Genomic DNA, 57671 nt, shown 5'->3' with positions numbered 1-57671 from the left:
GGCCATGGATCTGATCGCCTCCCGTCAGAACCTGAAAATGCCGTAACCCGGATCGCCGAGCGGCGCGTTCAGCGAACTGGTGATCGCCATGCCGAGCGCGTTGCGCGTGTCGACCGGATCGAGAATTCCGTCGTCCCAGATTTGCGATGTGGAGTAATAGGCCGAGAGCTGCTCGAGATACGCCGCCTGCGTCGTCTCGCGCAACTCCTCGATCACTGCCGGATCGATCGCCTCGCCGTTGCGCTGCATCTGGGCGATCTTGACGTCTGCAAGCGTATTGGTCGCCTGCTCGCCGCCCATCACGCCGATCTGGTGGCCGGGCCAGCCGAACAGGAACCGCCCGTCGAAGGCCCGGCCGCACATGCCGTAATTGCCGGCGCCGAACGAGCCGTGGCACATGACCGTGAATTTCGGAACCCGCGAACAGGTCTGCGCCATGATCATCTTGGCGCCGTCCTTGGTGATGCCACGCCGCTCATAGGCCTGGCCGATCATGTAACCGGTAATGTTCTGAAGGAAGACGAGCGGCGTGTTGTTCTGGTTGCACAATTCCATGAAATGGGCGCCCTTCAGCGAGGAATCGTTGAAGAGAACGCCGTTGTTGCCGAGTATGCCGACCTTCCAGCCCCAGATATTGGCAAAGCCGCAGACCAGCGTCGTGCCGTAATTCGGCTGGTATTCGTGGAACCGACTGCCGTCGACGATGCGGGCGATCACCTCGCGGATGTCGAAGCCCTTCTTGATGTCGTCCGGCAATATTCCGTAGAGCTCTTCCGGGTCGTAATAGGGATCGGCCGGCTCCTCTCGCTGGCAGGGCCATTTCTGCGGCCGGTCCCATTGCGCGACGATTTCCCGTCCGATGGCGATCGCCTCCTCCTCCGACGCTGCCGGATAATCGCAGGTGCCGCTGACGCTGGTGTGCATGTCCGCACCGCCGAGTTCCTCGACGCCGACTTCCTCGCCGGTCGCCGCCTTGACGAGCGGCGGCCCACCGAGAAAGACGGCCCCGGTACCGCGCACGATGACATTGTAGTCCGACAGGCCCGGAATATAGGCGCCGCCCGCCGTGCACTGGCCGAAAACCAGCGAAAGCTGCTTGATACCGGCTTTCGACAAAAGGCACTGGTTGCGGAATATCCGCCCGGCCATGTGGCGGTCTGGAAACACCTCGGACTGAAGCGGCAGGAACCCGCCGGCGGAATCGCAAAGATGGATGACCGGGAGGTGGTTTTCGAGCGCGATGTCCAGGCACCGAATGATCTTCTTCACCGACAGCGGATACCAGGCACCGCCCTTGACCGACGAATCATCGGCATGGATCATCACCTCTCGGCCTGAGACGATGCCGATGCCGGTGATGATGCTGGCGCCGGGCGATTCACCGTCATAATCCATATTGGCGGCAAGCGTCGAAAGCTCCAGGAACGGCGTTCCTGGGTCGAGCAGTTTTTCCACCCGGTCACGCGGCAGCATCTTTCCCTGCCGCTCAAGCCGCGCAACATCGCGCTCCGGACGCGACCGACGGGCCTTTTCCTGCTTTTCCTGCAATTCGGCGACCAGGCGCCTGTAATGATCCTGATTGCGGCGGAAATCGGGGCCTGCGGTGTTGATTGCCGACTGGATCCTACGCATCCGATGCCTCCGTTTCCAGGGTGGCTATCACCTCGTCCTTTTCGAACGTCTCATCCACGGATTTCAGCAGCGATGCGATGATGCCGTCCCGCGGCGAGACCAGGTTCGTCTGCAGCTTCATGCTCTCGATCGTCAGGACTGTTTCGCCGTGTTTGACGGTGGCACCAACCTCCTTGTGCAAGCTGATAATGGCGCCCGGCATCGGTGCGCGGATTTCGTCGGCGGCGCTGCCGCCTTCCAGCGCGGCGTCGCGCGGATCGACGAGGTCGATCACCCAGTTGCGCCCGCCAAGACGCAGGAAGACGCGGTTGCCATCGCGTGCCTGCCTGAATTCGAATTGCCGGCCGTCGATGACGACGGTCCGCACGCCGTCCCGCGTTCCATGGTCAATAACGACACTTTCCTGGCCGTCGATTTCAACGCCCAATTCGGGGCGCAGATTGACGATATCCAGGTCAAACGCTGCCCCGTCCATGGTCAGTTTCAAGGACATCCTCAGTTTCTCCAGCCGTTCATTGCGGCATAAGGATCGGGCGCGTCGAATGCGAGGGTGCGGAACTCGCGGAAGGCCAGGGCCGCTGCAAGCAACGCTGCATTGCGGTCCGTAGCATCCGGCTCGGGGGCAGCAAGGTCATCCGCGTGTTCGACGACAAAGCCGGTGTGGAGCGCGCCCTCACGGAACGCCGGGTGATCCGCGACACGCGCCAGATAATCGAGATTGGTTTCGACACCGAGTAGGACCGTGTCGCGCAGAGCCCTGACCGTATTGTCAATCGCATTGGAACGGTCACCGCCATGCACGACGAGTTTCGCCAGCATGGAATCGAAGCTGAGCGTGACGTTATGTCCTTCGACGAGCCCGTTCTCGAAGCGGATATCCGGCGCCTCCGGCGGGTCCAGCACCAGCACCTTGCCGGTGGCCGGTATGAAATCGCGCTCGGGGATCTCGGCACAGACACGGCACTCGATCGCGTGGCCGTCAACCTGGATGTCCGCCTGGCTGACGGAAAGCGGCTTGCCGCTCGCGATCTCGACCTGCATGCGGACCAGGTCAATGCCGGTGATCATCTCCGATACCGGATGCTCGACCTGAAGGCGGGTGTTCATTTCGAGAAAATAGAATTCGCCATCGGGAGCAAGGATAAATTCCACGGTTCCGGCGTTGCGGTAATTCGCCGCCGAGGCCAGGCGCACGGCCGCCGCGCATATGCGTTCGCGCAGTTCTTCCGGCAGGCCTGCGGAAGGCGCCTCCTCGATGATCTTCTGGAAGCGCCGCTGGACCGAGCACTCCCGCTCGAAGAGGTGCACGACATTGCCGGCGCCATCGCCAACCACCTGAACCTCGATATGGCGGGGCCGCTCGACATAGCGTTCGGCATAGATCGTTGCATCGCCGAAATAGCGCTCGGCCTCGCTGGCTGCGACACGGGCGTTTTCCTCAAGCTCCTCGGCGCTGTTCACGATACTCATGCCCTTGCCGCCGCCGCCGGCGGAGGCTTTGATAAGAAGCGGAAATCCGATTGCCGAGGCACGCTCGATAAAGGTGCCGAGATCGCCGTCCGTCAGCACGGACGGCGCCACCGGAACTCCGTGTTCCTCCGCAAATTCACGTGAGGTGATCTTGTCGCCCATCAGTTCGATCGAACCGGGTTCGGGTCCGATAAACACGAGTCCGGCCTCGCTCACGGCCCTGGCAAAATCCGCGTTTTCAGAAAGGAAGCCGTAGCCCGGGTGGATTGCCTGCGCTCCCGTGGCGCGTGCGATTTCGATAATCTGATTGCCGTCGAGATAGGCAGCGACAGGCGTTTCTCCGGTTATCTCATGGGATTCGTCGGCCATCAGGACAAACCGCGCGCGGTGTTCGCTGTGATGGAAGACAGCAACGGACGCAATGCCCATTTCGCCGAGCGTATCCATGACGCGGCAGGCGATTTCACCGCGATTGGCGATCAGGACCTTGAAAAATGGCGCGTGTGTCGATTGCATGGAAATACCATCGGGTTACAGGAGACAGGCGGGCCGGCACCCCGGCCCGCCGCGATTTGTCAGTACTGGGCGAAATCGGTGACCGGGGTGACCGAGCCGGCAACCGGGTCGACCTCGAGAACGCGCACGGCCGTCGCCGAAATATGCCGGTCCTTGGCAAAGGTCAGCGGCAGGGTGACGCCGGCGGTATCGAATTCCTCACCGGATTCCAGCTTCTCGACGGCACAGGCCCGGGTCGGATTGTCGCCACAGCGGCGGATTGCCTCGATCATCATCCGGGTTGCGACGTAGCCGGTCACCGCGTAGCGGTTCAGCGCCTTGAGCTCATCTTCGCTCAGGCTAGCTTTGGCCACCTCCATGAAATGGGCCGTGCCTTCCGAACCCATCGGCGAGATGTAGTCGCCGCTGTAATAGGAGTAACCGTATGGCGCCGACAGTTTCATGATCGGCGGCAGGGTCGAGGTCGGAACGGTCGCGACCTGGAGCGGCAGCTTGAACTTGCTCGACTCCTTCAACATGGTCGGAATTTCCGTGGTCACGCCGCCGGCTATCAGCACATTCACGCCGTTGGACCGGACCTTCAGGATTTCCGCGCCGAAGTCCTTCTGCCCGCGCTTGTAGCGGATCGGGTCGGCCGCATCGACCTCGAAGGCATCGACGGCCCTGGTGAAGGCCTCCTCGACCTGTTTGCCGAAATCGTCGTCCTGGCGGATGACGCCGTACTTTGCGTTGTCCGGATTGTGGTTTTCATGGATGTATTTGAGCTGCGCGAACAGCAGGTCCTGATAGGACGCGCCGATCATGAACACCGTCGGCTTGATCGGATCGACCGCCGCCTGCAGCGGCGAGAATGACACGATGGCCGGAATGCCTTCTTCCTCAAGGATCGGCAAAATGGCTGCCGTACCGGCGCCCGCCCCGGTTCCGATGAGGCCGAAAACGCCTTCATCGATGTGCTTGCGCAATCCCTGGACCGTGCGGGCCGGCACATAGCCGTCATCCTCGGTGCGGATCACGACCTGGCGCCCGTTGACGCCGCCATCCGCATTGGCCTCGGCAGCGGCGACGACCGAGCCGAAATGCGCGGCCCGCCCGACCAGCGCGGCCGAACTGGTCATCGGCAGGATATTGCCGATCACAATCTCCGTATCGGTGATGCCCTCCTCCGCCATCGCAGGCGAGAGCGCCGTCGAGATCGCCAGGGCGCATAATGCGCCGAGTTTCGAGATTTTCATTGTGCTTCCTCCTTCATTTACCCGTTTGTTCTTGCCCCGGTGTCAGACCGACAGGGGCCAGTGGGTCCAGTAGCGCTTGATGTCGCGCCACAGGCCGATCAGGCCATGCGGCTCGATGCGCAGCATGATGATGATGGTAAGGCCGGTGAGCAGGCCGCGGATTTCGTAGATATAGGTCGACAGCATCGAGGTTATGCCGGTCGGCAGCAGGTCGATGACCTCGCGCGTTGCTTCCGGCAAAAGCACGATGAAGACGGCCCCGAGGATCGCTCCGGCAACGGAGCCAAGCCCGCCGACGATGATCATCGCCAGCGCCTCGACCGACAGCAGAAGATTGAAGATGTCGACATTGATGAAGCGGAACTGGAAAGCCATCAGCCCGCCGGCGATGCCGACGAAAAAAGACGAGATCACGAAGGCCGAGAGCTTGTACTGGGTAAGGCTGATGCCCATGACGCGCGCCGCGATGTCGTGATCGCGGATGGCGGTGAAGGCGCGGCCGACCCGCGTGCGCAGGATATTGAGCGCGGCGATGGCGGCAATGACTGCGACGGCAAGGACCAGGAAATAGAGCTGGATGGGCGAAGCGAGATCGAGACCGAGGAATCCCAGATCCTCGATGCGCACGCCGTAGGGCCCGTGCGTCACGCTTTCCGCATAAAGCAGGAAATGCGTGATGATGAAGGAAAAGGCCATGGTCGTTATGGCGAGATAAAGGCCCTTGAGCCGCAGCGACGGCACGCCGACGACAAGGCTGAGCAGCGCTGAAACGACGCCCGCGGCAATGAGCGCGAGCTCCGGCGGCCAATTATAGTCGGCGATCAGCAGCGCGGTGGTGTAGCAACCGGCGGCAAGGAAACCCGCCTGCCCCAGCGAGATCAGTCCGGTGACGCCGGTCAGAATGTTGAGCCCGATGGCGCCGATTGCGGCAATGCCGACCGTGGTGGCAAGCGCGATCAGGTAATTGCTCGTCGCGAAAGGAAACACCACCAGCGCGACAAGCAGCAGGCCTGTCCATGACCACGTGACGGGATTGTCCGACAGGGCGATGTGTTTCTCGTAGGTTTCCACGAAATGGTGGGTCCGCATCACACGCGCTCCAGCTCTTTTTCACCGAACAGGCCGTAGGGCCTGACCATGAGGACAATGATGATGACGATGAAGCCGGAGATCTCTTTCAGGCCCTGGCCGATATAGCCTTCCGAAAGGTCTCCGATGACACCGATGATAAGGCCGCCGAATCCGGAGCCCAGCGGCGAGTCGAGTCCGCCCAGGATGGTCGCCGGGAAGGCGCGCAGGCCCTGGAACCACAGATCGGGCGCGCGTGAGAACATGATCGCGAAGGTGATGCCGGCGAGGCCCGAAACGACCGCCGCGATTGCCCAGGCGAGCGCAGAGATGCGCCGCACATCGACACCCATCAGCAGCGCGGCTGTCTCGTCCATGGCCGTGGCGCGCATGGCAATGCCGATGCGTGTAAAGCGGAAGAACAGGAACACCGCCGTCATGATCGCGAAGAAGAGGATGATGGCGAAGAGCTGCTCTGTGAACAGCACGACCGGCCCGATCTCGACCAGCCCGCCCTCGATCGCCGCATTGAACGGTTCGGCATCCGCACCCCAGAAGATAACGATCAGGCTGCGCAACATGACGGCAAGCCCGATGGTCACCATGACAATGGCGAAGATCGGCTGCCCGATCATCGGCCTTATGAACAACCGCTCGACGATGATGCCGATCAGGGCGGCAACGCCGATGGAGACAATCACGAGGACTGGGAAGGACAGGCTGAGTTCGGTGCCGAGGCTCCAGCTGACATAGGCGACGAGCATCATCACCTCGCCCTGCGCGAAATTCAGGACGCCGGTGGTCTTGAAGATGACGGCAAAGGCTATGGCTATAATGCCGTAGATCGATCCGATCACCAGCCCGGAGGCGACAAGGTTCAGGAAGAGATCCATGGGTCAGGCTCCGTACATCGCTTCGATCAGCGGTTTGAATTTTTCCTCGATGACCGAGCGGCGCACCTTCATCGTGGCGGTCACTTCGCCGTCGTCGTGGTCGAGCTCCTTGTCGAGGAGAGAGAATTTGCGGACATTTTCGACACGCGAGAACTCGTTATTGACCGAATTGACCTCGCCGGAGATGAGATCACGGACTTCCTGCAGACCCGCGAGGCTCTTGAAGGTCGTGTAGGGAAGTCCGCGTTCCTGCGCCCATTTGCCGACCGTCTCGTAGTCGATCTGGATGAGCGAAGTCAGGAAGTTGCGGCGCTCGCCGATCAGCACCGCCTCGCGGATGAATATCGAGTCCTTGAGACGGTTTTCGATCAGCGACGGTGTGATGTTCTTGCCGCCGGACGTGATGATGATGTCCTTCTTGCGGTCGGTGATCATGATGGAGCCGTCTTCGGCGATCTCACCGACGTCTCCGGTGCGCATCCAACCGTCCCGGACAGCCTGCGCGGTGGCTTCCTCATTGCGCAGATAGCCCGGAAACACCGCCTGTGAACGTACCAGGATCTCGCCGTCCTTCGCGATCTTCTGCTCATACGTATCGAGCGGCGGCCCCGCCTGGCCGAGCGCCGTGTGGCCCGGATACTGGCTGTGCGATATGCCCGAAAGTTCGGTCATCCCGTAGACCTGGTAGACCCTGAGGCCGAGTGCCCAGAAGAACTCGAGCACCTCCGGCGAAATCGATGCGCCTCCACACAGCATGGTGCGCGCCCTATCGAGGCCCATCGATTTCTGCAGGGAACGGAAGCACAGCACCCACAGGGCTGCGAATGCCAGCCTGTCGCTGAGCGACTTTCGCTCCCCGCCATTCGCCAGTTGGCGCCGGGCGATCGCCCGCCCGATTTCGAGGCTTTTCCTGACGATACGCTGCTGCAGGGGCGTTGCGTCCTTGAGCTGGATCATCACCCCGTATTGCAGCTTCTCCCAGATGCGCGGCACGCCGAGAAAACCGGTCGGCGCAATCTCGCGCAGGTTCTGGTTCACCGCATCGATCGATTCGGCGAAATTGACCGGCGTTCCGTTGACGAGCTGCATGACGGTCGAACACAGCCGCTCGGCCACATGGCAAAGCGGCAGGTAGCACAGCACCTCCCAGTTCGTCTCGTCGATGCCGTGGCGCTCCGACAGCCGCAGGGCGCCCCAGATCAGGCCGTGATGGGAAAGCATCGCGCCCTTGGGCATGCCCGTGGTTCCGGATGTGTAGACCACAACGGCGGTCCCGCCGGGATCGAGCGCATCGATGGATTCCTCGAAAAGCGATCCGTATTCCTCGCGCCTGGAGCGGCCGAGCGCGGCCACCTCCTCGAAGCTCATCAGCATGTCGCGCGGATAGTGCTTGAGGCCCTTCATGTCGACGCAGATGATCTTTTCCAGATGCGGAAGCTCGCCGCCATGCTTGAGCGCATCGAAGACCTTGTCTGTCTGCTCCTGGTCGCCGCAGACGACGAAACGGGCTTGCGAATGTTCGAGAATGTAGCGCAGCTCCGGCCACGGATTCGTCGGATAGATCCCGATGCAGGCGCCGCCGAGGGCCTGGACGGCGAGATCCGCGAACATCCATTCGGGCGTGTCCTCGCTGGCAACGGCCAGGAAATCGCCCTTCTTCGCACCCAGCGCCACGAGGCCGTAGGCGAAGTCCTTCGTGTTCTCGTAATAGTCGCGGAAGGTGAAGCGGTTCCAGATGCCGAGGTCCTTTTCGCGGAAGGCAAGCCTTTCCGGGTGCCGGTCCGCCCAGAACCGCAGCAGGCCCGGAAGCGTCGATTTCTCCATGAAGGACACGTCACGCAACATGGTCAGTTCTTCCCCAGATAGGCCTGCACGACAGCGTCGTCGGACGAGATTTCGGCGGGGGTTCCCTCGGCGATCAGCGCCCCGTGATTGAGCACCGCGATGCGGTCGGAAATATCCATGACGATGCCCATATCGTGCTCGACCATGACGACGGTGACGCCGAGTTCTTCGCGAATGTCGAGGATGAAACGGGCGATGTCCTCCGTCTCCTCGCTGTTCATGCCGGACACCATTTCGTCGAGCAGAAGCATCTTCGGGCCGGTCGCCAGCGCCCGGCCGAGCTCGACCCGTTTTTGAAGGCCGTAGGACAAGAGGCCGACGGGCATGTCGCGCAAATGCTCGATCTCCAGGAAGTCGATGATCTCCTCGACCCGCTTCCTTGCAGCGATCTCTTCGCGCTGCGCCGGGCCCCAGAACAGCGCTGCCGTCAGCGGATTGGCTTTCAGTGTGTGGTGCAGGCCGACAAGCAGGTTCTGAACGACTGTCGCATGCGAGAAGATCGCAAGGTTCTGGAACGTGCGCCCGATGCCGAAATCGACAAGCTGGTGGGTCTTTGCCCGGTGAATCTGATGGCCGTCGAATTCGATCGTACCTTCGTTGGGCTGGAACAGCGCGCTGATCAGGTTGAACAGGGTCGTCTTTCCGGCGCCGTTCGGCCCGATGACGCTGTAAATGGCACCCTCGGGCACGTCGAACGCCACGTTGTCGACGGCTGTCAGTCCACCGAAGCGCCGGGTGACATTGCGGAGTTCTAAAAGCGCACTCACGACAGCCACCTCTTGCGCCGTTTGTAATGTTTGACTTCGCGGTAGTTCTTGCGCGCACCTGCCTCGGAAAAGCCGAGATAGAACTCCTTGACGTCCTCGTTGCCGGCAATGCGCTCGGCCGGACCGTCCAGGACAACGCGGCCGTTTTCGACGATGTAACCGTAGTGGGCGATCTGCAGCGCCAGCGAGGCATTCTGTTCGACGAGCAGAATGGACATTTCCTCGTCACGGTTCAGCGCGACGATGGTCTCGAAAATCTGGTCGATGATCTGCGGCGCCAGGCCAAGCGACGGCTCGTCGAGCATCAGCAGCTTCGGCCTGGCAAGCAGGGCCCGGCCGATGGCGGCCATCTGCTGCTCGCCGCCGGAAAGATAGCCGGCCGTCGAATTGCGCCGCTCCTTGAGGCGCGGGAACATCGCGTAGACACGATCGAGGTCGGCGGAGACATCGCCGCGCGATTTCAGGAAGCCGCCCATCGTCAGGTTTTCCTCAACCGTCATCAGCGGAAACAGCCGGCGGCCCTCCGGAACCTGAACGATGCCGCTTGCAACGATGGCATCGGCGGACATGGTCAAAAGATTCCTGCCATCCAGCGCGATCTCACCGTGCAGAACTTCGCCCTCTTCCGGGTAGAGGACGTTGGAAATCGCCTTCAAAAGCGTCGACTTGCCGGCGCCGTTCGACCCGAGCAGGGCAACGATCCGCCCGCCATCAACGGTCAGCGACACATCGCGGACGGCTTCGATCGCCCGGTCGTACATGATCTGCACATTGGTGAGCGTCAGCATGGTCAGCCTTCTCCGCCCCCCGGCCCGTCGAAACGGTCGGCGACCCGTTCCAGCCGCTCGACCAATGCTTCGAGGCCGTTCGGCGTCTTCGCGGGCGCCGCCATGCCGGCCATCACCATATCGGTGAGCTGGTTGGCGGTTTCGTCGTGGTCGAAATCACCGCGGTTGACGAGAAAGCCCGAAACGCGGTGCTCGATGCCGCCGAACACCATGTCGCGCACGAGCGGGATTGAAATGTCCGGGCGGATTTCGCCGCGGTCGATGCCACCCTGGATGATATCCATCAGGACATGCGTGTAGTCGCGGTTGAGGTGAAAGAGATCGCTGTCGAAATAATCGTCAGCACTCCTGACTTCCAAGAAGAACAGGCGGCACAAATCGGGATTGGCCTTGATCGATTTAAGGTGCTGCCAGATAACGGTCTGAAGCTGTGCCCGGGTTCCCTCGACGCCCGACAGCTTTTCCATGAACTCGTCGATCATGCTTTGATACCAGGTGCGGATCACCGTCAGCAGCAGATCGCGCTTGTTGGTGTAGAACTTGTAGATCGAGCCCTCGGAAACACCGGCCCGTTTTGCGATGTCGGTCATGGACGCAGCGTCATAGCCGCGCTGCGAAAAGACCTCGCGGGCTGCCGCCTCGATCTCGCGCATGCGCTGCTCGCGCGGCAGGCGAACGAAGCTGCGTTTGGCTGTGGCTGTTGTCATGCGTATTCCTCCTGGCGGTTTTGGCTTTTCGACCATTTGGCCAGGGAAGCGTCCGAGTCCAGCCAGGCGACGGGGATATCAACGGTCATGTCGAGCAGCATCTGCGCATAGGTCTTGCCCTGCGGGTCGTGGCGCAACGATGCGATTCCGCCGCCGCCAAGGCCGCCGTGCAGCATGAAATTGAAGCCATGAAGGCCCGGCCATTCGAAGCGTTCGACCCGGCCGGTGACGATATGCGCAAAATAATCACGCACCGCTTCGGCGGTCAGCGCGCCGCGAATGGCAGGCAGGTATTCCGGTCGCCGCGCGAGGATGCCGATATTGGCGATGTCGCCCTTGTCGCCGCTGCGCCCGTGCGCAATCGCCAGAAGCGGCACCGTGACGGTTTCACCCTTCGGCAGCGGATCGCTCGGGGAAGCGGTATTGGAGACCGCCTCTTCCCGGTCGGGCGTGCCGGCCGGCACCGGAACGGAGACGCGTCTGCCGCCGATTTCGACTTCGACCGGAACATTGGCTTTATCAACGAGGAACGAGAACAGGCGTATCACCGGCTGCGGATCGGGCCTGCCGCCGGCAAACCCGGTCAGGCCCTGCGCCATGGCAGTCGCGGCCGGATAGATCTCCCGCGCGAAGACCTTGAGCGCGTCCTTGTCATTGTGCCGCACAGCGATTTTGAGGATCACCTCGCGCGCATCCGATGCGCGGCCGGCAGCGCCGTAGGTCGATTCCGCGCCGAGCACTTCGACCGAGGTTTCGGTAAAGTCGGCAAATCCCGCCTCGGCCATAAGCCTGCGGGCGCGCGACAGGATCGCCGATCCGACCGCTTTCGCCTTGGCAACGGCTTCATGGCCGGCGATCATCATCGTCACGGAGGCGCGGTAGCCGTCCGCGAAGGTGGCGCTGACCTTGTAGGTTGAAGTGGGTGCGCGCCCTCGGACTCCTTGGACGCGCACCCTATTCCGACCCGCTTGGGAGAGCCGGACATCTGAAAAATCGCATACGACGTCGGGAAGCACATAGGCGGCCGGATCGCCGATCTCGTAGACGATCTGCTCCGCAACCGTCATCGGGCTGACGAGACCGCCCGTTCCGTCCGGCTTGGTGAGAACAAAGCTCCCGTCTTCGTGGCACTCGGCAACCGGGAAGCCCATCCGGTCCCAGCCCTCGACTTCGCGCCAATCGGTGAAGATACCGCCGGTTGCCTGCGTGCCGCATTCGAGAACGTGGCCTGCGAGGCTGCCGGCGGCGAGGCGGTCGTAGTCTGTCGCGCCCCAGCCGAATTCATGGATCAGCGGTCCGAGCGCCAGCGCCGAATCCGTGACCCTGCCGGTCAGGACGATATCCGCTCCCTCGTCAAGCGCCCGGGCAATCGGGAACGCCCCGAGATAGGCGCTGACGCTGGCGAGCTTTTCGGGAAGCGGCCTGCCGTTGAACATTTCCCGCACGTCCCGCGCCCGCAACCGATCGATGCTTTCGCTCAGATCGTCGCCCCGCACAACCGCGACCTTCAACGCGACGCCGGCATCGTCGAAGGCCTTTTGCAGCGCGTCGCGGCAGGCCTCGGGATTGATCCCTCCGGCATTGGTGACAACGCGGACACCTCTTTCGGCTATTTCCTTCGCCAGGGGTGCGGCCACCATGCCCACGAAATCCGTCGCGTAGCCGAGATCGGACCTTTTGGCCTTCATCCGGGCAAGGATCGACATGGTGATTTCGGCAAGATAGTCGAGCACGAGATAGTCGATCCCGCCGGACCTGACGAGCTGGGCGGGACCTTCCGGCGTGTCGCCCCAGAAGCCGGCACCGCAACCGATGCGGACGGTCTTCGCCATGGCGCTCACTCCCCCGTCCATTCGGGCGCGCGCTTCTCGGCAAAAGCCGCGAAGCCTTCGCGCGCATCGGATGTGCGGCTCATATTGGCCAGCATGAACTGCGCATATTCGAGTGCGCCGTCGAAACTCATCTCGCGGATCTTGGCCAGCGACTGTTTGCCGAGCCGGATGCCGGTCGGCGACTTGGACGTCACACGCCCGACCAGCCAGTCCAGCTTCGCATCGAGTTCGGCGGCCGGCACCGCGTAGTTGACCAGTCTTTGCTGAGCCGCCTCGCCAGCGTTCATCGTCTCGCCGGTCAGGCACATCTCCATCAGCGTGCGCTCGGGCACGACGCGCAGCAGCAATGGCAGGATCATCATCGGGAACAGGCCGACCTTGACTTCCGTCACACCGATCAGGGCGTCCTCGCGCGCAACCGCCAGATCGCATGCGCAGACAAGACCGAAGCCGCCGGCAAGGGCATGCCCGTTGACCCGGGCGATGATCGGCAGCCGGCAGGCCTGCATGCGTCGAAACAGCCGGGCGACATAGTGGCGCGGATCGTCAGCTGAGATGGTGAACGGCGTGCCGTCGGCATTAAGCTGCAGGTCGCCGCCGGCGCAAAACGCCTTGTCGCCCTCACCCGTCAGCACCACCGCGCGCACCTGCCGATCAGCTTCCGCGGCATCCAGGGCCGCGGCTATGCCCGACGCAACCGCCTCGTTGAGCGCATTGCGACGCTCCGGCCGGTTGATGGTGATGGTCAGCACGCCGCCTTGCCGGGCGGTCCGAACGACATTCTGCAAATGATCCTCCCTGCGCGCTTTCAGCCGTGGGGCCGTCAATCACGCTTTCGCCTAAAATGAATTAGACTCACTTATTTTGTCAACTTCGAATTTGCAGAATCTGTGAAAATTTTGAGGCGGATTCAATTTTTTCTACTAAACATCTGTTTTTATGTTATTTTAATTACCAAATTTTCCGAAAAAATATCTTCTAGACTAGGTAAATTAAATTCACTAATATCCAGTCACGTTCATTAAGCCCGGTTGCGACGCGGACAGTTGCGGCGGTAAAATATGGGCTTCAAAGGGAGGAACAAGCCAATGACCAGCGCCGCGGCGACCGACTATCTCGCCAACTTCGACGACGGAGGAACTTTTGATCTGAATGCCGAGCAGCGCGAGATCCTCGACCAGGCCGACCGCTATGCGCGCAACGAGCTCTATCCCCTCTCGGAGAAGATGGATGCGGAGGAATGGTGGCCGGACGATATTTTCCCGAAGATGGGGGACGCGGGCTTTTTCGGAATCACCGTGCCGGAGGAATACGGCGGGGTCGGCATGGACCTCGTCACGTCCGGCCTGCTGGTCCAGGCCTTCGGGCGGTGGAACCATGCACTGGCGCTCAGTTGGGTGGCACATGAGAACCTGTGCCTCAACAACATCTATCGAAATGCCAATGAGGAACAGCGCCGCAAATACCTCCCTGACCTGTGCTCGGGTCGCAAGATCGGCGCGCTTGGCCTGACGGAACCGGGTGCCGGCTCCGATGCGCTGGGATCCATGCGCACCACCGCGCGCCGCGATGGCGATCATTATGTGCTCAACGGCACGAAGATCTACATCACGAACGGTCCGGTCGCCGATGTCGTGCTTGTCTATGCCAAGACCGACAAGGAGCGCGGCGCGCACGGCATTTCCGCCTTCATCGTTGAAAAGGATTTTCCCGGCTTCGAGGTCGCCCAGAAACTCGAAAAAATGGGGTACCGCGGCAGCCAGACGGCGGAGCTGGTCTTCAACGATTGCCGTGTTCCGGCGGAAAACCGCCTCGGCGAGGAAAACAGGGGCGTTTCCATCGTCATGAGCGGCCTCGATCTCGAACGCTCCATGATCGCGCCGATTTGCCTCGGCGTTGCCGAGCGCGCGCTGGAACTGTCGATCGAATACGCCCAGACCCGCAAACAGTTCGGCAAACCGATCGGAAGCTTCCAGATGGTGCAGTCGATGATCGCCGAAATGTATGTGGCGGTTGAGACGATGCGCACCTTCACCTACCGCACGCTCGCCGCCGCCGCGCCGCTGGAAGTCGGCGGAGGCGGCCGCGGCGACATTCACATGCTTACGGCCGCATCGGTCATGTACGCGGCTGAGGCCTGTCACCAGGTTCTCGACAAGGCGGTGCAGGTCCATGGCGGAGCGGGTTACATCTGGGAATCCGAGATCAACCGGCTCTACCGCTCCAACAAGCTGCTGGAAATCGGCGCGGGAACGACGGAAGTCCGGAAAATGATCATTGCCGGCGAACTGCTGAAGGATGTCCTTTGACATGGCGAACGACAGCAAAACCGGAGCGCCCGGTTCGTCGGAACAAATCGGCCTCGACGACGATGCGCTGGCGACCAGTCCGACGATCTATGCGCCCGATGCCTTTGCCGGTCACGTCGTCCTTGTCTCCGGCGGCGCCGGCGGGATTGGCCGCGCAACGGCCTGGTTGCTTGGACGCCTGGGCGCACGGGTTGTCATTGCCGGCCGCAAACGGGACCGCATCGACGCATTGGTATCGGCGCTTGCGGAACGCGAGATCGCCGCAAGCGGCATTGTCGTAGATATCCGCCGCCCCGAATCGGTCGATGCCCTGTTCGACAAGGTCTGGGAGACGCAGGGGCGCCTCGACCTGCTGGTCAACAGTGCCGGCGGGCAGTTCCCGCAAGCGGCCATCGACTTTTCGGAGAAAGGCTGGAACGCAGTCATCGACACCAATCTGAACGGCACCTGGTTCATGATGCAGGCGGCCGCACGCCGCTGGCGCGACAGCAAGCAGCCGGGCTCAATCGTCAATATTGTCGTCGTGACACGCCACGGCCTCTACGGCGTCGCCCACACAGTTGCCGCGCGCGCCGGTGTCATCGGTCTGAGCCAGAATCTCGCCGTCGAGTGGGCACCGCTCGATATCCGCGTCAACTGTATTGCGCCCGGCGCCATCGAGACCGAAGGCTGGAAGGTCTATACGCCGGAAGCGCGGGCACAATATTACCGGTCCAATCCGATGATGCGCACCGGCAGCCCCTGGGAGGTCGCCGAAGCCTGCGCCTATCTCGGCGGTCCAGCCGCCGGATATGTCACCGGTGAAGTGTTCCATGTCGCCGGCGGAAGCCAGCATTGGGGCGAGACCTGGACAACGGGCAAACCCGACTATTTCCAGGAATAGCCGCTGCACGGCTGAGGGTATTTCTTGTTACATGAGCAACACCGGACCTTCTGGCCGGCTCAGTGGTTACCTTCGAGCACCCGGGCCAAGTTCAACGCGCTGGCCGCGCGCATCGAAGAAATGAAGAGCTTCGGTCGGAAATCCAAGGCCGATCCGCTTTCCCTCAGCCAAACCGGACACACTGGGCGCCAAGACCGAGAGGTCCCCGATCGGTCCCGCGTCGACGACAAGGTTCAGCACGGATCCATGGTATTCCCGCAGTTTGACCGTCCCCGTGATCGTCGCATCGGCCTCGTCGGTTACTGCGATCTGTTCGGGCCGAATTCCAACCTGCCTGATGGTTTCGGAGTTGCCCTCAGAAAGCGCGAGGCATCTATTGCCGGGCAGCTTGATGTCACCTCTTCCGGTGCCGGATGCTTCAATCACATTCATTTTTGGGCTTCCGAGAAATTGTGCGACGAACGTGTTGCCGGGACGCTCGTATAATTCCTGCGGACTGCCGACCTGCATGATCTGCCCCTTGTTCAACACGACAATGCGATCGGCAAGCGTCATTGCCTCCACTTGGTCATGCGTCACATAAATCATGGTGGCGCCCAACGATTTGTGAAGAGACGCTATCTCAATTCTTGTCTCGCCGCGCAGCGCGGCATCCAGATTGGACAGGGGTTCATCAAACAGGAAGGCTTTGGGCTCTCGTACAATCGCCCGTCCGATCGCAACACGTTGGCGTTGGCCACCCGACAATGCGGATGGTCTGCGATCCAGGTATTCTTCGAGTTTCAGCATTCGCGCCGCCTCGGCGACTTTCTGTTCAATCAGATTCTTGGGTTGTTTTGCGGTCTCCAGGGCAAAGGCGATGTTTTGCCGGACGGAAAGATGCGGATAGAGCGCATAGCTTTGAAAAACCATGGACAGATGACGATCGTAGGGCTCAAGCCCGGTGACATCTTCGTCGTCGATCAGTATCCGGCCTGAAGTCACACCTTCGAGCCCTGCTATCATGCGCAGCAAGGTGGATTTCCCGCAGCCCGACGGTCCGACGAAAACGCAAAATTCGCCGTCCTCCACCGTAAGCGAAACTGATTTGATCACCTCCAGTGCAGTGAAGGACTTGCAGACATTTTCCAGCGATACTCTCGACATCCCTTATCCCTTCACTGCTCCGGAAACCATGGATCCGGAGATCCTGCGGTACATGACCAGACCCAGAATCAGCGGTGGCAGAGCCGCCACAACCATCACGGCGGCGGCAACGCCCCACTGAACGCCACCTCCAGAGGTCGCGAAGAAGAACGACGCACCGACCGTCATCGGCACCGCTCGCTGAGTGGTCAGGATCAGACCAAAGAGGAATTCGTTCCACGCGGTGATAAAGCCGAAAACGAACGTGGTTATGAAAGCGGGACGGCACAGAGGCAGCACAACCCGCCCGATGAGGCGTGGCAACCTGGCTCCGTCCATATGCGCGGCCTCCTCGAGTTCAATTGGAATTTCCGCGACCGCGTTGACCAGCAGCATGAGTGTCAGTGGCAGGTTGACGATGGCAAGGACCAGCCCGAGACCGATCCGCGTATCGAGCAGATACGCAACGGAGAACATCAAATAGAGCGGCACCGCGAAAATTATGAGCGGCAAGGCACGCAGGTTGACGATAAGAGGGAACAGGAGCGCACGCCCATAGCCTCGCCGTACCATTACCCAAGCCATCGGAAAAGCGACAAGCATTGGCAATATCGCACCGATCGTTGCCGCCGAAAACGAATTCCACAAATAGTGATAGACATTCAGACGATCACTTACGGTGAGAACGGTCACAAAGTTCTCAAGCGTCGGGCTGTCAACCACAAGAGACGGATTTCTCGAGATCTCGGAGGGAGATTTCAGTGCTGTTATGAACGTTGCGATCACCGGAAAATTCATAATCAGCGCAACAAAGGCGAAGACGATCCATCTGAGGGCCAAGTGTAATTTCATTGGCTCCGCCTCATCAGATACTGCCCGAGGGCGAGAACAAGAAATGCCACCAGAAACAAGAGGATGGCGGCCGCCATTGCCTTCCCTATTTCGCCTCGCCGAAGGAACGTCTCGTAAATGTAGATGGACATTGATGTCGTGGACCCACCCGGTCCTGCTCCAACCAGGGTGTAGATGTTGTCGAACACGCGAAAACCATCGATGAATCTTATGAAACCGGCAACGAAGAGCGTTGGCAGCATTTGCGGTAATTCGATCTTCCAGAACATGCGCCACGGGCGCGTTCCGTCGACGGACGCTGCTTCACGAATTTCCTGCGGGATTGCCTGGTACGCCGCCATGAAAAGCAGAAAAGCGAAAGGTGTCCACTGCAGGGTCTCGACAACAATGATGGTCTGGAAAACCGTCTTCGCGCTCAAAAAAGACGGGGACCAACCGAACCATTGATAGAAATAGAACGGTATCGGTCCCGCAAATTCGTGAAGCACCAGCCGGTACATCAATCCCATCATTGCCGGCGCCACAATCATTGGAATGATGAGCACCGCGACCATCCACCCGTGGTTTCTGATCAGAGGCGCCAGATAGACGGCCAGAAACAGACCAAGTGCACATTCGAGAAAAGCCGTGATGACCGCGAAGCGCAGCGAGAACCAGGCCGCATTCCAGAAACCGATGTCATTGAGAACGAGGTGAAAGTTCTCCAAGCCAACGAATGTTGGTGACATCAGGGCCTGAAAGTTCGCCTCGGAAAATCCGTAAACGACGCTCAGGACAACGGGGAAACCCAAAAGCGCCAGCAGAAAAAGAACGACTGGGCTGGCAAGAACCGCATTTTCCTGGCTTGAAGAAAGGCGCATCGAGGAATCCCGGGAGTGGGGCCGGCCGGGAGGATGAGCCGGCCCCGAGGCAGTCTACTTCAAAAGCTCGTTCATGGTTGCCGAGATATTGCTCATCGCATCATCAAGGCTCTGGGTGCCTGCCCAATAGCCGGTGAACTCCTTGGCCTGCGCTTCGTAGACCGAAAGCGCATTCTCGGACGTTCCACCGTTCATGACGAAACCGTAGTTGGAGGCATAATCGCCAACCTGAACCAGGTCCGGGCGTTCTTCCGCCAATTTTACCACGGTTTCGCCTGCCAATCCGGGTGCACCACCGGAACGCGCATAAGCCAGGGCAGCCTCTTCGGTGGAAAGCCAGTCGAGAAATGCCCTGGCACCATCCTTGTTTTCGGCCGCCGCATTTAGCCCGAGCCCGAGCCCGTGGATATGGGTGAACCGTGCTTCGGGACCGGTCGGTGGCGCAACTGTTTTGGTTTCAGCCTGCGCGCCCTTCAGTTCGCCTGCGGCTGCATTCCACTGCACCATTGCGGCAACCTGCCCGGCGGAATAAGCCGCATTCGCCTCGGCGTATTCGTAAGACGTGGAATCTGCAGGGGTAGCGCCGGCATCGTACAGCATCTTCACTGTTTCAAGCGCGTTCCGGTAGGCTTCGGAATCCACCGTGATGTTTCCGGCATCATCCATCCAGTTTGCGCCAAAACTGCGCGGCCAGGAGTGGAAGACCATCATGTTGAACAGCAGGTTCTTCATCTGGATCACCGTGCCGTAACGCGTGGGGCTGTCCGGGTTCACGGACTGGCTGAAATAGAGAGCGTTCGCCACAAAATCCTGCCAAGTCCATTCGTCGGGGTTCTTGGGTTCCAGGCGCACACCCAGATATTCTTCAGAAATGTCACCGTAACGAGCCTTGGCGGCATCGTCTGCCATGAGCGCGTCGATCAGGTCGCTTCGATAATAGAGAAAATGCAGCGAGAGATCGGTCGGGACGCCGTACTGCGCACCATCAAACTGCATGGTCGACAGAACGGTGTCGCCAAACACCGCGCTGGCTTCGCCCGACAGCGTGATCGGCTCCATATACGGCGCATAGCGACCAATCGAATAGGTTGCGATCAGGTTGGCGTCAAAGGCATTGCTACCGGCCGCCAAATCGACCTGGAGCTTGTCGAAGAAACCGTCACGCGAGGTGAACAGAAGTTCTACCTTGTCTTCTTCGGCAACATCGGACTTGGCGTTGTAGATTTCTGCAACAGCGCGAAGAGCTTCTTCTTCAGGACCACCCGGCCAACCGAGAACAGTTACTTCCGCTTGCGCGGCGCCTGCGGAAAGCACCGATAGCGCGGCAGAGCATATGAGCATACGCGATATCGTCATTTTCTAATCTCCCTGGTGTTTTTCAAGTTTGCGAGTGCGGCGATTCCCAATACACCTGCATTCGCCCCCAGCGCCGCACGGGCCAGGGTCGATGAAACACCAGCAGGCAGAATTTCAAGTTTGGCTTTCACCCGCGGCAGATATCCGGGTGCCAGACCCACGCCGCCGCCGATGACAATGACGGCTGGATCGAAAATGAGCTGCAGATTGCGGCAAAGCCCAGCAATATGGGCCGCGGACTCATCAATGATATTTTTCGCCCAGGCTTCACCATTTGCCGCTGCCGCAAAAACTTCCGGCCCCCCTGCGGAGTGACCGCGCAGGGCTGCCTCGTCGGCAATCCAGCTTCCTGAGGCGGTGTCTTCAAGCAATGCGCCACTTTCGGATTGCAGCAATCCAAAATGTCCCGCGATCCCCGACTGCCCTTGAATGAGCCGCCCATCGATCACCGCACCACCGCCAATACCGGTTGAGACGGTTAAAAAGACAGTGTCGGTCTGGTTTCCAGCCCCGAAGCAATATTCACCCCAGGCCGCAGCCTGAGCGTCATTACAGAGCGTGACCGGCACGTCGAAGACAGCCGCAACCCGACTTTCGAGTGGATATCCATCGGGAATATCGAGAGTCCTGGGGTTCATCGCGGACCACAGACCCCCGTGAACCTTGCCTGTAACGGTTACGCCGCAGCGGTCGAATTCACCGCGCCAGCGAGCAGCCAGCTCAGCGGCCTGAGACACCCAGCGATCTGGCCCGTCGCCGCGCGAGGTCGGCACCGTGCCGGATTTCAACACCTCTTTCCCCCGGACGAGCGCAGCGAGAATTTTCGTACCGCCAATATCAATGGACAACGTGGCAGACATCAGCGGTCACCCGTCCTTCCAACACCTGCCAACGCATCCGCGAACCAGGTGGTGATATGCTCCGGCCGCGTGATAGCAGACCCGACCACAACGGCGTCCGCGCCCTTTTGCCGGGCAAGGACAGCGTCCTGAGGTCGCTGGTATCGACCCTCTGCGACGGTAAAACGTCCAAGTCGCGATAGGGCGGCCACCAGCTCCAGATCCGGCGCGCCGGGAACCGGTCCGCCAACATACCCGGACATTGTCGACCCGAGTATTTCGCAGCCCAGATCGGCGGCTCTTTGACCGTCCGTTGAACATGAGCAATCGGCCATCGCCATTGCTCCTGCCTCACAAATGGTTTCGACCAGGTTGGAAACTGGCTCAGGCCGCGCTCTGTCGGTGACATCAAAGGCAACAATGTCCGCGCCGGCCGCCGCTATTTCACGTGCCTGAATCGCATGAGGCGTGATCCGGATCGGGCTGTTGTCCAGATCCTCCTTTATCAATCCGATCATCGGCGCGTCGGTGACCGCTCGCACGGCCTTGATATTCTCGATCCCCTCAACCCGCAAACCTCGCGCGCCGCCGTCAAGCACCGCCAGCGCATAGGCTGCTATGATGTCAGGGCGGTCAAGCGGCCCGCCAATGACGGGCTGACACGAGACAATCAGGCCTCCACGCAGCTGCTCTAGGATTGATGGCACATCGATCTCCCCAACATAAGGTCAGATCAAATACCAGTTTAATACCAGCATGCAACAAAATTATAACTGGTATGTACCAAATCTAATTCTGCAGCTCGGCCGAAAAATCGTACCGATCGCCATTGTAACGGGTTTCCGTAAACTCGACCGGCCGGCCGTCTTCAAGGAAACAGCGGCGCTCTACGATCAGAAGCGGCGATCCGGGTTCCGCCTCCAGCAGCTCGGCGTCCGCTTTTGTCATGATGCCCGCCCGGATTCTTTGTACTCCACGCGCTGGCCCTGCACCCGCCGAGGTCAGCGCGGCATATAGTGAGTGTGTCACCAAATCACTGTCAGGCAGGAACGAACTTGGCACCGCGGCCCGTTCCACGGCGATCGGGACACCATCCGCCAGGCGAACACGGACCAGCCGGACCACAAATTCCGAGGGCGATACACCAAGCGCCATGGATTCTGCCGGCGTAGGGTTGACGGTCTTGCGCGAGATCCAGCGCTGTCCCGGCTCCATTCCCCTCGCTTTCAATTCATCGGAAAATCCGGTCAGAACCGACAGCGGTTTCTCAAGTCGCGGTTTGATTGACGTTCTGGCGCCCTGCCGTCTTTTCAGGAATCCTTCGGTTTGCAGCTCATCAAGCGCTCGACGAACCGTTACCCTGCTCATATCGAGTTTTTCAGACAGTTTCCTTTCGCTCGGCAGATGGGCCGATTCAGACAAGGCACCTGACTTCAACGCACCAGACAGCGCGAGCGATAGCCGGCGATACAGCGGTTCGCCTTTGTTGGAGTTCTCCAGATGTTTGATGAGATACAGATATAGATCCGAATAATCACGCATAACTGGTCCTATCGCATGGGCCTTGGTAGATACCAGTTGAATCATCGGACGGCAAGGGCGCTCAGGTGGGACTGAAGACGAAGGGATACTGCTCAGGAGGCGCTTCGCGACTAAAGCAGCGCTCTGCCGGTAGCATCAGATGCTGCTGATCAAACTCCAAAGAAACAGAACTGGTAACCGCCGTCAGGACCTGACGCCAACGACCGCCATGCAGTCGCCGGATTTGATCAGTCCTGGAAAATGCCGCGATACCAGAATACCGGAGCGGCGGGCGCGGTATTCAATCGGCGCCCGGCCCGTGCGGTCGACCGGCCAGACCCGCGCGACGATATCCCCTTCCCCGACGGGATCTCCAAGATCAAGGACCGGCTCGATCAGCCCATCATCCTCGCAGAACACGAAGCAGCCGGCATCGGGCATATCGAGCATAATCGACGGTTCGATTTCCGGCTCGCCCGGCATGATGCCGGCGTGTTTGAGCACGTTTCGCACGCCCTTCTTGGCGATCGCGATCGAGCGCGCCGTCGCCGTCCCGCCACCGCCGAGTTCGGTGGTGACGAATACTTTTCCCTGCTCCTCGACGGTTGTGTCGTACATGCCGGCGCTGTCGATCTCGAGAAGCATCATCGTATAAGGCGCGTTGAATGCCTTGACCGCGGCGAGACAGGCCGCCTGCTGATCCTTGTTTGCCAAGACGTGGGCCGATGCAAATGGGACAAAATCAAGGGTTTTTCCGCCCGAGTGAAAGTCGAGAACGACGTCGGCCTGGGGCACGAGCCTTGTGGCGAAGAAATCGGCGATCTTTTCCGTCACCGTGCCGTCGGGGCGTCCCGGAAAGGAACGGTTCATATTGCCACGGTCAATGGGCGATGTGCGCAAGCCGGCGCGGTACGCCGGGTAATTGAGCGCCGGCACAATGATCACGCGGCCCGTTATGTGCGCCGCGTCCAGATTGAGCGCCAGGCCCTGCAGCGCGACCGGGCCTTCGTATTCATCCCCGTGATTGGCGCCGGTCAGCAGCGCGGTCGGCCCGTCGCCGTTCTTGATGACCGTGATCGGGATCATCACCGATCCCCAGGCGGAATCGTCGCGGCTGTACGGCAGGCGCAGGAACCCGTGGTTTTTTCCCTCGTCATCGAGTGCAATGGTCGGTGTGATGGGATTGGCCGACATGACCACTACTCCTTGACGAACAATCTGCGCGGAACGTCGGCGAGGCACCGCGGCCCGCGTTTGCCGATGACGATGCTTTCGGTGATTTCGAAACCCCAGCCGTCCATCCAGAGCCCGGTCATGAAATGGAACGTCATGTTTTCCCGCAGCTCGGTCCGGTCGCCGGCGCGCAGCGACATTGTCCGCTCGCCCCAGTCGGGCGGATAGGACAGGCCGATCGGATAACCGGTACGATTGTCCTTCTCGATCCCGTATCTGTTGAGCACCGCAAAGAATGCCCTGGCGATGTCTTCGCAAAGGTTGCCTGCGCGCGCCACCTCCAGCCCGGCCTCCATGCCTTCAAGAACCGCCATTTCCGCGTCGAGGAACGTCTGCGTCGGTTTTCCCAGAAAGACGGTGCGCGACAGCGGGCAATGGTAGCGTCTGTAGACGCCGGCGATCTCGAAGAAGGTGCCCTCGCCTGTCCGCATGGGCTCGTCGTTCCAGGTCAGGTGCGGCGCCGATGCGTCCGCGCCGGACGGCAGCAGCGGGACGATCGCCGGATAATCCCCGCCAAAGCCGCGCGCCTCGTCATAGCGCAGGCCGGCCTCATAGATATCGGCGGCGAGATCGCACTTTCGGTAGCCGGGTGCAGCCTTTTCGAAAATGACGCCGTGCATGCGCTCCACCAGCCGCGCGGCGTTTTCCATATAGGCAAGCTCCTGCTGCGATTTCACTGCCCGCTGCCAGTTCACAAGGGCGGTGGTATCGACGATCGACGCGTTCGGAAGGCCCTTTTGCAGCGCCGCCAGGGCGGCGGCCGAGAACCAGTAATTGTCCATCTCGACACCGATGCGTTTGCTGCCCCATCCACGCGCGGCAATGCGTTCGGCGAGATAATCCATGGGGTGACGCTCGGTCGACTGCACGTAGTGGTCGGGATATCCGACAATGTCTTCCTGGCTCAGATAGGTCGTCCGCGCCGCGCCGTTGGCGTCCTGGCCGCGGCCGAACCAGACAGGATCTTCGCCGGGGCCCACCAGCACGCATTGATGGACATAGAATGACCAGCCGTCATAGCCCGTCAGCCATGCCATGTTCGACGGATCGGATACGATGATGACATCAACGCCGGCGGCCTCCATGGCTCGGCGCGTCTTGGCCAGTCTTTGGGCATATTCATCGAGGCTGAAGGGGAGCGACGCAGCAGGCATACTCAGGGCTTTCATGTGTGCAGCTCAGTTCTCGAAATCCGTACCGGCATTGCCGGCCTCGGCGCGTTGACGGGCGAAGGTTGCAATGGCGGTGTCCTGAACGCCGGTTCCGGTCAGGTCGGCTATGGTGATGGCATCGGCATCGCGCCGTCCGGGCGCTTTTTTTGTGATGATGTCCCCCAGTTCGGCGAACGTGGCATCCGCGGCGACGATCCCGGCTGCTATCGCGCTTCGGAGTTCGCCAAGGGCACGGGTCTGGGGCAGCCTGTCCGGCACGTAGAGATCGGCACGCTCGAAACAGGCCGGCTCGAGTTCGTTCTTGTGGTCCTGATCGGAGCCCATGGCGGTGATGTGCTGTCCCGGACGCAGCCAGTCCGCACGAAGAACGGGCGTGGCTGCCGGTGTTGTCGTCACGATGACATCGGCTTTTGAGATGGCGTCTTCGGCGTCAACGGCAGCCGAAACAGCAATACCCAGACGATCGCGGACGCGGACTGCCGTGCGCTCGGCCTTTTCCGGATCGCGTCCCCAGATCGTTGCCCGCTCGATCGGGCGCACGAGGCAAAGCGCCTGGAGCTGCAGGGCGGCCTGGGTTCCGGCGCCGATGATGCAGGCCGTGTTTGCGTCGGGACGCGCCAGATGCCGCGCGGCGACCGCCCCGGCCGCGGCGGTCCTGACATCGGTTAGATAGCCGTTGTCGAGCAGCAGGGCCTCGACCATTCCCGTGCGGGCGGCAAAGAGGACCATCAGTCCCGACGTGCTCGGCAGTCCCAGCTTCGGATTGTCGAAAAAGCCGGGAGAAATCTTGATGGCGAAGCTGTCGATGCCCGGCACATAGGCGGTCTTGACGTCCACCTCGCCGTTGAAGGGTCTGATCGCCATGGACAGGATCGGAGGCATGACGACCCCGCCGCCCGCAAGGGCCACAAACCCGCACTCGACGCAGTCGATGGCGTCAAGATCGAGGGCAACCGCCGACCGCAGTACGGCTTCGGTCAGGATCCGGATATGCGCCATCTCACGCCGCCTCCTTCGAAACATCGACGTCTTCGCCGCTGACAATCCGGTGGTGCTGGTTCAGGTCGATGTTGCCGCCGCTCAAGATGGCGACAACAGGACCGGCGGCCCGGACCTTGCCGGCAAGGATCGCCGCGACGCCGACGGCGCCGGACCCTTCGACAATCTGCCGCTCCTTCCAGTAAAGGTGCCGGATTGCGGCCGCGATTTCCGTCTCGCTGACGAGCAGAAGATCGTCGACGAGATCGCGGGTCATGGCGAAGGTCAGTTGATTGTCGAGGCCGATGCCGCCGCCGAGTGAATCGGCCAGGGTCGGCAGTTCCTCGACCGGGACCGGCTTGCCGGCCTTCTGGCACGCATACATCGCCGCGCCGCGCTCCATGGATACGCCGATGATGCGAACCCCCGGACGCTGTGCCTTGATCGCCGCCGCGACGCCGCTGATCAGGCCGCCGCCGGACACCGGCACAAGGATGGTCCCGGCGTCCGGAACCTGCTCGAGCAGTTCAAGGCCCAGCGTTCCCTGCCCGGCAATAATATCCCGTTGGTCGAAGGGCGGGATCATGACCATGCCCTCGTCCCGGACCAGGCGGTTGACCTCTTCCTGCGCTTCGTCCTGGGATTTTCCGATGATGCGAACGTCGGCGCCCTGTGCGCGAATGCCGTCGATCTTCGCCTGTGGCACCAGGCTCGACATGCAGATGATGCACGGCACCCCCGCCGCGCGGGCCGCATAGGCCAGTCCGCGGCCGTGATTGCCGGTTGAAACGCCGACAACGCCCCGTGCCTTTTCGCCCTCCGACAGGTTGGCGACGGCGTTTGTCGCTCCGCGCAGCTTGAAACTGCCGGTGACCTGCGTGTGCTCTAGCTTGAGATAGACCGGCGAGCCGGCAATCTCTTCCAGCGCCGCCGACCGGTCAACCGGCGTCAGCCTGATGGTTGCGGCAATTGTCTTGCGTGCCGAACCGATTTCCTCCGGTCCGACGACGGGCTCCGTGCTCAAGCAGCTTCTCCGTTGTGAAAGTTTGTAAGCGGTTGTTCGAACAGACGGCCACATCCCGGCGGCCTGTGATCCTGCAGGCCGCCCAAACGGGACAAGACCCATGCGCAGGCCTGGTTCGATGTCACCACCGGCTTGCCGGTGCGCGCCTCGATTTCGGCAATGGCCCCGACTGCCTTGAGAGCAGTGCAGGAAACGAACAGCGCATCGGCGTCGTCCGTATCGACGGCCACTGCCGCATCGACAATCGTCGAGACGGAAATGCGCGCCATGTCGCGGTCGTCCTCGAGACCGAAACAGTGCGCATTGGTGACGGTGAAACCGTGGCGCGTGAAATAGTCGACCATTGGCGCCGCGGTTTTTTCAAGATAGGGCGTGAGCATGGCGATCCGGCGCGCACGAAGCGCGGAAAGCGCGTGGCGGGCGGCGAGCGTCGGCGTCACCACCGGAACATCCGGGCGCGCGCGGTTGATCGCGGTGGTGATTTCCGCGTCGCCGATCGTCACCGAAGCGGCCGTGCAGCTGTAGCAGATGGCGCGCAGGTCCTCGCCCGGCGCAATCAGGTCAGCCGCCTCGGCAAGGCGTGGCGTCATCTTGCGAAGATTCTCCGGTGTCGTCGGATTTTCGTAGGCAACGCGAGAGACGTGGATGGAAACGGTGTCGAGCGGCAGCAGGCGATAAAGGTCCCCCTCGCTGGTCAGGTCGGTCGAAAGCACGATCAGGCCGAAGCGGATCTCGCCGGCGCGGTCATCCAGCTCCGGTGCATGGTTGGAGCGCGAAACACGATCTGTGGTCATCTATACGCCATCCTTCATCGATACCTGCCGGGTCCGCAACGGCCGGCGCTAAACCACGAGCACCGGGCAGCTTGCAAGGCTTGTGACCTTGTGCGAGACGCTGCCAAGCAGGAAGCCCTCCCCGTCTCCGAGGCCGCGGCTTCCGAGCACGATGAGGTCGGCCTCGTGTTCCTGGGCCAGCTTGACCAACGACCGCGCCGGCTGCCCGCTCTTGACGAAAGCGCGAACGTTCCCGGCTCCTTCGGCCTGCGCGAGGGTTTTGGCCTCCTCGGCAATTTGCTTTGCGTGTCCGCGCAGTGCGTCATCCAGGTTCTCCGGCTCCTCGGGCCGCACCATGGACATCGAACCCTCGAGCATCGAGTGGTGCCGGAAGATGGTGACGATGTGCAGCTCGCCGTTCCAGGTCTTTTGCAGCCCGGCGGCGATCTTCAGCGCCTTTTTCGATCCTTCCGAGCCGTCACAGGCGGCGATGATACGCGTGAACATGTGCCAGGGCCTCCTTTACCGGAATGCAAGATCGCGCAGGAACAGCGCTATCTGCGGAAAGAAAATCAGAGCCACCGAGACCCCCAACAGGAGGACCGTGAACGGGAAGATGCCGCGGATGACCTCGACATAGGGCCGTTTGAAGATCGCGATCGCCGTGAAGATGTCGCAGCCGAATGGCGGCGTCGCGGATCCGATCGCCACCTGCAGCGTGATGATCGTTCCGACAAGCACGGGATCGAGGCCGACGGACTGGACCACCGGCGCGAAGATCGGCACCAGGATCAAAATGACAACGATCGGGTCGACGAACATGCAGCCGATGAAGAAGGCAACGGATATGACGGCGAGAACGCCCTTCGGTCCCATATCGGCGACACCGACCGCCGCCAGGATCTGCTGCGGTACCTGGGCGAATGAGATCACCCAGGAAAAGGCCGCGCCGGCGCCGACCAGCACGAACACAACCGCCGTGATCAGGCCCGTCGACTTGGCGATCCGGTAGATATCGGCCGGCTGCAGCGACCGGAAGACGATGAATTCAAGGATCACGGCGTAAAGGACGCAGGCCGCCGCGGCCTCGGTCGGGCTGAACACGCCGCCATAGATACCGCCGACGATGATGACCGGGAAGCCCAGCGGCCAAACCGCTCTTTGCACCGAGATGAGGCGCTCTTTCCAGCTTACCCTCGGCTCCGTGGGAACGCCCTTTATCGCCGCGTAGATCATGCTGTAGGCGGAAAACAGGACGAGCAACAAGAGACCCGGCCCGATTCCGGCGATGAACAATTCGGCGATCGAGGTGCTTGAAATGACACCGTAGATGATCATGCCGATGGAGGGCGGTATCAGGAAGGCGATATCGGACGCGTTGATGATCAGGGCCAGCACGAAGGAGTCCTTGTAGCCGGCCTTCAGCATTCTCGGCCGCAGGGGCGAGCCGACCGCGACGACGGTTGCCTGGGTCGAGCCCGATACGGCGCCGAACAGCGTGCAGGCGGCCGCCGTGCTGACCGCCAGCCCGCCCTTGATGTGGCCGACGAAAGTCATGACCATGTCGATCAGCCGGTTGGCCGACTGGCCGCGCGTCATGATGTCCGCTGCAAGGATGAACATCGGAACGGCAATCAGCGAGGCGGGCCGGATGCCGGCCATCATCTGCTGGACCATGAAGTCCATCTTGCTCATGTCGCCGAACATCATCAGGAAGCCGACGAACGTGGCGGCAATCAGCGGGATCATCATCGGAAAGCCGAGGAGCAGGAGCACGACCATGATGAGGAAGATTGTAATGGCCATCGTTCCGCCCCCTAGACTTCCAGCTCATCGTCATCGTAGCCCTCGAGCACCTGCGTCGAGAGATAGATATCCTTGGCCGTCATGTTCTTTACCGCCGTCAATGCGTATTGCAGGCCCGTCATGAAGAATCCGACGGGCACCCACAGGAATATCCAGTAGACAGGCAGTTGCAGGGCCGGCAGAACGCGGCCGGAATTGGCGACCTTGGTGATATAGCCGATCGCGAAATAACACAGCGCGAACATGGCCAGGGCCGTTACCGCCGCGATCAGGACCATAAGGTTCTTGCGCATACCGGGGGGCAGGGCGTCATAGATGGCGGACATGCGGATGTGCCTGCCCTGCCGCGCGGCATAGCTGATGCCGGCGAAGGTGATCAGGATGATCAGGATCCGGTTCAGTTCCTCGGAGAAAAACAGGCTGTGCTGGAGCACGAAGCGGCCGACGACATTGGCGACGGTGTTGAGTGCCATCAGCAGAACGCCGGCGGCCAGCATCACGGATTCCAGATGGCTGACGGCGACATCGACCGTTCCCAGAAAACCCGGGAGCGCCGACGAATGTGCCGACCTGTCGGTGATATCGTTCACGCTTCCCTCCCAGTTGACGCAAGGCGCGGCCCGGAATTCATCCCGTTGAATCCCGAAGCCGCGCGCTCACCGTGCGCCGTTAGTTCTTTGTTGCTTCCAGATCCGCCTTCAACTGGTTCAGGATAGCCTTGCCGCTGTCGCCGGTCATCTCGATGAATTTGGCTTCGACTTCCGCTGCCGCTTCCTTGAAGCAGCGGCGCTGCTCTTCATTGAGCACGGTGACGGTCATCTCGGGCTTGGCTTCGAGGATCTTCTTCAGTTCCTGGTCGGCGAGGCCCTTCTGGTAGTCGACAATGAAATCATACGCGACTGCCGCGGCATCCCGGACGACCTTCTTGTCCGCGTCGCTCAGTCCGTCGAAGAAGTCCTTGTTGGCCATCACCGCCGTGGTGAAGTTGTTGTGGCCGGCATAGGTGATGTGATCCGTCACCTCGTAGATCTTCGTCGAATAGAGGAAGAAGGTCGGGTTTTCCTGGCCCTGGATGATATTGGTCTGAAGCCCGCCATAGACCTCCCCCCAGGGCAACGGTGTGGGTGTCGCACCGAAGGCCTTGTAGGATTCGACCAGCAGCGGGTTGGTCATGACCCGGAACTTGACCTCATTGAGATCGGCACAGCCGGTCACCGGCGACTTGGTGGTCATCGCCACCTCGCCCTCCGGGAACATGACGAGCAGTTCCAGGCCCTTGTCGGCATAAAGCGCGGTGAAGTCCTCGTTGATCGCCTTGCTCTGCTTGTAGAAACGGCCCAGATGTTCCTGGTCTGTCGGGAGGAGATAGGGCACGAAGAACACCTGGGCCTCCGGGATCAGCGCGCCGGTAAAGCCCGGCGACTGGTCGACGAACTGAAGGATACCGGCCTGGGCCTGTTCCATGATATCGGCGGATTCACCCAGCGTGCCGTACGGAAAGAGCTGAATGGTATGATCGGAATTCTTCTCGATTTCCTCTTTGAATTTCTGCGCGTAGACGCCCTGAACTTCGGTCAGCGACTCTTCGAATGCATATTTCCAGTTGGCGGCTTCGGCAGCCGCGATACCTGAGACCAGGATGGCCGCGGCAGCGGCACCGCTCAGGAATTTGCGAATTGCGGTTTTCATAAGTGAGCTCTCCTCTAGAAATCTGGCGGTTGCAGCCGGCCCTGGAACAGCAGTTCCGGCAGACCAGCGGTTTTACGTTTGAGACTTGCGGCCGTTGCCTGGTGCAACGGCACGCACGAGAACGCTTCCCGCTTTGTTATGGTTTCGAGAAACTGAAACAGTGACAATCGAGAGTCAATGTAAATATTAAATCATGACAATTATTTCAGGCGTGGCGCCCTGCCGGTACACGTCGATGTGGCGGATACGGCGATTTCTAGTAAGCGAGCAGGACCGGTTCGGGCTGACTGCGAAGCAGGCGACAGATCATTGTCAGGCCCCTTTCCAGGTCCTGCATTGATTCAGCCCCGAGGCAGATCCGTATGCCGGGCTCCGGCGAGACCCCGGACACCGCGAAGGACGACCCCGGCCCGACCGCCACGCCGTTGCGCGACGCATGGGCGACAAACTCTTCTTCCGTCCAGCTTTGCGGAAGCGGCAGCCAGATATGCATGCCGTTCTCGCTGCCGCAGTAAGGGATCCCCGAAAAAATGCGCGCGGCGAGCCGGTTGCGACGTCCGAGGGCCTTCTTTTGCCAATCGAGCAAGCGCTCCGCCGTGCCATCGGAGATCCATCGTGAGCCGATCTCGGCCATCAGGGCCGTCACCATCCAGTTGGTGACGAGATGCCGGTTCGCCGCGGCGGCCTCGAATGTTTCCGGCACGACGAGAAATCCGTAGCGCAGCCCGGGCATGATGCACTTGGTCAGGCTGGTGAAATAGAAGGTGCGCTCGGGGGCAAGCGCCGCAATCGGCGGCGGCCTCTTGGCCTGAACCGGACCCCATGCATCGTTTTCGACAATCAGCACGTCCCGTTCACGGGCGATGGAGACCAGTTCCGAACGGCGTTCCTCGGACATGGTCGTGGCTTTGGGCGCAAGCCCGGTGGGCATGACGAAAAGCGCTTTCACAGCCTCCCGGTCGCAGGCCTGCGCGAAGGCAGACGGGACGATGCCTTCCTCGTCGATGGCCAGTCCGCGCAGGCGAAGACCCAGATAGCGCACCAGCGGTTTGAGTGTGTGATGCCCAAGCTCCTCGGTAACGACGAGTTCGCCGGGATTGGCGGCCGTCATCAGCGAAATGGTCATGGCCGATGTGTTGCCATTGGTCAGCAGCAGGCTCTGGGACTGCATGCGCAGCCCGCACAGCCGCAGCCATTTCAAAGCCGCTTCCCGGTAGCGGTGCAACAGCCGCGACGGACGGAAGGACGAGATGACGGGGCTCGGCATGTCGGCGCTCAAGGCCGCCAGGGCCTCGCTCATCGCATCCTGGTGCAGGGGCTCGAAAACCGGCTTCAGCATCGAGCAGTCGATGATCTCGCCGCGCTGGCTTTCAGGCAGGAACGGTGTCCTGGTCTCGCTGCGTTCCGACCTGATGAAGGTGCCGCGTCCCACCTCCCCGGCAATAAAGCCCCTCCGGATCAACTCGTCATAGGCGCGGCTCACCGTCTGAACGCTGAGACCGAGATCATAGGCGAGGTTGCGATGCGTCGGCAGGCGATCGCCGCCGCGCAGTTCGCCTTCCTCGATGGCGCGGATAACGGTCTCGGCGAGCGAGCGGTAGGCGGGACGCTTCAGGTCCTCGGGACGGGGTGGCCATATTGTCATGATTTATTGATGGACTTTTTCGAGACAATTGACAAGTCGTTTATGCTGGCCCATTGATGATTGCCATGAACACCGTCAAACTGGACGCACGCGATATCAAGATCCTTGCTGCCCTTTCCCGCGAAGGCAGAATGTCGAAAGCCGCGCTGGCGCAGAAGGTGAATTTGTCGGCGACACCCTGCTGGGAACGGCTCAACCGCCTGGAAAAGGCAGGCGTCATATCCGGTTACGGCGCCAAGATCGAACTCAAGCGCATCGCATCGCATGTTTCGGTTTTCGTCATGGCGGAACTGGAAAACCACCGGGCCGAAACTTTTCAGACCTTTGAAAGGGCCGTGGCACGCCACGACGAAATAACCTCTTGCTGGGCGATCGGGGGCGGGTACGACTACCTGCTTCAGGTGATCACGCGCGACATCGACACCTATCAGCGGCTGATTGACACCCTCCTGGAAAGCGGAACCGGCCTCGCGCGCTATTTCAGCTATATCGTCACCAAGCCGGTCAAGGCATCGCCAATGCCGCCGTTCGACATCCTGCTGCCAACGCTGGCGGAGAAGGACTGACGGAATTGGAAGGCAACAAAAGACGTTTCGTCTTGGCGGCCTCCGTATTTTGAAACGAATCCTCTGCGCCATCACGGCTAATCTGCGCCAAATCCCTCCAGCGCGAGAAACCCCATGTCGGACACGCTTGCTGAACGCCCCAAGGTTCCCTGGGACCTTTCCCGTCCCACGCTGTTGCGCAGTTTCGCCTATGTGAACGGGCGGTGGACCGCCGGCAGCGGCGGCGAGACTTTCGCCGTCACCAATCCGGTGGACGGCGTGCATTTGGGCGACGTCGCTTCGCTAACCGCTGCCGACAGCGTGAACGCCGTCGACGCCGCAGAGGCTTGTTTTGCGCGATGGTCTTCGCTGTTGCCGCAGCAGCGCAGCGCCATGTTGCGCCGCTGGTTCGAGTTGATCCGGGAAAGCAAGGAAGATCTGGCGCGCATCATGACGCTGGAGCAAGGCAAGCCGATTTCCGAGGCACGCGGCGAAATCGACTACGGCGCGTCCTTCGTCGAATTCTTCGCCGAGGAAGCCAGGCGTCCGAACATCGAGAGCGTCACCTCGCATCTTCCCGATGCCGAGGTCGAACTGTGGCGCGAGCCGGTCGGCGTGGCGGCGCTGATCACGCCGTGGAACTTCCCATCCGCCATGCTGACGCGCAAGGCGGCAGCCGCCCTTGCGGCAGGCTGCACGGTGGTTGCGCATCCTTCGAGCGAGACGCCGTTTTCAGCGCTCGCAATTGCCGAACTCGCCGAGCGGGCAGGCTTTCCCGCCGGCGCCTTTAATGTGGTGACCGGCTCCGCTTCGAGGGTCGTGGAGCCGTGGATGTCGGACCCGCGCGTGCGCGCGATTTCGTTCACCGGTTCGACCGGGATCGGCAAGCTGCTTTACGCGCAGGCCGCCCAAACGGTGAAACGCCTGGTGCTCGAGCTGGGCGGGCACGCACCCTTCATCGTCTTTAGCGACGCCGATCTCGACCGCGCGGTGGACGAGGCCGTCAAGGCAAAATTCGCGACCTCCGGCCAGGACTGTCTCGGCGCGAACCGGTTTTTTGTCGAGCGGCCGGTCTATGAAAAATTCTGTGCCTTGTTCGCTGAAAGGACGGAACACCTGACCATCGGGCCCGGGCTGGACGATCCCGATATCGGCCCGCTGATGAACGGCAAGGCCCTCGCAAAGCAGGAAGAACAGGTCGGCGACGCCGTCGAACGGGGCGCCCGGGTTCTGACCGGCGGCGGCCGGCATGGCGACGACGGGCTGTTTTTCAAGCCGACCGTGCTTGCCGACGTGCCCACCGATGCACGCATCATGCGTGAGGAGACCTTTGGGCCCGTCGCCGCGATTGCCCCATTCGACAATGAGGACGAAGTCCTGCAGCGCGCGAACGACACGGAATACGGCCTTGTCGCCTATCTTCACACCCAGGATCCGAGGCGGATCTACCGCGCTAGCCGGACGCTGCAGTTCGGCATGGTGGCGGTCAACCGGACTAAGGTCACGGGCGCGCCGATTCCCTTTGGCGGCATGAAACAGTCCGGCCTCGGCCGGGAAGGATCACGCCTCGGCCTCGAGGCGTTCACCGATGTCAAATATGTCTGCCGCGACTGGAGCTGAGGAAATAAAATGCTGAAGAACGATCATCTCGACCAGTGGGACCGCGACCACTTCTTTCACCCGTCGACCCATCTCGGGCAGTTCGCCCGCGGCGAAGCGGCCAACAGGATAATCACAGGCGGCGACGGCGTCTACATCGAAGACCGCAACGGCAAGCGCCTGCTTGACGCCTTCGCCGGGCTCTATTGTGTCAATGTCGGCTACGGGCGGCGGGAGATTGCCGATGCGATCGCGGACCAGGCGCGCGAGCTGGCCTACTACCACGCCTATGTGGGTCACGGGACCGAGGCCTCCATTACGCTGGCGAAGATGATCGCCGAGCGCGCGCCGGCGCGTTTGAACCATGTCTATTTCGGGCTGTCCGGCTCGGACGCCAACGAAACCAACATCAAGCTTGTCTGGTACTACAACAATATTCTCGGCAGACCGGAAAAGAAGAAGATCATATCGCGCTGGCGCGGCTACCACGGATCCGGTCTGATGACCGGATCGCTGACCGGCCTTGAGCTGTTCCACAAGAAGTTCGACCTGCCGCTTGATCAGGTCCTGCATACCGAGGCGCCCTATTTCTTCCGGTGCCCCGATCCCGCGATGTCGGAAGGCAATTTTGTCAATCACTGCGTCGAGGAGCTGGAAGCGCTGATCGCGCGCGAGGGAGCCGAGACAATCGCGGCCTTTATCGGCGAACCGGTGCTTGGCACAGGCGGCATCGTGCCGCCGCCCGAAGGCTATTGGCCGGCGGTCCAGTCGGTTCTTAGGGAGCACGACATTCTGCTGATTGCCGACGAGGTCGTCACCGGTTTCGGGCGCCTGGGAACGATGTTCGGTTCGGCACACTATGGACTTGAGCCCGATATCATAACGGTTGCCAAGGGCCTGACCTCCGCCTATGCGCCGCTTTCCGGTTCAATCGTGTCGGACACCGTATGGACAATCCTGGAGGAAGGAACCGACGAAAACGGGCCGATCGGCCATGGCTGGACCTATTCGGCACACCCAGTCGGGGCTGCGGCAGGCATCGCAAATCTCGACCTGATCGACCGGCTTGGATTGGTCATGAACGCCGGCCAGACCGGCGCCTACCTGAATTCGACCATGCGCGAGGCCCTGTCAGGGCACCCGAATGTGGGGGAAGTCCGGGGCGAAGGCATGCTGTGTGCGGTGGAATTCGTCGAGGACAGGGCCGACCGCCGCTTCTTCGACCCCGGCCGGAAGGTCGGCCCGTCGGTCGCCGCGGCCCTGTTCGACCACGGCGTCATCGCACGCGCCATGCCGCAGGGCGATATTCTCGGCTTTGCGCCGCCGCTGTGCCTGAGCCGCGAAGAGGCGGACATTATTGTCGACAAGACCGCAAGAGCGGTCGTGGAGGTGCTGGGGGCGGGTTAAAGCGCCAATTGGCTGCCGGTGGCGTTGACCGCCCCGAGCTGCCGCAGGGAGGAATCTCTCGCCTAAACGATTGTCCTGGCCTTTTCTCTCAGCACAAATTTCTGGATTTTTCCGGTCGATGTCTTGGGAAGTGGACCGAAAACGACCGTCTTCGGGGCCTTGTATCTTGCCATGTTGGACCGGCAGAATTCGATGATGCCTTTCGGGTCGGCATCTTCACCGGGTTTGAGCGTTATAAATGCACATGGTGTCTCCCCCCATTTCTCGTCCGGCTTCGCAACAACCGCGGCCTCGAGAATTGCGGGATGCTTGTAGAGAACGTCCTCGACCTCTACGGACGAGATGTTCTCACCGCCCGAGATGATGATGTCCTTGGACCGGTCCTTCAGCTCGACATATCCGTCCGGATGCATGACGCCGAGGTCTCCGGAGGCGAACCATCCGCCCCTGAAACAATCCTCCGTGGCCGCGGGGTTCTTGAGATAACCGCGCATGACGTTGTTGCCGCGCATGAATATTTCACCGAGCGTCTCGCCATCGTTTGGAACAGGCTCCAACGTCTCCGGATCGGCGACCATCAGACCTTCAAGCGCTGTATTGCTCACACCCTGACGCGCCTTGAGCGCCGCGCGCTCATCCCCCGTCAGTCCGTCCCACTTGTCTTTCCACACGCTGATGACCGCAGGTCCATAAACTTCCGTGAGACCGTAGACATGCGTCACCTCGATCCCCATGGCCTCCATCTTTCCGATCACGGCGGCCGGCGGAGACGCGCCCGCGGTCATCACCTTCACGTCGTGGGAAAAGTCCTTTGACACGCCGGGAGCGTTTGCCAGCATGTTGAGGACGATCGGCGCGCCGCAGAAATGACTGACCTTCTCATCCCGGATGAGGCGGAAGATCGGCTCCTCCCGAACAGCGCGAAGACACACATTGACACCGGCGTTTGCCGCGATCGTCCAGGGAAAGCACCACCCATTGCAGTGGAACATCGGCAGTGTCCACAAATAGACGCTGTGATGCGGCATGCCCCAGTCGACGATGTGCGCGAGTGCGTTGAGATGTGCGCCTCTGTGGTGATAGACGACGCCCTTTGGATTGCCCGTCGTGCCGGACGTGTAGTTCAGCGTTATCGCGTCCCATTCGCTGTCCGGAAGTTCCCATTCGAAGTCCGCGCGACCGTGTTGCAGGAATTCCTCGTAGGTCAGCGACCCGATCCTTTCACCGCCCGCGAAACTGGGATCTTCGATGTCGATAACCAGGCGGTCTTTCTTCTCCGACATGCCGATTGCCTTTCTGGCGACCTCGGAGAATTCCGGATCAACCATGAAGACCCTGGTTTCGGCGTGATCGAGTATGAAGGCAATCGCTTCCGCGTCGAGGCGCGTGTTTATAGCGTTCAGCACCGCGCCCGCCATCGGTATGCCGAAATGGGCTTCCAAAAGCTCGGGAATATTGGCGGCAATGACGGATACCGTGTCGCCTTTGGATATTCCGTGCCCGACCAGAGCGGAGGCCAGCATCCGGGTCCGATCGTAGGTTTGCGACCAGGATCTTCGTACATCGCCGTGAACGACAGCCAGCGCATCCGGATGGATATGCGCGGCACGCTCGATAAAACTCAAAGGTGAGAGCGGCGCGTAATTGGCCTCGTTGGCGTCCAGTCCGATCTCGAAGATATTGGGCTTTCTGGATGATGCAGACATACGAGTTCCTCCCGGGTCCCGCGGGAGGTTTTCCCAGCATGGTGTTGTCAGACTTTGCGCGAAATGTACGCAATTGTGACACGGGCAGAATTTTCGAGCCTTGAGAGATTTTCTCTTGTTATTATGGACTTGAGCAACCGGCTGGAAGAAAAACAGTGGATCCTCGATCAGACCTGCACTCCCGATATGCCTGGGAAGGATTTCAGCATATCAATCAGGGCATAACCATTTTTGACGAGCATCTTCGGCTCGTTTTCTGGAACGACAGGTTTCTGGAACTGCTTGAGTTCCCGAGGGAACTTGCCTTCGTGGGCGCCGATTTCGAGTCCTTCATGCGGTATAATGCCGAAATAGGAGAATACGGCTCGGGTGATGTCGAGGAGCTCGTGGCCGAACGGGTCGCGGCGGCGAAACGGTTCGAAAAACACCACCTTGAGCGCGAACGTCCCGACGGAACGATTATCGAGGTCTATGGTTCGCCGCTGCCGCATGGCGGATTCGTTTCGATATACACCGACATCACCATACAAAAGAAACGCGAGCGCGAGCTTGAGCGGCAGGCTGCGGAACGGACACGCGAGCTGCGTCGGAGCCAGGCGCGATTGCAACTGATCGCCGATGAAGTCCCCGCGGGCATCGCCCGTGTCGACAGCGATATGAACATTCTGTTTGCCAATCGGAAATTCGCCCGCGCCTATGGATTGACGGCCGACGAGATCGTCGGAATGAACTGCAACGATGTCCTGCATCCGGAGACAATGGCCATCGCGAAGAAGTTCTTCGAGCCGGCGCAACGCGGCAAGGTCGTGGATTTCGAGATGAAGGTCCGCATGCGCAACAACCGGGTTCGTGATGTCCGGACTTTTCTGCGGCCCGAGCGGGCGCAAGAAGATGAGTCGGCCAGTTTTTATATTGTCAGCGTCGATGTCACGCGGACCAAAGCCGCCACGTCAGCGCTTCTGAGGTCTCAAAAGATGGACGCGCTTGGGCGGCTGTCGAGCGGCATATCCCATGACTTCAACAATCTGCTCGCCATCATTCTCGGCAATTTGGTGCCGATGGAGGAGCGCCTTGAGGACGACAAGCTGCGCGATGAATTCCTGGTTCCCGCGATCTCGGCGGCTCGCCGCGGTTCCGGCCTTACGGAGCGTCTGCTCAACATCGCGCGAAAGAAACCCATCAATCCCCGGCCGGTCGTTGCCGACGAGACGGTTTCGGGACTTGTCGAGCTTCTCCGCAGTTCGATACCCGAGAACATAGAAATAGACCTGCGCCTGGATGCGGACGGCGCCCGTGTTCTCGTCGACGTTTCCGAACTTGAGACCGCCCTGTTGAACATTGTCGTCAACGCAAGAGATGCAATTGACGGAAGCGGTCGGATAACACTGTCGAGCGGCATCTATGAATTGATGGACGATGAGGCGGCGGTCCTGCGCATCTCGGCTGGCCGGTATTTGCGCATTGCGATTGTCGACACCGGTTCCGGAATGACTCAAGAGGAGTCGGATCAGATCTTCGAGCCCTTTCATACGTCAAAAGGTGAAGTCGGCGGTTCTGGTCTCGGTCTAGCACTGGTCTATGGTTTTGTTCGGCAGTCCAACGGCACAATCTGGGTCGAAAGCGAGCCCGGAAACGGGTCGACTTTCACGATCCTGTTGCCAACGACGGAGGAGCACCCTGCCGCACCCGCGCAAGTCGCCGGGGAAATCGAAATGCCGGATGCCGGGAAGAAACCCCTCATCCTCCTGGTGGAAGACGACGCGGAGGTCAGAAGGGTTGTCCGTCGTCAATTGACCGGTCTGGGATATTCTACCGTCGAGGCCGAAAACGCGGATGCGGCTGTCGAGCTGCTTGACGTTATCGAGGAGCTGGATGCCATCCTCACCGACGTCATCATGCCCGGATCCGTCGACGGTGCAGAACTTGCCCGGCTCGCGCGCCAAAGCCATCCCGCCATTCCCATTGTCCTGATGAGCGGAAACATGGACAAGACGGACCACCTGGCACATGCGCCGGACTCCGTTTCGATGCTTCGTAAGCCCTTTTCGGATGCCGAGCTCATCGCCGCGCTGACCGGCTCCGATTCAGTCGGCATGAAGAGCGTGAAGGCGGCACGATGAAACCGCTCATCTACGTTCTTGAGGACGACGCCGACATTGCCCTGGTGATCTCGCGCACGTTGAAGAATGAAGGTTTCACCATCGAAGCGTTTTCGCGGCGCGGGAGTTTCCTGAACCGGTTGAAGCGGCAGACGCCGGATCTTTGTCTTGTCGATCTGTCGCTGCCGGATGGCGATGGGCTGAGTGTGGTTACCGAGTATCTGCGGGTCAGCAACATCCCCTCAATCGTGGTCACCGGAAGAAGCAGCCTCACGGACAAGATCATCGGACTGGAAGTCGGTGCGGATGACTATGTTGTCAAGCCGTTCGAGCCGCGAGAGCTGCTTGCGCGGGTTCGTGCGGTTCTGCGGCGGTCCAGACAGTTTGAACCGGATGGAGGCGCGAAGGCGCAAAAGACCGCGAGATTCGCCGGCTGGGAAGCGAATTTCCAGAGTTGCACATTGCGCGATCGCGCAGGGATGGAGTCAGACCTGAGTGCCTCGGAGACGCGCCTTCTTGAAATATTTGTGAAATCGACCGGCCGCGTCCTGAGCCGAAGCCAGTTGATGGACCACATCCGGACAAGCGATGAGGACCCGCTGGACCGCAGCGTCGATGCCCGCATTTCCCGATTGAGAAAAAAGCTGGGCGACGATTCAAAATCTCCGACATTGATAAGAACCGTCTACGGGGCCGGATACATTTTTTCGTCAAAGGTCGAGTGGGTGTGACCCATCGTTTGAACGTCCCTTCGGTATCATTGCCGGAAATGCGGCGTGACAGGCGCTGAACGACCTTCGTCACAATTGCGTACGTTTCGCGCAAATTCACACAACACATTCCTGCCATTGAGCGATTGGCAAGGCCCGGGAAACCGTCCCGGGCTGTGAGAAGCTGGCTTGGGGCTCCGAGCCACGCCTCAATGATGGGAGGAAATCATGAAGAATGCACTTCGCAAAATTCTTGTTGGAAGCGCGCTCGGCGCCGTTGCTCTTTCAGTGCCGCTTGCGGCACAGGCACAGGAACCCGTGAAAGTCGGTGTCATCAACTTTTACTCCGGTGGCGCTTCCGGCCCATTCGGTATTCCAGCCAAAAACGCTGCCGAAGTCATCATCGAAGGAATAAACGCCGGCACGATTCCCGCGCCTTACAATTCCGTCGGAATCGCCGGCGCCCGGATCGAACCGATCTACGTCGATGAGAACAGCAAGCAGAAGGTTGCCGATTTCAAGAAGCTCGTGCAAGGCGATGGCGCCCAGATTGTCATCGGATACACGTCCTCGGGAAGCTGCAAGGCGATCGCTCCGGTTGCCGAAGAGGTCAAGGCTCTGACCATCTTTGCCGTTTGCGGCACACCGCAAATCTTCGAAGAAGTCGTGACGGAGCCGAAATATGCTTTCCGGACGATCAGCCATGCGACGAGCGACAATGTCGGCGCCGCGCGCTACATCATCGACACGACCCCTGATCTCGCGTCGATTTCCGGCATCAATCAGAACTATGCCTGGGGCCAGGACTCCTGGCGCGATTTTTCGGCTGCGATCTCGAAGCTGAAAGAAGACGTTGAGGTCAAAACCGAGCAGTTCCCGAAGATTTTCGCCGGTCAATACGGATCGGAAATTTCCGCTCTCCTTACCAATAAGTCCGATGTCGTGCATTCCAGTCTCTGGGGCGGCGACATGGAAGCCTTCATCCTGCAGGGCGGCGGCCGCGGACTGTTCGACAACAGCAAGGTTGTGCTGACCGTCGGTGACACGGCTGTCGAGCGCTTCGGCAAGCAGATCGCGGACGGCACCGTGATCGGCGCCCGTGGCCCATACGGCCTCCTTGCTCCGGACAACGCTCTGAACAAGTGGTTCACCGAAGCTTATGTCGCCAGGTTCGGGGCGCAGCCGGTCGGCCCCTCCTATCAGACGGCCCAGGCCCTGCTGGCATTGAAAGCGGCCGCCGACAAGGCCGGAAGCGTCGCCCCGGAAGACATCAGCGCCGCATTGGCGGGGCTGACATTCGAGGCGCCGAGCGGAACGATCCAAATGGCGCTCGCCGGCGGTCATCAGGCAATCGCCGGCATCACCTATGGCACCTATAAATTCGACGAAGCTGTCGGAAAAGGCACCCTGGTCGATCTGAAGGAGTATCCGGCCGAGTGCGTAAATCCTCCCGCCGGTGTCAAAGGCACCGAGTGGATCGAGGGCGGCCTGCAAGGCGCAAAGTGCAACTAGGCGCATCCTCCCCGGGGCACCCGGCAGAAATGTCGGGTGTCGCCGATATGAGCGACAAGAACCGATTGTCTCGACCGACAACGGATGCCGGCGGCGTCACGCCGCGGCACACGAAACTCCCGCAAATGCAAACCTCGGTCTTTGAAAGACGGATTGTGTGAGCGGACAAGAGGGAATGCTCCCGATGCTCACAGCAATTGCCATCATTGTCGACGGATTGGGGTTTTCAGCCTGGCTCTTCCTTTCATCCGTCGGCTTGACGCTGATCTACGGCGTCATGCGCATACTCAATATCGCCCATGGGGGATTTTATGCGCTCGGCGCCTATTCCGCGGCCTGGTCGATTGGGCTCTATTCGCAGACCGGCAGTACGATCGCCCTCACCTTCCTGCTCATACCCGTCGCCGCTCTGGTGGCGGGGGTCGTTTCGGGGCTGCTGATCGAACGGGGCATCCTGCGGTTCATGTACGGCAAGGACGAGATCCTGATGGTTCTCGTCACCTACGCGATTTTTCTGGTTCTCGAGGACGTCACCAAGCTCATCTGGGGAACGGATTCCTACGTCGCCTATCAACCGGCGTTTTACTTCGGTTCGATCGATGTCCTCGGCATTCCCTACACGGTCTACAGGTTCATCGTGATCGGTGTTGCCGCCGTCGTGGGGGCCGCGCTTTGGTGGGCGCTGAATTATACCCGCTCCGGAAAGCTCCTCATGGTGGTTATCGAGGACCGGGAAGTGAGCGCTTCCCTCGGTATCAACGTCACGCTCTTCTTTACCGTGACCTTCGTTGTCGGTGCCGTTCTCGGCGCCTTCGGCGGAGCCGTCGCTGCGCCCGAAATCTCGGTAACGCCGGGGATCGGCGCGGAAATCATCGTTCTGGCTTTTGCCGTTATCGTGATCGGCGGCATGGGCAGTGTCGGGGGAGCGATGATCGGAGCAATCATCGTCGGCTTCGCACGGGCCTTTTCGGTCCATGTCTATCCGCCGGCCGAACTCTTTTCCATCTACCTCGTCATGGCCGTGGTTCTCGCCTTCAGGCCCTACGGGCTCTTTGCGCTGGCCGAAGGGAGGAAGATCTGATGAACAATCTCGATCGCACGGAGCTTGGCTTCATTGCAGCCTTGCCGCTGTTGATCGCCTGCGGTCTTCTTCTTCCGCAGTGGATCGTCAACTACATCCATGTGTCGCTGGGAACCGGACTGGTGGCCCTTGGCGTCATGGTCCAGATGCGGGCGGGTCTCGTTTCCTTCGGGCAGGGTCTCTATTTCTGCATCGGAGGCTATGCGGCCGGACTGGCGGGCAGACTCTGGGGTCTTTCCGACTTTTTCCTGTTGATCGCGCTGGGCATTGCAGCCGGCCTTGTAGTCTCGTTCCTTCTCGGATTTCTGCTTCGCCGATACCGGCGGATATTCTACGCAATGCTGTCGCTTGCCGTTTCCATGATTCTTTTTGGACTGCTGAGCAGCAGCGAGGAACTGGGGAGCACGGATGGCTTCAACCTGCCGGCAACGAGCTATCTGGGGTGGTTGCCTGGCCAGAGCGTGTCCGGAGACGTTCTCTACGTTGCGACATGCATCCCGACCGTCATCTGCGCGATCCTGCTTCACCGGTTCTTGCGCAGCCCGATGGGCTATGTCGGGGAAGCGCTGCGGGAGAACGAGATCCGCATCGAGTATCTGGGAATGTCGGCGCGCAAGGCCGTTCACATCATATATGTGATCGCCGCGGTCGTGTCTTCCATTGGCGGTGTTCTCTGGGCGATGGCATTGGGTCATATCGACCCTGAAATGACCAATTGGGTAACCTCGGCGCAGTTCGTCTTCATCGCTATTCTGAGCGGGATCGGAAACGTCGCGGCACCGCTTTTCGGAACGCTCCTGCTTGAGTTCATACGCGTCTACGCGGTCGAGATTGCGCCTGACTCCTGGCACATCATTGTCGGCTCGGTCATGCTTTTGATCATCGTGTTCCTGCCGCGCGGGCTTTGGTCTCTCGTAAGCTCCAACAACGGCCTCAAAAACAAATTCACCCACAGGGTCAAGGCGGCCTCCGAACCGGAAGGAGCACGCTCATGACCGTTGTTTTGGAAACGCGGGGCCTGGAGAAGCGGTTCGATGCCGTCGTGGCCGCCAGGGATATCAATGCAGAGATTTTCGAGAGTGAAGTGCTCGGCATCATCGGATCGAACGGGGCGGGCAAGACGACATTCGTCAACATGGTCACCGGCTATCTTCAACCGAGCTCCGGACAGATTTTGTATCGTGGTCGCGACATCACCGGCATGGAAACGCGCGACATCACCCGGTTGGGCATCTGTCGATCCTTCCAGATACCCCAGCTTTTCCTGGAATTGACCGCGCTTGACAACGTTCTGATCGCGCTCTCGGTCGCCAGGGAGAGGCGACCGGTTCTGTTCCGGCCGGTTGTTACCCGGGAGATTGTCGATGAGGCGCTCGAACTTCTTGCAAAATTCAGGATCGAGCACGTCGCCCATCAGGAGGTTACGGCCCTTCCCCAAGGTGTTCGCAAACTGATCGACATCGCAATGGCGACGGTCGCAAATCCCGATCTTCTTTTCCTGGACGAACCGACCAGTGGGGTCAGCGCCGAGGAAAAGATGGACATGATGGAAGTTCTGATTTCCGCGCTTCAATCGACCAATACGGCCGTCCTTTTCATTGAGCACGACATGGAGATCATTGAACGTTTCTCTCCGCGTGTGATGGCGTTCTACGAAGGAACCATCCTCGCGGACGGGCCCACCGCGGACGTGCTGAGAAACGAAAAGGTACGGGAATTCGTTGTCGGGCAGGAGTTTCACCGGAACGGAACCGCCGCAACGATGAAAGGAACCGCGTAATGCTTGAGGTCAAAAACCTGGATCTGTCCATTCACGATGTTCCCATTTTGCGTGATGTCTCGTTTTCGATCGAAACGTCCACCACCTGCGGTCTTGTCGGTCGCAATGGAGCCGGCAAAACAACCATCATGCGGGCCATCATGGGATTGCTGCCGTTAAACAGCGGATCGATAACATTTGACGGAATTTCACTGGATGCAGCCAAATCCCATACGCGGGTGGGGATGGGCATCGGTTATTTGCCCGAAGACCGCAGACTTGTTCCTCACTTCACGGTGGAGGAGAACATCAGCGTGCCGCTTTGGGCGCTCAACGACACGGACACGTCCAGGATAAAATGGGTATACGACCTCATGCCGGAGATCGGTCGTTTCGCCGACCGCAAGGCGCTGACGCTCAGCGGAGGTCAGCAGAAACTCGTCGCCTTGGCGAGAGCGATGGTGACCGGAACAAATCTGTTGCTCCTGGATGAGCCTTTCGAGGGTGTCGCGCCGGCCCTGGCTCAACGGCTGATGGAGGTTATTGCAGAATTGCGATCGGAAAGCCTGACGGTTCTGATCTCGGAATCGGATTACACACATTCCGAAAAAGTGGTCGACAACGTATTCATCATTGAGCGTGGCAGTGTTGAATTTGCGCAAATGGCCGCGGCTTAGAGCAAGTCCGGGTTGGAATTGATCCTATACGCTGTATCGGACGACGCTGCCGCCGCACTTCGGGCACGGTTTGCCCGTTGGCGACACCCAAACGCAACGGTTCAGTCCAGCCGAGGGTTTCAACAACGGTTTCAGACTGTGCGCAAGAACGATCTGAACGCCTCAGCGGCGTCAGACAAAGCTTCGTCGCGGCGTTTGACGATGCCAAAGCCTCCGAATTTCTTACGCCGACATCCCCCGGACGTTATGCAGGGGATGCCGTATTTTGTTCGGCTGACGATCCAGATCCGGAAATTCAGGGGGCGTAGACGGCCAGCGACTCGTAGTGGTTCACGCCGTCGGACGGATTTGCTTCATCCATCTCCATGTAGGAGAAGAACGCGCGGCAGGCATTGGATTCACCGACGAGGTTCATAACCTCGTCAGCTGCGGCGCGGCTCTCCCAGTGAACCAGATCGACATAGTTCCTTTCGTCGAGCTTGAGCAACTCCCGCCTGAGGAAGCCCTTTTTGCCACTCAGGAATTCACGCTGGAAGGTCTTCGAGGCCTCGATGAATTCAGCCTCGGTCACACCCTCACGGAGCTTGATCTCCGCGGTTTCCACAATCGTTCGGGACATCGGTATCTCCTGTGCTTTCTGTCTCCGAAACAATTAATTATGGAAATATGTGACAACTTATGGCACATTTTTTCCATGGCAAAACGACGAATGCAGGACCGTCTTGAGCGCCTTGACCACCTGGAAAGCCGATTAAAGTCCGACGAGGCGATGACCGTCGAGGGGATAGCCCGTGAGTTTGGCGTGAGCCGACGAACCCTGTCTCGCGACATTGCCATCCTCCGCGACCGTGGCCTTCCGATCGAGGCTGACCAGGGGCGAGGCGGTGGTGTGAGGATTGCTCGTACCTGGGGCGTCGGTCGGATCGCGTTGACCTACCGCGAAGCTGTTGAGCTTGCAGTTAGCCTGGCTATCGCGGAGCAAATGGATGCGCCGTGGCTTATTGCCAACCTCGCTCCGATCCGGCGAAAACTGGCCGCTTCCTTCTCTGCGGACATGCGGCAGCGTATCGGAGCGCTATCGAGCCGGATCATGGTCGGGCAATCTGCGTCGCCGGCTGTATTGGGCACCTTTACAAGACCGGACGAAGCGAGCACCCAAGCTCTGTGCCGCGCATTTGTCGAACTGAGGCGGCTTCGTTTCGGATACACCGATGTTCGTGGAGTAGCCACCCTAAGGCACGGCGAGCCACACTTCCTCATGCTGAACTATCCCGTCTGGTATCTCGTGTGTTGGGACCTCGATCGGGATGCTATACGGAGTTTTCGCCTCGATCGGGTGAACGACGCTGAAGTTTCCGAAGAGGAGTTCGCGCCGCGCCGCGCCGAAGCCTTTGCCGAGGCCTTCGAGGGTATCTCATTGGTCGCTTCCCGAATTGATGCAACGCGTCAGGGCTAGTGCGTTGGCGAAAGGCAGAGTTTTCCGGTAGCCACCGATGCTGGTTGGACAGTCAGCACTGAATCTGGCAATGCGTGTTGAAAGGGTCGGCGGCTCGGGGTTCGGAACTGCTGATCACTGCGGCAACGAGCCATTCTAAATGCGGTAAATCCGCCTCGCGTTTGCCTCGAACAACGCATGCCGGGAGTCGCGCGGAAGGTCGGCGGTAATTGCATCAAAGCTGCTCCAGAGCGTGCTGAAATCCGAAAACAGCTTGTCGACCGGAAAGTTGGACGCGAACATCGCGCGATCCGGTCCGAATACCTCAAGACATTCGCTAACGAGCGGCCGAAGGCTTTCGATGGTGAAGGCACGATCAAACATGCCGAGCCCCGAAATCTTCATCGTGACATTGGGAAGATCGGCAAGACGGCGAAGCGCAGCCTTCCATGCTGTCCAGCCGGAGGGCGTACGATCGCACCACATTCCTGCATGGTTGACGATGACACTCAGGTTGTCCAATCCCGAGAAAACGCGCACTGCTGCCTCCACCTGATGCGGATAAAGCTGCAAATCAAAACTCAGTTCGCGCGTTTCCAGTTCATGCAGCCCGCGCGCAAAGTCCGGATCCGACAGGTAGTCGGTCTGCACGTAGCTCAGCGCCGGGTCGTCGTGCAGATTGACCACATGGCGGATGCCCCGGAGGGCGGAATGCGCGCGCATGCGGTCAAGCAGGCCGCCGACGTCAGGGCTTGTGAGATCCGCATTGCCGACGATAGCAAGCGGTGTCGGGCTGGCATCAGCCATTTTTTGAACGTGGGCCACTTCGGCGAGTGGATCGGTCGGAAACGCTTCCACGTGCACGGCGGCGACAACATTCAGCCCTTCGCCCGCTTCTGCGAGATATTCTGCAAGCAGGTAATCCCGGCAAATCGGCGCATTGGATCCGATGAAGCCCACGGATGGCGTTTCAAGGCCGGGATAAAGTCCGGTCGAGAGGTCCCAGAGGTGGATGTGCGGATCGCAGATTCTCACTTCGACCGCCTTCCTACTGCAAGTTCACAAAAAGACCGCCGTCTACCAAAAGCGCGGCTCCGGTGATGTAGGAGGCCATGTCGGATGCGAGGAAAGTCACGGCCTTGCCGATATCTTCGGGTTCGCCAAAGCGGCCGAGCGGAATTCGCCCCTCCAGATAGGCGCGTTTTTCGCGATCCGACCAGTCGTCCCTGTTTATGTCGGTGGCGACAGCCCCGGGTAAAACCGAGTTGCAGCGAATGCCGTGCGGGCCAAGGACGATCGCTGTCGATTGCATGAGGGAATGCACGCCGGCCTTCGTCGGCGTGTAGTGGGTCTGCATACCACCGCCAACCAATGCCGAGATCGATGACGTGGCGACGATTGCTCCGCCGGTTCCCTGTTCCTTCATGCGATTGGCCACCGCCTGACAGACAAAAAAGGCTCCGGTCAGATTTACGTCCATGACCCGGCGCAACAGATCCTCGGGCATGTCCAGGAATCCGTGAAACGGGCAAATGCCGGAGTTTGATGCAAGGACATCGATGCCGCCATATTCGCGGACGGCCGATTCCACGAGGCGTCGGTCGGTCCGAGAATCAGCGATATCACCTTCGGTGGCAATTGCACGCCCGCCCAGAGAGCGGCATGCCTCGACAACTTCGTCGGCAGCGTTTGCAGAAAATGAGGCATCGGCGTCGGCGTGGTAGTTTATGACAACGTCGGCACCGTGCCTGGCGAATTCGAGAGCAATACCGCGTCCGATGCCGCGCGAACCGCCGGTAACAATTGCCCGCTTTCCTTCAAGGAGCATCTGCTAAATCCTCACTCAAGTTCCGTGCCGCAAGCGTGGTCAGGCGGATATTGTCTACATGCTGTCCCATGGCGGCTGCCGCCGCGCGGCCATCGCCGGCAACGATCGCTTTCACGATAGCGTCGTGATCCTTGGCGGACTGTTCGAGTACGCCCGGCATCGCTGAGGCGCGGCGTCGGGCATCCATGGCCAGGCTGTAAAAGGACTGCGCCACCGAATTCAGGAAGGCGTTGCCGGCGGCTTCGGATATCAGGCTATGGAATTGAGCGTCCATGACGCGGAACCCCACCGGATCGTCGACCAGATCGAAACCGATTTTCGCCATTTCCAGCAGCCGTGCCTTCTGATCCTCTGTTGCACGTGCGGCAGCGGCTTTGGCCAGGCCGCAATCGATCATCGCGCGGGCCTCGAAAAGGTCGTCCAGGGAATGCTCGTTCAGCCGGAGGAAGAAAGACAGCGGTTCCATGAGACGGTCGACATGCAGATCAGTCACGTAACAGCCGCCGCCCTGCCTGCTCTCCACCAGCCCCAGCATCGACAGGCCGCGCAACGCTTCACGCACAACCGGGCGCGACACTTGCAGAGCCCGGCTTAACTCATTTTCCGAAGGCAGCTTTTCACCTGGCGCCAGGTTGCCGGAAGCAATGAGCTCGCGTATCTGCTCGCCCACTCTTTCCGAAGCGGATTTCTGTTGCTCGATGGGTGAAAGTGCCGAGAGGGGAGCCTGCATTGTGTTTGTCACTCCAAGTGAAATACTTCTTCAAGGCGTGTCAGGCCTGTGTCTGCGCGGCCGCCGGAAAGCGGCTCGAAATAGTCCGCCATCTCCGCCTGCCAGCGGTGGTTGACCTCCCGCTTTGCCATGTCTGCAAGTGCGGCGTCAAAATCCTCCGTTTCCAGATAGCCAACAAGCAGGCCGTCGTCCGACAAAAAGAGAGAATAGTTCGTCCAGCCCGCCTCCCGCAGCGCTGACAACATCTCCGGCCAAACGGCAAGGTGGGCTGCGCGATACGCGTCAAGCCGTTCACGGCGGACCTTTAATGTGAAGCAAACGCGACTCATGATGCACCTCCCACGCGGAGACTACTTGCAGTTTGCCTTGTCGTCAACTTGACAACATGTAAGACAAGTTTTAGTTTCCGGAAATCGGCTTCAAGCTGGAACCTGGGAGGAAAATCATGAAAAAACGGGTCATTCCCCCGGCGATCGCCGCTGCTACATTGCTCGCTTCGCCAGTATTTGCGGAAGATTTTCACGGCTACGATCCGGCCACATTCGACGGTGCAACGCTACCTGCCGGCAACCTGGCGGCCATGGTAAAGGAGGCGATTGCCGTCAACCCGCCGAAAAATGGCAAGAAATATGTGATTGGTTTTGCCAATCTTCAGCGCGACATTCCGTTCTGCGCGCTCGTGGAAAAGGGCATCCTGGAAAACGCGGAGCTTGCCGGAATTGATGTGGTCGTTGCCGACAACCGCCTCGATGGCGCGACCGCGCTTGCCAATGCCGAAAGCTTCATAACACGCGGCGTCGACCTCGTGATCGAGTTCCAGACCGACGCTGCCTTCGGGCAGACCATCATGCAGCGCATGGATGCGGCCGGAATTCCGGTCATCGCCATCGACATTCCGATGGGCGATGCGACGTTCTTCGGCGTGAACAACCCACGAGCCGGCTTCATGGGCGGCAGCTACCTGGCGCAAGCGGCGATCGCCGAACACGGCAAAGAAGCTGTGTTGGACGGTTATTTCCTCCACGGCCTCCTTCCCCAGTCGGGACCGATTCCCGCCATGCGTACCGGCGGTCAGCGTGCCGGCTTCCTCGCGGCAGCCAAAGGCTTTCCGGAAGAAAACATCCTGACCTTTGACAGCAAGAACACGCTTGATGAGGCGTTCGCGCAGACAAACAACCTGTTGTCGCGCATTCCCGAGGATGCCGTCATCATGGGAACCGGCATCAATGACCAGGTTGCGACCGGTATTTTGCGCGCCGCGCAACAGGCCGGCCGCAAGAACATCGTGATCATCGGCCTCGGCGCAGATGAACGCGAAACGCTGGCAGGGGAAGAGGATTTCCTTGCGGCCGTCGGGTCCTTTCCGGAGCGGTACGGAAATTCACTTGTCCCGATGTCGCTCGCGATCCTGGCGGGACGCGACCTGCCTGATTCCGTGCTGATCAATCATGTCATGGTCACACCGCAGAACATCTGCAACTATTATGAAGACATGGCATGCGCGTCGGAGACATCGGTCACGCTCGCATTCCCGCAGGCGGAGTTTGAGGCACATCTGGCAAGCCTTCGGGATGATCCGGAACTCGCTGATGTCAAGAACCTGATTCCGGCGAACTGACGTCTCCCAAAAGGGCGGTCGGCATCGAATTGCCTCTCGATGGTCGACCACCCTTTTGCTGCGCATGGCACTTCCATGAATGGCCAATATTCGGAGAGCAGCGTGGACAATCGGATCGACATGGTCAACGTCGACAAAAGTTTCGGAGGCGTTTCCGTACTAAGCAACGTCGGATTTAGCATCCAGCCCGGGGAGGTTGTGGCACTCTTGGGTGCCAATGGCGCAGGCAAATCCACACTCATGAAGATCCTGACCGGCGTCTACTCGCGCGACGCCGGATCGATCAAGGTGGAGGGCGTCGAGGTGAGGATGAGTAACCCGCGCGAGGCGGCTGCTCTCGGCATCAGTTTCCTTCCGCAGGAGATATCGGTCATGCCTGATATGACGGTGGCCGAAAACATATGCCTTGCGAATATGGATCAATTCGGGCGCGGCGCGTTCGTGGACCGAGCGGCGATGCGGGCGAAGGCAACGAAGATCCTGGGCCAGGTCGGCTTTGACCACGTGTCACCGGACAGTTATGTCGGCCACCTTTCCGTTGCCGAGCAGCGGATTGTCGAAATAGCAAGGGCGCTGGCCTCAGACGCGAATGTCCTAGTCATGGACGAACCGACGGCTGCGTTGTCCGAGCGCGACGCGCAAGCGATGTTCGAGGTTCTTCGAAATCTGCGCGAGGACGGGACCTCGGTGGTCTATATCTCCCACTACCTGGGCGAAGTCTTTGAAATATCGGACAGGATCGAAGTACTGCGCGATGGGCGCAACGCCGGTTCTTTCCATACCGCCGAGACGGATGTCGAATCCGTTCTGGCGGCCATGCTCGGCCGTGCAGCCGAAACGCTGTTTGACCATCGCCAGGCACCGAGCGGAGGCGAAGCTGCTTTTGAGGCAGCCGCGCTTGGATGGAAAGACAAGCTTTCCGATGTCTCGTTTACGGTTTCGACAGGTGAGATCTTCGGCATTTTTGGCCTTGTCGGGTCGGGTGTGGAATATCTGGGCCGTGTCGTGTTTGGCGCCGAGGGTCGGAATGTCAGGGGTGACATGAGACTGATGGGATCGCCCTATCGAGCCATCAGCCCTGCTCATGGCAAGGCGTGCGGCCTCGGATATGTCACCGCTGAACGCAAGGCCGATGGAATACTCGGTGATCTCAGCGTCGCTCAGAATCTGGCTTCGGCGTTCTGGCCGGAATACCGGAACGGCCCCTTCGCATCCCGGCACGCCGAAGCGGCGCTGGCACAAAAATGGATAAAGGGTTTTGACATACGCACATCGGGGCCGGATCAACCCGTCCGGCTTCTGTCCGGCGGCAACCAGCAGAAAGTCTGTGTTGCGCGCTGGCTGCACGAGGGCGTCCGGCTTCTGATCCTCGAGGAACCGACGCGTGGCGTCGACATGGGTGCCCGCCGCGACATTTACCGCCAGCTTGCCGAATTCGCGGCGCAGGGCCTCACCGTGCTTGTGCTGTCGTCCGATGCCGAGGAGATCGCGGGCCTGTGCGACCGCAGCCTGGTTCTGAACCGGGGCCGCGTCGTTCAGCGGTTCGGCCGGGGGGCGGATGCCAGTGCGCTGCTTGCCGCCACCGCGCTGACCGATCCCGCAGAAGTCGAGAAGGAACTCACATGACCATGGCCAACACACCGACACGGCATGCGGAACGCCTGCGCGGCGGCTTCTTGAGCGGCCCCGCATCGGGTGTACTCATTCTTTTGGGCTTCTACATTCTGCTTGTCGTCGCGTTTGCGATTTTCACGCCATTCTTTGCCACAACACGCAATGCCATGAGCATTGCGTCCAATGTGGCCTTCATCGGCATGATGGCGGCTGCCGGAACACCACTGATAATCGCGGGCGGCCTGGACTTGTCGGTTGCTGCGGTGGCCGGGTTGTCAGGCGTTCTTATCGCGCTTTTGAATGCCGCCGGCTGGCCGATATGGTTGGCAGTCGGTGCGGCGCTCGCGATGGGCGTGGGCGTGGGATTGGCCAACGGCCTCCTGTCGACCACACTACGGCTCAATCCGCTTATCGTGACACTTGCCACGATGTCCATTGTCGGCGGCGCCGCACTTATTCTGACTGGCGGGCTGACGCGCCCGGTCATGCAGCCGAGCTTTAATTGGATCGGTCAGGGCCGCCTTGCTGGCGTGCCCGTGCCGGCGATCCTGATGCTCAGTGTATATGTCGGCCTCGCATTCGTGCTTCGGGCAACGCATTTTGGACGCTATGTGTATGCGGTGGGGGGCAATCCCGAGGCTGCGCGCCTGATCGGCTTGCCGGTCATGCGGGTGCAGATGGTACTGTACGTCATATCAGCGGTATCTGGTGCGGTCGCCGGCGCCATGCTTGCCGCGATGCTTGGCGCTGCCGCGCCGGCTGCGGCTTCTCCCCATCTCCTGACGGTTATCGCCGCCATCATTCTGGGAGGCACCTCACTTGCCGGCGGGCGCGGATCGGTTTGGGGTACGCTGATCGCTGTGCTGATCCTCGGCACACTCAACAACGGGCTGACGCTCAATGACGTCTCCAGTTTCTGGCAGGATGTGACGCGCGGGGTAGTCCTGATACTGGCGGTCGGTGTGGACCAGGTTCGCCTGCACCTTCAGGCGCGCTAGGCAGGGGTCGGTCCAAATGACTCAGCCAAAAATCAAGGCTCTGCGGGCGCTGACGGTCAAGGGCGGCGGGGGCGATTATCACGATCAGGAATCCGGGCACTGGATTGACGGCCGCATTGCCACGCCGATGTCGAAATACCCGGCCTATCGCGAAACGCGCAACAGTTTCGGCTTGAATGTTCTTGGCTCGCTGGTGATTGAGATCGAGGCCGAGGACGGTACCGTGGGTTTCGGCGTGACCACAGGCGGCGAGATCGGCGCCTTGATTGCCGAGACCCATCTGGCGCGCTTCGTGGAAGGCCGGACGCTGGACGAAATCGAAATCATCTGGGACCAGATGTTCAACGCGACCCTCTTTTACGGGCGGCGGGGTATTGTGCTCAATGTCATATCGGGCATCGACCTCGCATTGTGGGACCTTCTGGGGCGGATGCGCCAGGAGCCGATATGGCAGCTTCTGGGCGGCAAGTTTCATGATGAACTGACCTTCTACGCCACGGGCCCTCGTCCTGATATCGCAAAGGAGTTGGGATTCATCGGCGGCAAGATGCCGCTGATGTATGGTCCGGCCGATGGCGAGGAAGGCCTCGCCCTCAATATCGGCGCCTTGGGCGAAATGCGCGCGCGTGTCGGCCCCGATTTCTGGTTGATGTATGACTGCTGGATGGCGCTGGACCTCGACTATGCGACACGCCTGGCCGAGGGTTGCCTGCCCCACGATCTGAAATGGATCGAGGAACCCCTTCTGCCCGACGACTACTGGGGTTACGGCGACATTCGGCAGCGGCTGGGGGGCAAGACCTGGGTCACGACCGGCGAACACGAGGCCACCCGATGGGGCTTTCGCATGCTGATCGAAATGGGATGCTGCGACATGATCCAGCCCGATGTGGGCTGGTGCGGCGGCCTGACCGAATTGCGCCGGATCTCGGCATTGGCCGATAAAGCGGGTCTGCCTGTGATTCCCCATGGCTCATCGGTATACAGCTACCATTTCGTGACGACCTGCGCGAACAGCCCGTTTGCCGAATTCCTGATGATGGCTCCGGCCGCCGACCGCGTCGTTCCGATGTTCAATCCGCTGCTCCTGAACGAGCCGTTGCCGGAAAACGGCAGGCTGAAGGTGCCGGATACGCCGGGCTTTGGTGTGGAGCTGAACCGGTCGCTCGCACTGACCCGTCCACTGGCACGATGAAACGTTAGACGAGGAGTCCGCTGATGAACGCTATCGACCTGGAAGGACGCGTCGCTGTCGTAACAGGTGGGGCCCAAGGTATTGGTTTGGCAGTCGCCCGCGCCTTGGCGTCCGGCGGCGCAAGACTGTCGATTTGGGATCTTGACGGAGATCTCGGCAGGAAAACAGCCGCTGAACTCGGCTGTGACTTCATCGAGGTGGACCAGACAGATGCGGACGCGGTCAGCGCCGCAGCCGCTGAAACCGAGGCCAGGTCGGGCGGGATAGATATCCTCGTTGCCTCGGCGGGCATTGCAGGCGTCAATGCCCCCGTCGTCGATTATCCCGTTGAGGCGTGGAAGGAGATAATCGATGTGAACCTCAACGGGCTGTTCTACCTCAATCGCGCGATTCTGCCCGGCATGATCGCCCGCAACTACGGACGCATCGTGAACGTGTCTTCCATCGCGGGGAAAGAGGGCAATCCGAACGCATCGGCCTATTCGGCATCCAAAGCCGGTGTGATCGCGCTGACCAAATCGCTGGGCAAGGAAACCGCAGCCTATGACATAGCGGTTAACTGCGTGACACCGGCAGCCGCGCGCACCCGTATTTTCGATCAGATGAGCCAGGAACACATTGATTTCATGCTTTCGAAGATCCCGCGCGGTCGTTTCCTGGAGGTGGAAGAGGCCGCGTCGATGATCGCATGGCTGGTATCCGGAGAAAATAGTTTTACCACCGGGGCTGTCTTCGATCTCTCGGGCGGACGGGCCACTTACTGAGGCAAAGCAAAAGCACGAAGCAGTTGCTCTTGTGAGAACCTGATCGGGAACGCGCCGGGCCAATGGAACCACGGTGAATGTCCCGGTTCTCAAGACAAAGGCCCAAGACCGAGACCAAAGACCCTGCGCCCAGATAGAACCGGCATAGGTCATATATTGAAGTGTTGCGGCCTTTCGCTAAATCCACCGAGTTTCGGCTTGGTGGTCCAGGCCGGCTTTCTGAACTCATTGGCCTGGGAGCTGGTGAGGGCGCGGTGCGACTGCCGCACCCTCTACTTGGTTGAACTGCCTTCAGGTTACTTCGGTCTCAAAGCATCCGCAGTGCCTTGAATGAAGGCAATGAGCTGCTCCACTTCGCGCTCACTCAGATGAGCATCGAACCGCGGCATGCCGTTATGGATGCCCGCTCCTTGCAGGACCCATGCATCGGCATTGGTCAAGGTGACGGGATCGGAATAGCCGAGATTGGGGATCGCGCCGCCATTGTTGACGCCCGGAACTCCGTGGCAGAACAGGCAGTTCGACACATAGACACCGAGACCGGGGGCAACATCGTCAGCATCGTAGGGCACACCTTCCACGAGGGTAGTGCGGTCGGAGAGTTCATGCGCCGGCATTTCAGCTGTACCGCCAATGCGGAAAGTGTAGACCCGGCCCGGGCCGACCCTCTCGGTTGCCCGCTGCATCAGGCCATAAACACCGCCCCAGCCGACAGCGATGGAGACATACTGCACGCCGTCAACCTCGTAAGTTGCAGGGGCCGCGACCACACCCGAGCCGACGGGGGTCTGCCACAAAACCTCACCCGTCGCTGCGTTATATGCGATGAAGCGACCGTCGGCTGTGCCCTGGAAGACCAGGTTCCCGGCGGTGGTGAGAGTGCCGCCGTTCCACGGGCTGACATACTCGGCGCGCCAAACTTCCTTTTGCCGGACCGGATCCCAGGCCAGCAATTGCCCGAAAGGTGTCGCTTCCGGTGCCACAGCGTTGAACAGATATCCGAGGTTCCATCCCATCCCGGACATGGTCGACATGGGTTTGTGGCTGTTCAGTTCCCAGGCAGGATCGGTGGACTGCACCAGAGGCACACCCTGCGCCGGAATATAGACCAGTCCGGTTTCCGGGTTGTAGCTCATCGGGTGCCAGTTATGCGCGCCATAGGCGGACGGAATTGTCTCCCACGGTTTTTCCTTGTCCCGTGCGCCTTCGGCTTCAATGGGCCTGCCATTTTCATCATACCCGGTGGCCCACGTCACCTTGGTGAACGGCTCCGCCGAGATGAATTCGCCGTTGGTCCGGTCGATCACATAGAAAAAACCGTTCTTGGGCGCCTGCATGAGGACCTTGCGCATCCGGCCGTCGATTTCCAGATCGGCGGCAATGATGTGCTGTGTCGACGTGTAGTCCCAGGTGTCGCCGGGCGTATTCTGATAGTGCCAGATGTACTCGCCGGTGGGGGATGTCCCGTTCTCTGTTGAAAAAGGAACGGGCAGCGTTGCGGTTTCATGATTAGGCGGCCTGCGCCATGTCGTCAACCTGGTTGCTGTCGCCCGATCCTGCGCCATGTCTGTGGAGA

The 57671-nt window shown here is 60.3% G+C and carries 55 protein-coding genes (1 of these 55 running past the window's edge); 18 read left to right on the top strand and 37 right to left on the bottom strand.

Annotated features, from left to right (window positions below; all coding sequences use genetic code 11):
* The 13 genes in view from E4M07_RS19480 to E4M07_RS19420 are tightly spaced (at most 59 nt apart) and all read right to left on the bottom strand, a layout consistent with a single transcriptional unit that may run on beyond the window.
* Positions 1 to 6: the start of a 2-hydroxychromene-2-carboxylate isomerase gene (locus E4M07_RS19480; protein ID WP_136660071.1), read on the bottom strand. 621 nt of this gene lie to the left of the window's left edge; the window shows 6 of its 627 coding nt (coding positions 1-6); its start codon is at positions 4 to 6; its stop codon lies beyond the left edge, outside the window.
* A gap of 18 nt (positions 7 to 24) precedes the next feature.
* The gene (locus tag E4M07_RS19475; protein ID WP_136660070.1) at positions 25 to 1632 is read right to left on the bottom strand and encodes a carboxyl transferase domain-containing protein; all 1608 of its coding nucleotides are present in this window, start codon (positions 1630 to 1632) and stop codon (positions 25 to 27) included.
* On the bottom strand, positions 1625 to 2125 hold the full coding sequence (locus E4M07_RS19470; RefSeq protein ID WP_136660069.1) for a biotin/lipoyl-containing protein: 501 nt from the start codon (positions 2123 to 2125) through the stop codon (positions 1625 to 1627). Before E4M07_RS19470 ends, E4M07_RS19475 begins: the two co-directional genes overlap by 8 nt.
* 2 nt (positions 2126 to 2127) lie before the next feature.
* Positions 2128 to 3618, bottom strand: a complete 1491-nt coding sequence (locus E4M07_RS19465) for a biotin carboxylase N-terminal domain-containing protein (protein WP_136660068.1) — start codon at positions 3616 to 3618, stop codon at positions 2128 to 2130.
* A 59-nt stretch (positions 3619 to 3677) separates the two neighbouring features.
* Entirely contained in the window at positions 3678 to 4853 is a 1176-nt protein-coding gene (locus E4M07_RS19460) for an ABC transporter substrate-binding protein (RefSeq protein ID WP_136660067.1), read from the bottom strand.
* Positions 4854 to 4895: 42 nt separating this feature from the next.
* The gene (locus tag E4M07_RS19455) at positions 4896 to 5942 is read right to left on the bottom strand and encodes a branched-chain amino acid ABC transporter permease (RefSeq protein ID WP_136660066.1); all 1047 of its coding nucleotides are present in this window, start codon (positions 5940 to 5942) and stop codon (positions 4896 to 4898) included.
* A complete protein-coding gene (locus E4M07_RS19450; protein ID WP_136660065.1) occupies positions 5942 to 6814 on the bottom strand; it encodes a branched-chain amino acid ABC transporter permease in 873 nt (290 codons plus the stop codon). The genes E4M07_RS19455 and E4M07_RS19450 overlap by 1 nt, the downstream gene beginning before the upstream one ends.
* A 3-nt stretch (positions 6815 to 6817) precedes the next feature.
* The gene (locus E4M07_RS19445) at positions 6818 to 8659 is read right to left on the bottom strand and encodes an AMP-binding protein (protein ID WP_136660064.1); all 1842 of its coding nucleotides are present in this window, start codon (positions 8657 to 8659) and stop codon (positions 6818 to 6820) included.
* 2 nt (positions 8660 to 8661) lie between these two features.
* Positions 8662 to 9426: an ABC transporter ATP-binding protein gene (locus E4M07_RS19440; RefSeq protein ID WP_136660063.1), complete on the bottom strand. Its 765-nt coding sequence runs from the start codon at positions 9424 to 9426 to the stop codon at positions 8662 to 8664.
* Positions 9423 to 10214, bottom strand: a complete 792-nt coding sequence (locus tag E4M07_RS19435; RefSeq protein ID WP_136660062.1) for an ABC transporter ATP-binding protein — start codon at positions 10212 to 10214, stop codon at positions 9423 to 9425. Before E4M07_RS19435 ends, E4M07_RS19440 begins: the two co-directional genes overlap by 4 nt.
* Positions 10215 to 10216: 2 nt before the next feature.
* On the bottom strand, positions 10217 to 10921 hold the full coding sequence (locus E4M07_RS19430; protein ID WP_169054294.1) for a TetR/AcrR family transcriptional regulator: 705 nt from the start codon (positions 10919 to 10921) through the stop codon (positions 10217 to 10219).
* Positions 10918 to 12753 (bottom strand): acyclic terpene utilization AtuA family protein, encoded by a 1836-nt coding sequence (locus E4M07_RS19425; RefSeq protein ID WP_136660060.1) that lies wholly within the window; start codon positions 12751 to 12753, stop codon positions 10918 to 10920. Before E4M07_RS19425 ends, E4M07_RS19430 begins: the two co-directional genes overlap by 4 nt.
* Before the next feature lie 5 nt (positions 12754 to 12758).
* Entirely contained in the window at positions 12759 to 13541 is a 783-nt protein-coding gene (locus tag E4M07_RS19420; protein ID WP_136660059.1) for an enoyl-CoA hydratase-related protein, read from the bottom strand.
* Positions 13542 to 13841: 300 nt separating this feature from the next.
* Here E4M07_RS19420 and E4M07_RS19415 point away from each other — a divergent pair, with 300 nt between their 5' ends.
* Both E4M07_RS19415 and E4M07_RS19410 read left to right on the top strand, forming a co-directional pair.
* Positions 13842 to 15062: an acyl-CoA dehydrogenase family protein gene (locus E4M07_RS19415; RefSeq protein WP_136660058.1), complete on the top strand. Its 1221-nt coding sequence runs from the start codon at positions 13842 to 13844 to the stop codon at positions 15060 to 15062.
* A gap of 1 nt (position 15063) precedes the next feature.
* Positions 15064 to 15945, top strand: coding sequence for an SDR family oxidoreductase (locus E4M07_RS19410; protein WP_136660057.1), 882 nt, complete (start codon positions 15064 to 15066; stop codon positions 15943 to 15945).
* Between the two features lie 66 nt (positions 15946 to 16011).
* Here E4M07_RS19410 and E4M07_RS19405 read toward each other — a convergent pair whose 3' ends face one another.
* From E4M07_RS19405 to E4M07_RS19325, 17 genes are all read right to left on the bottom strand, one after another.
* Positions 16012 to 17091, bottom strand: coding sequence for an ABC transporter ATP-binding protein (locus E4M07_RS19405; protein WP_136660056.1), 1080 nt, complete (start codon positions 17089 to 17091; stop codon positions 16012 to 16014).
* A 3-nt stretch (positions 17092 to 17094) separates the two neighbouring features.
* Complete coding sequence (locus E4M07_RS19400) at positions 17095 to 17922, bottom strand: carbohydrate ABC transporter permease (RefSeq protein ID WP_136660055.1); 828 nt, start codon at positions 17920 to 17922, stop codon at positions 17095 to 17097.
* Entirely contained in the window at positions 17919 to 18782 is an 864-nt protein-coding gene (locus E4M07_RS19395; protein ID WP_136660054.1) for a sugar ABC transporter permease, read from the bottom strand. Before E4M07_RS19395 ends, E4M07_RS19400 begins: the two co-directional genes overlap by 4 nt.
* Before the next feature lie 54 nt (positions 18783 to 18836).
* Positions 18837 to 20138, bottom strand: a complete 1302-nt coding sequence (locus E4M07_RS19390; RefSeq protein ID WP_136660053.1) for an extracellular solute-binding protein — start codon at positions 20136 to 20138, stop codon at positions 18837 to 18839.
* On the bottom strand, positions 20135 to 20998 hold the full coding sequence (locus tag E4M07_RS30015) for an ROK family protein (RefSeq protein WP_136660052.1): 864 nt from the start codon (positions 20996 to 20998) through the stop codon (positions 20135 to 20137). The genes E4M07_RS19390 and E4M07_RS30015 overlap by 4 nt, the downstream gene beginning before the upstream one ends.
* Positions 20998 to 21684 (bottom strand): putative N-acetylmannosamine-6-phosphate 2-epimerase, encoded by a 687-nt coding sequence (locus E4M07_RS30010; RefSeq protein WP_136660051.1) that lies wholly within the window; start codon positions 21682 to 21684, stop codon positions 20998 to 21000. The genes E4M07_RS30015 and E4M07_RS30010 overlap by 1 nt, the downstream gene beginning before the upstream one ends.
* A gap of 82 nt (positions 21685 to 21766) precedes the next feature.
* Positions 21767 to 22519 (bottom strand): GntR family transcriptional regulator, encoded by a 753-nt coding sequence (locus E4M07_RS19375; protein WP_136660050.1) that lies wholly within the window; start codon positions 22517 to 22519, stop codon positions 21767 to 21769.
* Between the two features lie 183 nt (positions 22520 to 22702).
* Positions 22703 to 23692 (bottom strand): N(2)-acetyl-L-2,4-diaminobutanoate deacetylase DoeB, encoded by a 990-nt coding sequence (gene doeB / locus E4M07_RS19370; protein ID WP_136660049.1) that lies wholly within the window; start codon positions 23690 to 23692, stop codon positions 22703 to 22705.
* Between the two features lie 5 nt (positions 23693 to 23697).
* Positions 23698 to 24885: an ectoine hydrolase DoeA gene (gene doeA, locus E4M07_RS19365; RefSeq protein WP_136660308.1), complete on the bottom strand. Its 1188-nt coding sequence runs from the start codon at positions 24883 to 24885 to the stop codon at positions 23698 to 23700.
* A gap of 24 nt (positions 24886 to 24909) precedes the next feature.
* On the bottom strand, positions 24910 to 25902 hold the full coding sequence (gene eutC, locus E4M07_RS19360; protein WP_136660048.1) for an ectoine utilization protein EutC: 993 nt from the start codon (positions 25900 to 25902) through the stop codon (positions 24910 to 24912).
* 1 nt (position 25903) lies between these two features.
* Positions 25904 to 26905 carry a hydroxyectoine utilization dehydratase EutB gene (eutB, locus tag E4M07_RS19355; RefSeq protein ID WP_246660520.1) on the bottom strand — a complete coding sequence of 334 codons (1002 nt, stop codon included), beginning with the start codon at positions 26903 to 26905 and terminating at the stop codon, positions 25904 to 25906.
* A complete protein-coding gene (locus tag E4M07_RS19350) occupies positions 26902 to 27699 on the bottom strand; it encodes an ectoine utilization protein EutA (protein ID WP_136660046.1) in 798 nt (265 codons plus the stop codon). Before E4M07_RS19350 ends, eutB begins: the two co-directional genes overlap by 4 nt.
* A gap of 48 nt (positions 27700 to 27747) precedes the next feature.
* Entirely contained in the window at positions 27748 to 28185 is a 438-nt protein-coding gene (locus E4M07_RS19345; RefSeq protein ID WP_136660045.1) for a universal stress protein, read from the bottom strand.
* Positions 28186 to 28200: 15 nt separating this feature from the next.
* A complete protein-coding gene (locus tag E4M07_RS19340) occupies positions 28201 to 29484 on the bottom strand; it encodes a TRAP transporter large permease (RefSeq protein ID WP_136660044.1) in 1284 nt (427 codons plus the stop codon).
* A gap of 11 nt (positions 29485 to 29495) precedes the next feature.
* Entirely contained in the window at positions 29496 to 30074 is a 579-nt protein-coding gene (locus E4M07_RS19335) for a TRAP transporter small permease (protein ID WP_246660519.1), read from the bottom strand.
* Between the two features lie 79 nt (positions 30075 to 30153).
* Positions 30154 to 31173: a TRAP transporter substrate-binding protein DctP gene (dctP, locus tag E4M07_RS19330; RefSeq protein WP_136660043.1), complete on the bottom strand. Its 1020-nt coding sequence runs from the start codon at positions 31171 to 31173 to the stop codon at positions 30154 to 30156.
* A gap of 256 nt (positions 31174 to 31429) precedes the next feature.
* Positions 31430 to 32818 (bottom strand): PLP-dependent aminotransferase family protein, encoded by a 1389-nt coding sequence (locus E4M07_RS19325; protein WP_136660042.1) that lies wholly within the window; start codon positions 32816 to 32818, stop codon positions 31430 to 31432.
* 65 nt (positions 32819 to 32883) lie between these two features.
* On the opposite strand from E4M07_RS19325, the gene E4M07_RS19320 reads away from it, so the two are divergent.
* From E4M07_RS19320 to E4M07_RS19310, 3 genes are all read left to right on the top strand, one after another.
* The gene (locus E4M07_RS19320; protein ID WP_136660041.1) at positions 32884 to 33384 is read left to right on the top strand and encodes an Lrp/AsnC family transcriptional regulator; all 501 of its coding nucleotides are present in this window, start codon (positions 32884 to 32886) and stop codon (positions 33382 to 33384) included.
* A gap of 114 nt (positions 33385 to 33498) precedes the next feature.
* Positions 33499 to 34983, top strand: coding sequence for an NAD-dependent succinate-semialdehyde dehydrogenase (locus tag E4M07_RS19315; protein WP_136660040.1), 1485 nt, complete (start codon positions 33499 to 33501; stop codon positions 34981 to 34983).
* Between the two features lie 9 nt (positions 34984 to 34992).
* A complete protein-coding gene (locus tag E4M07_RS19310; protein ID WP_136660039.1) occupies positions 34993 to 36369 on the top strand; it encodes an aspartate aminotransferase family protein in 1377 nt (458 codons plus the stop codon).
* A gap of 62 nt (positions 36370 to 36431) precedes the next feature.
* Here the strand turns inward: E4M07_RS19310 and E4M07_RS19305 are convergent, their stop codons facing one another.
* Positions 36432 to 38075, bottom strand: coding sequence for an acyl-CoA synthetase (locus tag E4M07_RS19305; protein ID WP_136660038.1), 1644 nt, complete (start codon positions 38073 to 38075; stop codon positions 36432 to 36434).
* A gap of 155 nt (positions 38076 to 38230) precedes the next feature.
* On the opposite strand from E4M07_RS19305, the gene E4M07_RS19300 reads away from it, so the two are divergent.
* The 7 genes from E4M07_RS19300 (at position 38231) to E4M07_RS19270 (ending at position 45913) form a co-directional block, all read left to right on the top strand.
* Positions 38231 to 40195, top strand: coding sequence for a PAS-domain containing protein (locus E4M07_RS19300; protein ID WP_136660037.1), 1965 nt, complete (start codon positions 38231 to 38233; stop codon positions 40193 to 40195).
* Positions 40192 to 40905 (top strand): response regulator transcription factor, encoded by a 714-nt coding sequence (locus E4M07_RS19295; RefSeq protein WP_136660036.1) that lies wholly within the window; start codon positions 40192 to 40194, stop codon positions 40903 to 40905. Before E4M07_RS19300 ends, E4M07_RS19295 begins: the two co-directional genes overlap by 4 nt.
* Before the next feature lie 207 nt (positions 40906 to 41112).
* Positions 41113 to 42396, top strand: coding sequence for an ABC transporter substrate-binding protein (locus E4M07_RS19290; protein ID WP_136660035.1), 1284 nt, complete (start codon positions 41113 to 41115; stop codon positions 42394 to 42396).
* 184 nt (positions 42397 to 42580) lie between these two features.
* Positions 42581 to 43477, top strand: coding sequence for a branched-chain amino acid ABC transporter permease (locus E4M07_RS19285; RefSeq protein ID WP_136660034.1), 897 nt, complete (start codon positions 42581 to 42583; stop codon positions 43475 to 43477).
* Complete coding sequence (locus E4M07_RS19280; protein ID WP_136660033.1) at positions 43477 to 44472, top strand: branched-chain amino acid ABC transporter permease; 996 nt, start codon at positions 43477 to 43479, stop codon at positions 44470 to 44472. The genes E4M07_RS19285 and E4M07_RS19280 overlap by 1 nt, the downstream gene beginning before the upstream one ends.
* Entirely contained in the window at positions 44469 to 45257 is a 789-nt protein-coding gene (locus tag E4M07_RS19275; protein WP_136660032.1) for an ABC transporter ATP-binding protein, read from the top strand. Before E4M07_RS19280 ends, E4M07_RS19275 begins: the two co-directional genes overlap by 4 nt.
* Positions 45257 to 45913, top strand: a complete 657-nt coding sequence (locus E4M07_RS19270) for an ATP-binding cassette domain-containing protein (protein WP_136660031.1) — start codon at positions 45257 to 45259, stop codon at positions 45911 to 45913. Before E4M07_RS19275 ends, E4M07_RS19270 begins: the two co-directional genes overlap by 1 nt.
* Before the next feature lie 295 nt (positions 45914 to 46208).
* On the opposite strand, the gene E4M07_RS19265 is transcribed toward E4M07_RS19270, so the two are convergent.
* Positions 46209 to 46532 carry an antibiotic biosynthesis monooxygenase gene (locus E4M07_RS19265; protein ID WP_136660030.1) on the bottom strand — a complete coding sequence of 108 codons (324 nt, stop codon included), beginning with the start codon at positions 46530 to 46532 and terminating at the stop codon, positions 46209 to 46211.
* A gap of 90 nt (positions 46533 to 46622) precedes the next feature.
* On the opposite strand from E4M07_RS19265, the gene E4M07_RS19260 reads away from it, so the two are divergent.
* Positions 46623 to 47369 carry a WYL domain-containing protein gene (locus E4M07_RS19260; RefSeq protein ID WP_206057317.1) on the top strand — a complete coding sequence of 249 codons (747 nt, stop codon included), beginning with the start codon at positions 46623 to 46625 and terminating at the stop codon, positions 47367 to 47369.
* A 135-nt stretch (positions 47370 to 47504) separates the two neighbouring features.
* Here the strand turns inward: E4M07_RS19260 and E4M07_RS19255 are convergent, their stop codons facing one another.
* The 4 genes from E4M07_RS19255 to E4M07_RS19240 are packed head-to-tail and all read right to left on the bottom strand — an operon-like array spanning position 47505 to position 50235.
* Complete coding sequence (locus E4M07_RS19255) at positions 47505 to 48383, bottom strand: amidohydrolase family protein (RefSeq protein WP_136660028.1); 879 nt, start codon at positions 48381 to 48383, stop codon at positions 47505 to 47507.
* Between the two features lie 13 nt (positions 48384 to 48396).
* Positions 48397 to 49176 (bottom strand): glucose 1-dehydrogenase, encoded by a 780-nt coding sequence (locus E4M07_RS19250; protein ID WP_136660027.1) that lies wholly within the window; start codon positions 49174 to 49176, stop codon positions 48397 to 48399.
* Positions 49166 to 49906, bottom strand: a complete 741-nt coding sequence (locus tag E4M07_RS19245) for a FadR/GntR family transcriptional regulator (protein WP_136660026.1) — start codon at positions 49904 to 49906, stop codon at positions 49166 to 49168. Before E4M07_RS19245 ends, E4M07_RS19250 begins: the two co-directional genes overlap by 11 nt.
* Positions 49907 to 49914: 8 nt before the next feature.
* The gene (locus E4M07_RS19240; protein ID WP_136660025.1) at positions 49915 to 50235 is read right to left on the bottom strand and encodes an L-rhamnose mutarotase; all 321 of its coding nucleotides are present in this window, start codon (positions 50233 to 50235) and stop codon (positions 49915 to 49917) included.
* Between the two features lie 116 nt (positions 50236 to 50351).
* On the opposite strand from E4M07_RS19240, the gene E4M07_RS19235 reads away from it, so the two are divergent.
* From E4M07_RS19235 to E4M07_RS19215, 5 genes are all read left to right on the top strand, one after another.
* Positions 50352 to 51524: a sugar ABC transporter substrate-binding protein gene (locus tag E4M07_RS19235; protein WP_136660024.1), complete on the top strand. Its 1173-nt coding sequence runs from the start codon at positions 50352 to 50354 to the stop codon at positions 51522 to 51524.
* Positions 51525 to 51626: 102 nt separating this feature from the next.
* Positions 51627 to 53150, top strand: a complete 1524-nt coding sequence (locus E4M07_RS19230; RefSeq protein ID WP_246660518.1) for a sugar ABC transporter ATP-binding protein — start codon at positions 51627 to 51629, stop codon at positions 53148 to 53150.
* Positions 53147 to 54136 (top strand): ABC transporter permease, encoded by a 990-nt coding sequence (locus E4M07_RS19225; protein ID WP_136660022.1) that lies wholly within the window; start codon positions 53147 to 53149, stop codon positions 54134 to 54136. The genes E4M07_RS19230 and E4M07_RS19225 overlap by 4 nt, the downstream gene beginning before the upstream one ends.
* Positions 54137 to 54152: 16 nt before the next feature.
* Positions 54153 to 55331, top strand: coding sequence for an L-rhamnonate dehydratase (gene rhmD, locus E4M07_RS19220; RefSeq protein ID WP_136660021.1), 1179 nt, complete (start codon positions 54153 to 54155; stop codon positions 55329 to 55331).
* Positions 55332 to 55354: 23 nt separating this feature from the next.
* Positions 55355 to 56095 (top strand): SDR family NAD(P)-dependent oxidoreductase, encoded by a 741-nt coding sequence (locus E4M07_RS19215; protein WP_136660020.1) that lies wholly within the window; start codon positions 55355 to 55357, stop codon positions 56093 to 56095.
* Between the two features lie 296 nt (positions 56096 to 56391).
* On the opposite strand, the gene E4M07_RS19210 is transcribed toward E4M07_RS19215, so the two are convergent.
* Positions 56392 to 57671 (bottom strand): PQQ-binding-like beta-propeller repeat protein (locus tag E4M07_RS19210; RefSeq protein ID WP_169054293.1); only part of this gene is annotated, 1280 nt, incomplete at its 5' end.

Origin of the sequence: Nitratireductor sp. XY-223, from assembly GCF_004959855.1 — a bacterium.
Lineage (GTDB): Bacteria > Pseudomonadota > Alphaproteobacteria > Rhizobiales > Rhizobiaceae > Hoeflea_A.
Note: the sequence above shows the minus strand (reverse complement) of the source record. Positions and strands in the feature narration are given on the sequence as shown.

Coding starts and splice junctions, on each gene's coding strand:
- E4M07_RS19445 (WP_136660064.1), bottom strand. CDS start 8,659: ATGTTGCGTGACGTGTCCTTCATGGAGAAATCGACGCTTCCGGGCCTG.
- E4M07_RS19225 (WP_136660022.1), top strand. CDS start 53,147: ATGACCATGGCCAACACACCGACACGGCATGCGGAACGCCTGCGCGGC.
- E4M07_RS19215 (WP_136660020.1), top strand. CDS start 55,355: ATGAACGCTATCGACCTGGAAGGACGCGTCGCTGTCGTAACAGGTGGG.
- E4M07_RS19270 (WP_136660031.1), top strand. CDS start 45,257: ATGCTTGAGGTCAAAAACCTGGATCTGTCCATTCACGATGTTCCCATT.
- E4M07_RS19450 (WP_136660065.1), bottom strand. CDS start 6,814: ATGGATCTCTTCCTGAACCTTGTCGCCTCCGGGCTGGTGATCGGATCG.
- E4M07_RS19325 (WP_136660042.1), bottom strand. CDS start 32,818: ATGACAATATGGCCACCCCGTCCCGAGGACCTGAAGCGTCCCGCCTAC.
- E4M07_RS19415 (WP_136660058.1), top strand. CDS start 13,842: ATGACCAGCGCCGCGGCGACCGACTATCTCGCCAACTTCGACGACGGA.
- rhmD (WP_136660021.1), top strand. CDS start 54,153: ATGACTCAGCCAAAAATCAAGGCTCTGCGGGCGCTGACGGTCAAGGGC.
- E4M07_RS19465 (WP_136660068.1), bottom strand. CDS start 3,618: ATGCAATCGACACACGCGCCATTTTTCAAGGTCCTGATCGCCAATCGC.
- E4M07_RS19290 (WP_136660035.1), top strand. CDS start 41,113: ATGAAGAATGCACTTCGCAAAATTCTTGTTGGAAGCGCGCTCGGCGCC.
- E4M07_RS19250 (WP_136660027.1), bottom strand. CDS start 49,176: ATGCTCCTTGAAGGAAAGCGGGCAATTGTTACCGGCGGTTCGCGCGGC.
- E4M07_RS19345 (WP_136660045.1), bottom strand. CDS start 28,185: ATGTTCACGCGTATCATCGCCGCCTGTGACGGCTCGGAAGGATCGAAA.
- E4M07_RS19390 (WP_136660053.1), bottom strand. CDS start 20,138: ATGACGATATCGCGTATGCTCATATGCTCTGCCGCGCTATCGGTGCTT.
- E4M07_RS19410 (WP_136660057.1), top strand. CDS start 15,064: ATGGCGAACGACAGCAAAACCGGAGCGCCCGGTTCGTCGGAACAAATC.
- E4M07_RS19240 (WP_136660025.1), bottom strand. CDS start 50,235: ATGAGTCGCGTTTGCTTCACATTAAAGGTCCGCCGTGAACGGCTTGAC.
- E4M07_RS19430 (WP_169054294.1), bottom strand. CDS start 10,921: ATGACAACAGCCACAGCCAAACGCAGCTTCGTTCGCCTGCCGCGCGAG.
- doeB (WP_136660049.1), bottom strand. CDS start 23,692: ATGTCGGCCAATCCCATCACACCGACCATTGCACTCGATGACGAGGGA.
- E4M07_RS19470 (WP_136660069.1), bottom strand. CDS start 2,125: ATGTCCTTGAAACTGACCATGGACGGGGCAGCGTTTGACCTGGATATC.
- E4M07_RS19305 (WP_136660038.1), bottom strand. CDS start 38,075: ATGTCTGCATCATCCAGAAAGCCCAATATCTTCGAGATCGGACTGGAC.
- E4M07_RS19350 (WP_136660046.1), bottom strand. CDS start 27,699: ATGACCACAGATCGTGTTTCGCGCTCCAACCATGCACCGGAGCTGGAT.
- E4M07_RS19455 (WP_136660066.1), bottom strand. CDS start 5,942: ATGCGGACCCACCATTTCGTGGAAACCTACGAGAAACACATCGCCCTG.
- E4M07_RS19265 (WP_136660030.1), bottom strand. CDS start 46,532: ATGTCCCGAACGATTGTGGAAACCGCGGAGATCAAGCTCCGTGAGGGT.
- E4M07_RS19405 (WP_136660056.1), bottom strand. CDS start 17,091: ATGTCGAGAGTATCGCTGGAAAATGTCTGCAAGTCCTTCACTGCACTG.
- E4M07_RS30015 (WP_136660052.1), bottom strand. CDS start 20,998: ATGTCTGCCACGTTGTCCATTGATATTGGCGGTACGAAAATTCTCGCT.
- E4M07_RS19400 (WP_136660055.1), bottom strand. CDS start 17,922: ATGAAATTACACTTGGCCCTCAGATGGATCGTCTTCGCCTTTGTTGCG.
- E4M07_RS19460 (WP_136660067.1), bottom strand. CDS start 4,853: ATGAAAATCTCGAAACTCGGCGCATTATGCGCCCTGGCGATCTCGACG.
- E4M07_RS19295 (WP_136660036.1), top strand. CDS start 40,192: ATGAAACCGCTCATCTACGTTCTTGAGGACGACGCCGACATTGCCCTG.
- E4M07_RS19260 (WP_206057317.1), top strand. CDS start 46,623: ATGCAGGACCGTCTTGAGCGCCTTGACCACCTGGAAAGCCGATTAAAG.
- E4M07_RS19320 (WP_136660041.1), top strand. CDS start 32,884: ATGAACACCGTCAAACTGGACGCACGCGATATCAAGATCCTTGCTGCC.
- E4M07_RS19340 (WP_136660044.1), bottom strand. CDS start 29,484: ATGGCCATTACAATCTTCCTCATCATGGTCGTGCTCCTGCTCCTCGGC.
- E4M07_RS19375 (WP_136660050.1), bottom strand. CDS start 22,519: ATGCGTGATTATTCGGATCTATATCTGTATCTCATCAAACATCTGGAG.
- E4M07_RS19245 (WP_136660026.1), bottom strand. CDS start 49,906: ATGCAGGCTCCCCTCTCGGCACTTTCACCCATCGAGCAACAGAAATCC.
- E4M07_RS19280 (WP_136660033.1), top strand. CDS start 43,477: ATGAACAATCTCGATCGCACGGAGCTTGGCTTCATTGCAGCCTTGCCG.
- E4M07_RS19285 (WP_136660034.1), top strand. CDS start 42,581: ATGCTCACAGCAATTGCCATCATTGTCGACGGATTGGGGTTTTCAGCC.
- E4M07_RS19315 (WP_136660040.1), top strand. CDS start 33,499: ATGTCGGACACGCTTGCTGAACGCCCCAAGGTTCCCTGGGACCTTTCC.
- eutC (WP_136660048.1), bottom strand. CDS start 25,902: ATGGCGCATATCCGGATCCTGACCGAAGCCGTACTGCGGTCGGCGGTT.
- E4M07_RS19425 (WP_136660060.1), bottom strand. CDS start 12,753: ATGGCGAAGACCGTCCGCATCGGTTGCGGTGCCGGCTTCTGGGGCGAC.
- E4M07_RS19235 (WP_136660024.1), top strand. CDS start 50,352: ATGAAAAAACGGGTCATTCCCCCGGCGATCGCCGCTGCTACATTGCTC.
- dctP (WP_136660043.1), bottom strand. CDS start 31,173: ATGAAAACCGCAATTCGCAAATTCCTGAGCGGTGCCGCTGCCGCGGCC.
- E4M07_RS19275 (WP_136660032.1), top strand. CDS start 44,469: ATGACCGTTGTTTTGGAAACGCGGGGCCTGGAGAAGCGGTTCGATGCC.
- E4M07_RS19435 (WP_136660062.1), bottom strand. CDS start 10,214: ATGCTGACGCTCACCAATGTGCAGATCATGTACGACCGGGCGATCGAA.
- E4M07_RS19395 (WP_136660054.1), bottom strand. CDS start 18,782: ATGCGCCTTTCTTCAAGCCAGGAAAATGCGGTTCTTGCCAGCCCAGTC.
- E4M07_RS19475 (WP_136660070.1), bottom strand. CDS start 1,632: ATGCGTAGGATCCAGTCGGCAATCAACACCGCAGGCCCCGATTTCCGC.
- E4M07_RS19310 (WP_136660039.1), top strand. CDS start 34,993: ATGCTGAAGAACGATCATCTCGACCAGTGGGACCGCGACCACTTCTTT.
- doeA (WP_136660308.1), bottom strand. CDS start 24,885: ATGCCTGCTGCGTCGCTCCCCTTCAGCCTCGATGAATATGCCCAAAGA.